This is a genomic window from Citrobacter cronae, assembly GCF_016893685.1.
Taxonomy (GTDB): domain Bacteria; phylum Pseudomonadota; class Gammaproteobacteria; order Enterobacterales; family Enterobacteriaceae; genus Citrobacter; species Citrobacter werkmanii.
On record NZ_CP069763.1, the window covers coordinates 4,481,978 to 4,539,648 of the forward strand.

Genomic DNA, 57,671 nt, shown 5'->3' on the forward strand with positions numbered 1-57,671 from the left:
GCAGCAATAATTGAACGTTTCATAGTATCTTCCTTAATCAACATATTTAGATTTGTTACGTGGTGTTATTCCTGTAATTAGAATCTACACACTTAAATCGTTACCGCAATGTAAACGGAATGTTTTTTTGATTTAAGACAAGTTACTCAATGCAATATAATTACAACAAATAGTCAGGAACCAATCTTATTTACACAATTAATAAGTTAACGTAATTTACCATTCATATTTATTTTCAAGATAAATAAAAAAGCCCACATCATTCATGAGAGTGATGTGGGCTATATGAAAGAGAGTATCCTAGTCGTAGCGGTTGAGGATAATTTGACGATTATCGCTGCCCGGAACAGCGACCAGTTCCGTTGTTACTCCCCTCACCACCGATGAAACAGTTTGTTCGGTACTCGAAACGTGGGTGGAGTTGCCGCAGCGCTGTTGAAGCTGAGCATTTACCACTTCGGTACTGCAGGTCGGCGCGACAACGTTGCCGCTAATAGTTAAGGTTGCGGTATCTGTTCCCAACGCGGGAAGATTTAATCCATAAGCCAGAACTATAATTCCCAGCGACAAAGTTTTTTTCATCTAAATGTCATTCCTGTATTAAGCCCGATTTAACATGCAGGGTAGTTATTTAGCGTAATAATAAGTGCGCTACCACGCGAAAACCAATTGAAATACTAAATCAATAGGATAGGCATGATCAATTTAAATGATGAATAAAGGATATAATTCAGAAAAAAACATATTTTATTAAGACAGGGTAAACAATGCTCTATTTTTTCTTCATCTTATATATTCACCGCATCAATATATCATTGATACGGTGAATAATATTTAACGCCAGAAATTACACCGCGCGGAAGGCAATTTCGCCAGGAATAACTTCACCCTGCCAGTACAGCTGCGCTGCCACGCGCCCTGCAAGGTCACGGTAAATGGCGGTAAATTCGCTGTCTGGACGGCTGATAACCGTCGGCGTACCGCGATCGAGGTCTTCACGCAGAGAAATATGCAGCGGCATTTGTCCCAACAGTTGGGTGTGGTACTGCTCGGCCAGTTTCTGTGCGCCGCCGGTGCCAAAGATTGGCTCATGATGCCCGCAGTTGCTGCAAATATGCATACTCATATTCTCAACAATACCCAACACCGGCACTTCGACTTTTTCGAACATCACAATGCCTTTTTTCGCATCGATCAGCGCAATATCCTGCGGCGTGGTCACTACAACCGCCCCAGTTACCGGAATGTTCTGCGCCAGCGTCAGTTGGATGTCACCGGTGCCTGGCGGCATATCCAGTACCAGATAATCAAGATCTGGCCATAAGGTTTCCTGCAGCATCTGCAATAGCGCTTTACTGGCCATCGGCCCGCGCCACACCATAGCGTTATCGTCGGTGACCAGATAGCCAATGGAGTTGGTCGCCAGACCGTGAGACATGATCGGCGCCATATGTGTGCCGTCCGGTGAAGTGGGACGCTGGTTTTCCGCGCCGAGCATCGTCGGGATGGACGGGCCATAAATATCGGCGTCCAGAATGCCCACCTTTGCCCCTTCCGCGGCCAGCGCCAACGCCAGGTTCACCGCAGTGGAAGATTTACCCACCCCGCCTTTGCCGGAACTGACGGCAATGATGCTTTTCACACCATTAATACCCGGCTGATTTTTCACACGTTTCAGGGTGGCGATGTTATGTGACAACTTCCAGTCAATCGCTTTCGCGCCGGTAATACGCAACAGATCGGCACTGCATTGCTCTTTTAATGCTTCAAACGCGCTATGCCAGACGAAGGGCATGACCAGCTCGACGTGCAACGTGTCATCCATCCAGGCGACGTGGTGCAACGCTTTAAGCGTCGTCAGATTATGCTTCAGGGTTGAATGCTGAAAATTCGCCAGCGTCCCGGCGACCATCGCGCGCAGGGTTTCTGGTGATTTGGCCTGGGATTGTGCGTTCATCCCGACTCCTTTTTGTTGTTCTGAAAATACAATAGTCACCAGGTAGTTTACTCCAACCGCAACAATTATTCATTTACGGATAAATGCCCTTATCGCTTGGCGCAGTAATTACCATTTTGGTACTATCAAAGCCCTTTTCACTACAAAAGAAGTAATTGCCCACTATGACTCAAGTCGCGAAGAAAATTCTGGTAACGTGCGCGCTGCCGTACGCCAACGGCTCTATCCACCTCGGCCATATGCTGGAGCACATCCAGGCTGATGTCTGGGTCCGTTACCAGCGAATGCGCGGCCACCAGGTAAACTTCATCTGCGCGGACGACGCCCACGGTACGCCAATCATGCTGAAAGCACAGCAGCTTGGGATCACGCCAGAGCAGATGATCGGTGAAATGAGTCAGGAGCATCAGACTGATTTTGCGGGTTTTGACATCAGCTATGACAACTACCACTCTACGCATAGCGAAGAGAACCGCGAGCTGTCTGAGCTGATTTACACGCGCCTGAAGGAGAACGGTTTTATTAAAAACCGCACTATCTCCCAGCTTTACGATCCGGAAAAAGGCATGTTCCTGCCTGACCGTTTCGTTAAAGGCACCTGCCCGAAATGTAAGTCTGCGGATCAATACGGCGATAACTGTGAAGTCTGTGGCGCAACCTACAGCCCGACCGAACTTATCGAGCCGAAATCCGTCGTTTCCGGCGCAACGCCGGTGATGCGTGACTCAGAACACTTCTTCTTTGACCTGCCGTCATTCAGCGAAATGCTGCAGGCATGGACGCGCAGCGGCGCGTTGCAGGAGCAGGTCGCCAACAAAATGCAGGAATGGTTTGAAGCCGGCCTGCAGCAGTGGGATATTTCCCGCGACTCACCGTACTTCGGTTTTGAAATCCCGAATGCGCCTGGCAAGTACTTCTACGTCTGGCTGGATGCGCCGATTGGCTATATGGGATCGTTCAAAAACCTGTGCGATAAGCGCGGCGACACCACTAGCTTTGACGAATACTGGAAGAAAGACTCTACCGCCGAGCTATATCACTTCATCGGTAAAGATATCGTCTACTTCCATAGCCTGTTCTGGCCTGCCATGCTGGAAGGCAGCAACTTCCGTAAGCCGACCAACCTGTTCGTACACGGTTATGTGACGGTGAACGGCGCGAAGATGTCCAAATCTCGCGGCACCTTTATTAAGGCCAGCACCTGGCTGAAGCACTTTGACGCCGACAGCCTGCGCTACTACTACACCGCGAAGCTCTCTTCACGTATTGATGACATCGACCTGAACCTGGAAGACTTTGTCCAGCGCGTTAACGCCGATATCGTCAACAAGGTGGTTAACCTGGCCTCCCGTAACGCTGGTTTTATCGCCAAGCGTTTTGACGGCGTGCTGGCGGCAGAACTGGCCGATCCGGCACTGTATAAAACCTTTACCGATGCCGCTGCGGTCATTGGCGAAGCGTGGGAAAGCCGTGAATTCGGTAAAGCTATCCGTGAGATCATGGCGCTGGCCGATGTGGCAAACCGCTACGTTGACGAACAGGCTCCGTGGGTTGTGGCTAAACAGGAAGGTCGCGACGCGGACCTGCAGGCAATTTGCTCAATGGGCATCAACCTGTTCCGCGTGCTGATGACTTACCTGAAACCGGTACTGCCGACGCTGGCTGAGCGTGTTGAAGCTTTCCTGAACAGCGAACTAAGCTGGGATGCTATCGAGCAACCGCTGCTCGGCCACAAGGTCAACACCTTTAAAGCGCTCTACAATCGCATCGACATGAAACAAGTTGAAGCGCTGGTTGAAGCGTCTAAAGAAGAGGTGAAAGCCGCAGCCGCACCGGTCACCGGCCCGCTGGCGGACGATCCGATTCAGGAAACCATCACCTTTGACGATTTCGCCAAAGTTGACCTGCGCGTAGCGTTGATTGAAAACGCTGAGTTTGTAGACGGTTCTGACAAGCTGCTGCGTCTGACGCTGGATCTCGGTGGCGAAAAGCGTAACGTCTTCTCCGGTATTCGTTCTGCTTATCCGGATCCGCAGGTTCTGATTGGACGTCAGACCATTATGGTAGCCAACCTGGCTCCGCGTAAAATGCGCTTCGGTATTTCCGAAGGTATGGTGATGGCGGCGGGTCCTGGCGGGAAAGATATCTTCCTGTTAAGTCCGGATGAAGGCGCAAAACCAGGCCAACAGGTGAAGTAAGACCTATCAAGCGCTGCAATGGCAGCGCTTTTTTTTGCAGTAGCTATTCCCCTAATCTCAAACGCGTCACTTCACTCCATTTTCGGACTGCTCAGCCATCGCGATTAGATTTATTCTATACTGCTTTGCTATTAAGGTCGTACGGGCCCATCAAATTCATAGGCTCTATTATTTTGCATCCGATATTCATGAAATGGAGTTTTACATGACAGCGTTTCAAAAATTAGTTTCTCTTGCCGTAGCGTCGGTTGTCATTTTTTCCCTGACGGGGTGTGGTGATACAGAAGAGACAAAAACATTTAATGCCAACCTAAACGGCTCGGATATTACCGTCTCTTACACCTATAAGGGCGATAAGGTTCTGAAACAAATCTCTGAAAGTAAAATCAGCTATGCGTCGGTCGGCGCCAGCAATAAAGAAGAAGCAGCAAAAGTATTTGACGCCTTAAGCGCTAAATATCAAAACATCCCTGGCATAGAAGAAAAGCTCACCTATTCAGACACCTATGCGCAGGAAAACGTCACTATCAATATGGAAAAAGTCGATGTAAAAGCATTGCAGGCAATTTCCGGGATGAAGCTGTCTGAGAATACCGATAAAAACATCAGCATGAAGCAAATGCAAACGGTAATGGAATCGGCGGGTTTTAAAGAAGTGAAGTAAACCGTCGGCGACCCGATTTTAATCGTGGTCGCCCGTTTTTCTCGTTATGCTTTCGTGCTATGTACGCGTGCGGTCAAACCGCGCAGGAAATAACGCAGGAACTGATCGCCGCATTCGCGATAGTTTTTATGATCCGGCGCGCGCATCATGGCGGTAATTTCCGGCATCGACACGCGAAATTTCTGCTCGGTCATAATGGCCAGAATATCATCGGTTTTCAGCGAAAAGGCGATACGCAGCTTTTTCAGCACCGTATTGTTATTAACACGACGCTCAAGCGCCAGCTCCGGCGCTGATTCATCTTTCCCACGCAGATGATAAATCAGACCGTTTAAAAAACCGGAAAGAATGATATCCGGGCAACGCACAAACCCGTCTTCATCTTCTTTTGTCATCCAGGTATCAAAACCCGCGGAGGTGGATTCCATGTCAGCAAGCGCAAGAATACGCACCATGTCGTTATTGTTCGCTTTCAGGGTGTAGCGCAGGCTACGAAGAATATCGTTACTTAGCATAGAGCCTTCAACAGTCGGTGATGCAATGGCGCGCAGTGTATCAGTTTTACAGTCCAATCGCCTCTTTTAGACTTTTAAGATAACGACGACTCACCGGAACGGTCAGCCCGTTACGCAAAATCAGCTCGGCCTGGCCGTTATCTTCCAGTCGGATTTCCTGCAATTGCGCCAGGTTCACCAGATATTGGCGGTGGCAGCGCAGGAGTGGCGTACGGCTTTCCAGCGTTCTGAGCGTTAACTCTGTGAACCCCTCTTTGCCATCGCTACTGGTGACATACACGCCGCTCATACGGCTGCTGATAAACGCCACATCATCCATTTGCAGCAAATAAATACGGCTATGACCGCTGCACGGAATAAACTTCAGCGGCTGCTGATGCTCGGGCAGTAGCGATACATCCTGCTTCGTGCGTTCCTGACGTAAACGGCTCAGCGTTTTTTCCAACCGCGCTTCTTCAATCGGCTTGAGCAGATAATCAAACGCGTGTTCTTCAAAGGCTTTGACCGCATACTCATCAAACGCGGTCAGGAAAACAATGTATGGACGATGTTCGGGATCAAGCATCCCGACCATTTCCAGGCCGCTGATACGCGGCATCTGAATATCGAGAAACAGGACATCCGGGTGCAGTTTATGTACCGCGCCGATGGCTTCCACCGCATTCGAACACTCCCCGATAATCTCGATGTCGCTTTGCTCCTGCAACAGGATCCGCAGATTCTCCCGCGCTAACGGTTCGTCATCGACAATCAGCACTTTGATCATGCCTGTTCCTCCAGAGGAAGTCGTAAAGTAATTCGGGTAAAGCGGTCAGGTTCACACGCTACGCTGATGCCAAAATCATCGCCAAACCGCTCGCGTAGTCGCTTATCGACCAGATTCATACCTAACCCGCTGGCCTCAGACGTTGGCTGATACAGCCCGGCATTATCTTCAATATCCAGCATCAGATACTGCCCTTCGCGACGGGCGGTAATCGACACCTCTCCGGTATCCAGTAGCTGAGAGGTACCGTGCTTAATGGCATTTTCCACGATGGGCTGCAGGGTAAAAGCCGGTAATTGCTGATGCGAAAGTTCATCAGGCACCGTTAAAGTCACCTGTAGCCGTGACTGGAATCGTGCCTTTTCAATTTGCAAATAGGCGTTCACGTGCTCAATTTCATCGGCCAGTGTGACAATCTCCGACGGGCGTTTTAAGTTTTTGCGAAAGAAGGTCGACAGGTACTGCACCAGTTGACTGGCCTGCTCGCTATCGCGGCGGATCACGGCTTTGATGGTATTGAGCGCATTGAACAGAAAATGAGGATTCACCTGGGCATGCAGGAGTTTTATTTCTGACTGCGTAAGCATTGCTTTTTGCCGCTCGTACTGTCCGGCCAGTATTTGCGCCGAAAGTAGCTGAGCGATCCCCTCCCCCAACGTGCGGTTGATCGAGCTAAAGAGGCGGTTTTTAGCCTCATACAGTTTGATGGTCCCCATCACCCGCTGATTTTCACCCCGCAGCGGAATCACCAGCGTCGAGCCTAATTTGCATTGCGGATGCAAAGAGCAACGGTAAGGGACTTCATTCCCGTCGGCATACACCACCTCTCCGGTTTCTATTGCCCGTAGAGTGTACGACGACGAAATCGGTTTACCAGGCAGGTGGTGATCGTCACCAATGCCGGTAAATGCCAGCAGCTTCTCACGATCGGTAATCGCCACCGCGCCGATATCCAGCTCTTCGTACAGCACCTGAGCCACCTTCATGCTGTTAACCTCGTTGAACCCCTGACGCAAAATACCTTCCGTAGAGGCGGCAACTTTGAGCGCAGTAGCGGAAAAAGCGGAGGTGTATTTTTCAAACATCGCCCGTTTATCGAGCAATATACGCATAAACAGGGCTGCGCCCACGGTATTGGTGACCATCATCGGGGCGGCAATATTGCTGACCAACCGAAACGCATCATCAAAGGGACGAGCAATTAATAAGATAATCAGCATCTGCACCAGTTCGGCCACAAAGGTAATCGCGCCCGCCGTCAACGGGCTGAAGACTTTATCGGTACGGCCGCGACGAGTGAGCACGCTGTGCACCAGCCCGCCGAGTAAACCTTCCACAATGGTCGAAATCATGCAGCTTAGCGCCGTCATACCGCCCATTGAATAACGGTGTAAGCCACCGGTCAGACCGACTAAACCACCGACTACGGGACCGCCAAGCAGCCCGCCCATCACCGCGCCGATGGCACGCGTGTTAGCAATAGAGTCATCAATGTGCAGCCCGAAATAGGTGCCCAATATGCAGAAAATGGAAAAGGTGACATAGCAAAGCAGTTTGTGCGGGAGACGGATAGTGACCTGCATCAGCGGGATAAACAAACGCGTTTTGCTCATTAGCCACGCGATAACGAGAAACACGCACATCTGCTGAAGCAGCAGCAACACCAGATTAAACTCGTACATACGCGCCAACCACACATCACTTAAAAGCGCGTAACATACATGGGCTGCGCGTAACTTTCTTTGAAGTGTTGCAAAAAAACAGGAATTTGTGAGAACGATCACTCGAAAGCGCGAGTAGGACGACAAACTCACCCCTTCATTGATCAAAAAACAGACAAAACTACCTGGTTCGTAAAAGAGCGTCTAAAGTAAAACTGGGACCTCGCGAGCAAGAGTGAGACGACGATGGCGCTTTACACAATCGGTGAAGTGGCTTTGCTTTGTGATATCAACCCTGTCACTTTACGCGCGTGGCAGAGGCGTTACGGATTACTCAAACCGCAGAGGACAGACGGCGGTCATCGCCTGTTTAACGACGCGGATATTGACCGGATCCGAGAGATAAAACGCTGGATAAACAACGGCGTTCAGGTCAGTAAGGTGAAAATGTTGCTCAGCAATGAGAACATTGATGTGCATAACGGCTGGCGTGAACAGCAAGAGACGCTACTAAGCTATTTGCAAAGCAATAATTTGCATAGTCTGAGAATGTGGATCAAAGAGCGTGGCCAGGATTATCCCGCGCAAACGCTCAACACCCATTTGTTCACCCCGTTACGCCGCCGTCTGCAATGCCAGCAGCCGATCCTCCAGGCGTTACTCGGGATCCTCGACGGCGTCCTCATCAACTATATCGCGATTTGTCTGGCCTCAGCGCGCAAGAAACAGGGTAAAGATGCGCTGGTTGTCGGCTGGAACATTCACGATACCACCCGTTTGTGGCTGGAGGGTTGGGTTGCCAGTCAGCAGGGATGGCGCGTTGACGTTCTGGCCCACTCACTGAACCAACTACGACCGGAAATGTTTGAGGGTCGAACCTTACTTGTCTGGTGCGGCGAGAACCAAACGCCCGCTCAGCAGCAACAGTTGAGTGAATGGCGCGCGTTGGGTCACGATATTTATCCACTCGGTATTTAATATTCTATTAACAACCGTGTACAATCCTTAGATTCACATAAGGAGTGCACAATGAGCGCAGCTAAAATCGGTGTAATAACCCTCTTCCTGCTGATGGCTATCGGCGGTATCGGCGGCGTCATGCTGGCAGGCTACACCTTCATTTTACGTGCCGGGTAAGGTAGCTCGCTAATCGCTCAAATCCGCGATCGATAATCACTGCCGCCAACGCGACCAGCAACGCCCCCTGAATCACATAGGCGGTATTGAATCCGCTAAGTCCGATAATTATCGGCGTGCCCAGCGTATTCGCCCCGACGGTTGAGGCTATCGTTGCGGTGCCGATATTAATGATCACCGATGTGCGGATCCCCGCCAGAATAACCGGTGCCGCCAGCGGCAACTCCACTTTACGCAGGCGCTGCCAGCGACTCATCCCCATCCCGCTGGCGATATCCATCACGCTGACAGAGATGCCTCCCAGCCCCGCCAGGGTTGCCTGTAGGATCGGTAACACGCCATACAGGATCAGCGCGATAACCGCCGGCTCAAGACCAAATCCCATCACCGGCACGGCAATCGCCAGCACCGCGACCGGGGGAAAAGTCTGCCCCACGGCGGCGATAGTTTCCACCATCGGCCTGAACTCTGCCCCCCAGGGCCGGGTTACCGCAATTCCGGCGCCGGTGCCGATGAGTACAGCGATAAGACTCGATATTCCCACCAGCGCAAAATGACTCAGCGCCAGCGTCGTAAAACTTTCCTGCTGATACACGGGACGCGGCAACTCTGGAAACAACGAACTAAACAGGGCCTGACTGTGCGGTAACCCGACCAACAGGATCAGGAACAGGACAACCAGCCACAGCAGTGGATCAGCAAGACGTTTCACGGGGCGGCATCTCCGAAAGCAGATCGCGAAAGTGAAGCGTACCGCAGGACACGCCCTGCGGCGTCACAACCGGCAGTACATCGCATCCCCGCGCCACAAACATCGACAGCGCATCACGCAGCGTCATTTCAGCCACCAGCGGCTCACCGTCTGAATGTTCGCCGCGACGGATAAAATCCCCCACCGTACGCAGCGACAGTAACCGTACGCCCAGTTCGCTGCGGCCAAAGAACGTTTGTACGAAATCGTTCGCTGGCGCCGTCAGCATCGACAACGGCGTCCCTTGCTGCACGACCTTACCCGCGTCCATCAGGACCAGATGTTCCGCCAGCCTCAGCGCCTCGTCGATATCATGCGTCACCAATACAATGGTACGCCCCAGAAGACGATGAATACGGGTCATCTCCTGCTGCAGCGCACCGCGGGTGACGGGATCCAGCGCGCCAAAAGGCTCATCCATCAGTAACACCTGCGGATCTGCCGCCAGCGCGCGTGCAACCCCGACCCGCTGCTGTTGCCCACCGGAAAGCTGATGCGGATAACGGTGACGCAAACTCGCCTCCAGCCCCAACAGCGCCATAAGTTCATCTGTGCGATCATCAATACGCGAACGCGACCACTTTTGTAATTGCGGCACGGTGGCGATGTTCTGCGCGACGGTCCAGTGCGGGAACAAACCGATAGACTGGATCGCGTACCCCATACGCCGCCTTAACTCCAGTACCGGCAGACTGCGAATCTCCTCGCCCGCAAAAAGAATCTGCCCGCGGTCATGCTCGACCAGTCGGTTGATCATCTTCAGTGTGGTGGATTTCCCGGAACCCGACGTGCCAATCAGCACCGAAAAGCTCCCCTCCGCCAAATGCAGATTAAGGTCGTCGACGGCTTTTTGCTGACCGTAGGTTTTACTGACATGACTAAATTCAATCATTATTCGTTCCCTTCAGCAGCGCTAGCCCTAAATCAAACAGCGCATCAATCAACACTGCCAGCACAACTACCGGGATCACGCCCAGCAGCACTAAATCAACGGCGCTACTGAGCAATCCCTGAAAGACCAGCGCGCCAAAGCCCCCGGCACCGATCAGTGCGGCAATCACCGCCATCCCTACTGTCTGGATCATCACCACCCGCAAACTGCGCAAGAAGACAGGCAGCGCCAGCGGCAACTGCACCGAGATAAACCGTTGACGCGCGCTCATCCCCATCGCCCGGGCGCTTTCCAGTACATCCTGTGGAACCTGATTCAGTCCAGCCACCACGCCACGTACCAACGGTAAGAGCGCGTACAGTACCAACGCAATAAGCGCGGGTGTCATGCCGGTTCCCGCAACGCCGAGTGAGCTTAACCAGGGAAAATGCTTAACCAGCCCAGCGAGCGGCGCAATCAACAGGCCAAACAAGGCCACCGAGGGAATAGTCTGGATAATGTTCAGTACGGCGAAAACGGGTCCCTGACGCGAGTCAGAAAAAGAGCACCAAACGCCCAGCGGCACACCAAGGAATAGCGCGGGTATCACGGTGCCAAACAGAATAGTCAGATGCTGCGCCAGTGCGTCGTTAAAGACATCCTGGCGGTTGGCATACTCTTTCAGCAGGGAAAGATCGTTAAACGTGCCGGACAGTAATAACACTATCGGCATAACAAAAAGTTGCGCATGCAGCACCCATCGCCACAACATCTGACGGGTGATGCGCCGAATGGCGTCACTGGCAGCCAGCAGCATGAATCCGAGACCCAGCCAGAACCCGGAGCCAAGACTGGTTCTGGCCAACGTACTGCCCGTCTGCGCCAGATACGTTGCCGTTGTACCTGCGGTTACCAGCGCCGCAATCACCAACAGCTGGCTGATAACAAGCGTCAATATATTGCCGGGTTTGCCCGACACAAAGCACAGAAGAAACAGTAGCAGACAGGCCACCGCCAGTCCCCACGCCATGTCGGGCCTGATATCCCAGAGTTGACGACCTTCGCCGGAAACCAGGCGATTGGGAGCATAGCTAATGAAAGGAAGCGCAGCTGCTGCGAAGGTAAGAAGAACCAGCAGCAACAGCACCCGATTAACCGAGATATTGGACAAAACACCCACCCGCCGTAAATTCCGTTACTTAACCCATCCTTTTTGCTTCAGATAATCTGCTGCAACTTTTTTTGCATCCAGCCCCTCTACAGCAATACTGGCGTTAAGCTGCTGGAGCGTTTTTTCATCCAGACTGGCAAAAACAGGCTGCAGCCATTCTTCCATTTGCGGATAGGCCTTGAGTACCGACTCACGTACCACTGGCGCAGGCGCATAAATCGGCTGAACGCCTTGCGGATCGCTTAACGTTTGCAGCCCCAGCGCGGCGACCGGACCATCGGTGCCGTAGGCCATCGCGGCATTGACGCCGGAGGTTTGCTGCGCTGCGGCTTTAATCGTCACGGCGGTATCCCCCCCGGCCAGTGATAAAAGCTGATTCTGATTCAGTTTAAAATCATAGGCTTTTTCAAACGCGGGCAGCGCGTCCGCACGTTCGATAAACTCCGCAGAGGCGGCCAGTTTGAAAGTGCCCCCCTCCTTGAGGTAGCGCCCTAAGTCTGCAAGCGAAACCAGTTTATTCTTTTCGGCGACATCCTGGCGGACCGCAATGGTCCAGGTATTGTTGGCGGGCGCAGGCGTTAGCCAGACCAGTTTATTTTTCTCTGCGTCCAGCTTTTTCACTTTGTCGAAACCAGCCTGCGCATTTTTCCACGCCGGATCATTCTCATCTTTAAAGAAGAAGGCGCCATTGCCGGTATATTCCGGGTAGATATCCAGCTCGCCGGATGTAATCGCGCCACGCACCACTGGCGTAGTCCCCAGTTGCACTTTATTGACGGTTTTCACACCATGGCTTTCGAGCACTTGCAAAATAATGTTACCGAGCAGCGCCCCTTCGGTATCAATTTTTGACCCAACCGTAACGGGCGACGCGGCCTGCAAGGGCATACTTATCGCGGCTAACAATGCCAACGACCCTACCCCAAACTTTGAGATTATCATGCTGTGCTCCTCATCCTTTTGCGGCCCTTTTCAGAGACTTGAGGAAAAAGCATAGTCGAAAAATCAGGCCTTAACCTGGCAATTGGGTAGTAACACTGAGAGTAATTAGCAGTAAGGCGATAAAAAAATCCGGCAAACCCAAAGTGAATTTGCCGGATAGCGTTATTTCATAGACCAGATAAGCATTGCGCCATCAGGCATGATGCGTGGCTTTCTTCATCAACTACAGCAGTTCAAATTCCCCCTGCTTCACTCTGGCGGAATCCACGCCGATAAAGACGTTAAATTTACCCGGTTCAGCATCGTATTTCATACGCTGGTTCCAGAATTTCAGCGCTTCGATATCAATCGGGAAGCTGACAGTCTGCGTTTCACCCGGTTTAAGATTCACTTTCTCAAAGCCTTTCAGCTGTTTTACCGGACGGCTCATTGAAGCGGTCACATCCTGCAAATACATCTGAATCACCGTGGCACCTTCGCGCTTGCCGGTGTTGGTCACCTGGACGCTGGCCGTCACAGTCCCGTCACGTTTCATCGTCGGTGCAGAGAGTTTCACATCCGAAACGGTAAAGGTGGTGTAGCTCAGGCCATAGCCAAAGGGATACAACGGACCGTTTGCCTCGTCAAAATAACGCGAGGTGTACTTATTCGGCTTATCGGCGTTATACGGACGACCGGTATTGAGATGGCTGTAATAGACCGGAATCTGTCCGACAGAGCGTGGGAAAGACATCGGCAGCTTGCCTGATGGGTTGTAATCGCCAAACAACACATCGGCGATGGCGTTACCGCCTTCCGTCCCGGCAAACCAGGTTTCGAGGATCGCATCAGCCTGTTGATCTTCCTTAACCAGCGCCAGCGGACGTCCGTTCATCAGCACCAGCACCAGCGGTTTGCCCGTTGCTTTCAGCGCGGCAATCAGGTCACGTTGGCTCTGCGGAATAGTAATGTCCGTACGGCTGGAGGCTTCATGCGCCATTCCCTGTGCCTCACCGACTACCGCAACCACCACATCAGACTGTTTCGCAGCGTTAACGGCTTCATCAATCATCTCCTGCGGCGAGCGCGGGTCAACTTTCACCGCCTCTTCATACAGGTTCAGGAAGTCGACAATGCCTTTATCGTTGGTGATATTCGCCCCTTTGGCGTATACCACTTTACCCTGCTCGCCAATGGCATTTTTAATCCCTGTCAGCACCGTTACCGACTGATCGGCAACACCCGCTGCGGACCAACTGCCCATCACATCACGCTTGCTATCGGCCAGTGGCCCGACAACCGCCACGGTGGCGGATTTTTTCAGCGGCAGCGTGTCGAGGCGGTTTTTCAGCAGCACCAGGCTTTCACGCGCCACTTCACGCGCTTCTTTACGGTGCAGGCGGCTTTCGGCGTTGGTATCCACCGGGTCAGACTCTTTGGCTCCCAGATGGCTGTACGGATCGTTAAACAGCCCCATATCATATTTCACGTTCAGCACGTGACGCGCAGCGTCGTCAAGCTCCGCCATCGTCACTTTGCCTGATTTAATCAGCCCCGGCAGGTATTTGCTGTAATACTCATCGCTCATACTCATGTTGATACCGGACTTGATAGCCACGCGTACCGCATCCTCAGGATCGGACGCCGTGCCGTGCTTAATCAGTTCCTTAATCGCGCCGTGATCGGAAACGGTGATGCCTTTAAAGCCCCACTCATCGCGCAGCACGTCTTTCAGCAGCCATGCATCCGACGTCGCCGGCGTACCGTTGAGTGAATTAAGTCCTACCATCACCGCGCCGCTACCGGCATCCAGCCCGGCTTTGTACGGCGGCATGTAGTCGTTAAACAGACGCTGCGGGCTCATATCGACGGTGTTGTACTCTTTCCCGCCCTCTACCGCACCATAAGCAGCGAAGTGCTTGACGCTGGTCATCACCGAATAGCGATCGGCCGGGCTTTTCCCCTGCATCGCTTCCACCATGGTTTTACCCATTGTGGCGGTCAAATACGTGTCTTCGCCGAACCCTTCCGATGCCCGGCCCCAGCGCGGATCGCGGGAGACATCAACCATCGGCGCCCAGGTCATGTTCAGGCCATCGTCAGCGGCTTCATACGCTGAAACGCGACCGACGGTTCTGACCGCATCGAGATTAAAGGAGGACGCCAGACCGAGGCTTATCGGGAACACGGTACGCTGGCCGTGCAATACGTCGTAGGCAAAAAAGAGAGGAATTTTCAGGCGGCTGAGTTCCATCACCTGATCCTGCATTTTGCGGATATCCTGGCGTGTGACGGTGTTAAAAATAGCCCCAACCTGCCCGTCTTTGATCATCTCGCGGATGGCTTCCTTCGGATTATCAGGCCCGACGCTGATTAAGCGTAATTGACCAATTTTCTCATCCACGGTCATCTGTTTGAGTAAATCGGTAACAAACGCATCCCGCGCTTCTGGCGTCAGCGGATGGTTACCAAACAGAGTGTCCGCCAGCGCGGGTTGCACTGCCAGACTCACCGCAACACCTACAGAACATAGCCATTTCATGTTGATTCTCTCTTTATTTTTTCCTGACGCATCAGCGAAAATATAACAAAAACCGCAATTTGCCGTAAGACTAAACGGGAGCGCTAAAGAAAGCTAAGGTTATTCTCCTAATTTTCAAAACCAGCGTGAATCAATGAAAGACAAGCCAGAGACAATATGAATGAGAAAGCGTATTGTCATACAAAGCGCTATGCTTGTTCCTGATATTGAGTCCCACCACAAGGAGTGGAGAATGTCTTCCATTACAACAGATAATAAAGCTTTCCTGAATGAACTGACCCGCCTGGTGGGTCATTCGCACCTGCTCACTGAACCCGCTAAAACCGCCCGCTATCGCAAGGGATTCCGCTCCGGCCAGGGCGATGCGCTCGCCGTCGTTTTCCCGGGCTCGCTTTTAGAATTGTGGCGCGTCCTGAACGCCTGTGTCGCCGCAGACAAAATCATTCTGATGCAGGCCGCCAATACCGGCCTGACCGAAGGCTCTACGCCAAGCGGCAATGATTACGACCGTGAGATTGTTATTATCAGCACCCTGCGTCTTGATAAGCTGCACGTCATCGGCAAAGGCGAACAGGTGCTGGCCTGGCCTGGAACAACGCTCTATTCGCTGGAAAAAGCGCTCAAACCTTTTGGTCGTGAACCGCATTCAGTGATCGGTTCTTCCTGCATCGGTGCTTCCGTGATTGGCGGCATTTGTAACAACTCCGGCGGCTCGCTGGTGCAACGAGGCCCGGCCTACACGGAGATGTCGCTGTTTGCGCGTATTGATGAACAGGGCAAATTACAGCTGGTTAACCATCTGGGCATCGACCTTGGCCAAACCCCAGAGCAGATCCTTAGCAAACTCGATGACGAGCGCATCAAAGATGACGATGTTCGCCACGACGGACGTCATGCGCACGATCACGACTACGTGACCCGCGTCAGAGATATTGAGGCGGACACGCCCGCACGCTATAACGCCGACCCGGACCGCTTGTTTGAATCTTCCGGTTGTGCCGGAAAGCTCGCGGTTTTCGCCGTGCGTCTGGACACTTTCGAAGCCGAAAAAAATCAGCAGGTCTTTTATATCGGCACCAACCAGCCAGAGGTGTTGACGGAGATCCGCCGTCATATTCTGGCGAAGTTTGAGCATCTGCCGGTTGCCGGTGAATATATGCATCGCGATATTTACGACATTGCAGAGCAGTACGGTAAAGATACGTTCCTGATGATCGACAAACTCGGCACCGACAAAATGCCGTTTTTCTTCACCCTGAAAGGTCGCACCGATGCGATGCTGGAAAAAGTGAAATTTTTCCGTCCGCACTTCACCGACCGGGCGATGCAGAAGTTTGGCCATTTATTCCCCAGCCACTTACCGGCGCGTATGAAAAGCTGGCGCGACAAATACGAGCATCACCTGCTGTTAAAAATGGCCGGTGGCGGCGTGGCCGAAGCGCAAAACTGGCTTAATGAGTTTTTCAAAACGGCCGAGGGCGACTTCTTTGCCTGTACGCCGGAAGAAGGCAGCAAGGCATTCCTGCACCGCTTTGCGGCGGCTGGCGCAGCTATTCGTTATCAGGCCGTTCATGCGGATGAAGTGGAAGATATTCTGGCGCTGGATATCGCGCTGCGTCGTAACGACACCGAATGGTATGAACATCTGCCGCCAGAAATCGACAGCCAACTGGTGCACAAGCTCTATTACGGGCATTTTATGTGCTATGTATTCCATCAGGATTACATCGTCAAAAAAGGCGTGGATGCCCATGCGCTGAAAGAGCAGATGCTAGAGTTACTTCGCGAGCGTGGGGCACAGTATCCGGCGGAGCATAACGTCGGGCATTTGTACCAGGCGCCGGAAACATTAACCCGCTTTTACCGCGAGAATGACCCAACCAACAGTATGAACCCGGGTATTGGGAAAACGAGTAAGCAGAAGTTCTGGAAAGAATCGTAGGCCCGATAAGCATAAGCGCCATCGGGCACGTTGCCGGGGGCGCTTCGCTTGCCCGGCCGACGGTTTAATCGTTCTGCGCGGTTTGCTCACCCGTAGCTGAACCTGCCGCCGCCATCTGCGCCGCTTTTTGCTTTTTGTAGCTCAGCGCCGCCGCCGGAACCGGCATCACCTTGCCGGTTTCAATCCAGGTGCGTAAACGGCTGGCATCGGCAAAGTGGGTATATTTCCCAAAAGCATCCATCACCACCAGCGCCACCGGTTTGTTATTAATCACCGTGCGCATCACCAGACAGTGGCCCGCCGCATTGGTAAACCCGGTTTTAGTTAACTGAATATTCCAGTTATCGCGATACACCAGATGGTTGGTATTACGGAACGGCAATGTATATGCCGGATTGGCAAACGTCGCCATATCTTCACGCGTAGTACTTAGCTGACCAATCAGCGGATACTGTTTGCTGGCAATCAGTAACTTCGTTAAATCACGCGCGGTTGAGACGTTATGAATCGATAACCCGGTCGGCTCCACAAAACGGGTATGGGTCATGCCCAGCGCTTTCGCTTTCGCATTCATCGCCTTGATAAACGCGTTATAGCCGCCAGGGTAATGATGCGCCAGACTGGCTGCCGCGCGGTTTTCAGATGACATCAGCGCCAGTAACAGCATGTCTTTACGGCTGATTACACTGTTCAGCCGTACGCGAGAGTAAATTCCTTTCATCTCAGGCGTCTGACTGATATCAACTTTCAGCTTTTCATCCAGCGGCAGTCGCGCATCAAGCACCACCATCGCCGTCATTAATTTGGTAATCGACGCAATCGGACGCACCAGATCCGGATGATTCGAATAGATAACCTTGTTGGTATTCAGATCAACAATCATCGCGCTACCGGACGCTATCTCAGGTTGAGAAGCCGCTACGGTAGGTGCCGTTTTCGCCACGGCTTGGGGTGCAAAAGGAACGGCCAGCACCAGGGCAAGGCTTAATAATGAAACTCGGAATTTCAGCATGATGAGATTTCTGATAAGGGTTCACGCACGTCACAACGCACACCGCCCGAGATTAAGTATTTTCTCAGGCTAGCTCAGGCATCATAGCGATCCGGCAGGTTTGCCGCTACAGGATAATCGTCTCGAAATGCTGCGTTGCTGACTTTTACGTCAACAACGCAGCGCAGAGGCGTTTTACAGGTCAGAATAAGCGATAGCCGTAACCCCACAGAATTACCGTAATCGCCAGCAGAACCTCCAGTACCAGCACACCAATAGCCAGCGTGGAACTGGAAAAACTTAACCCTTCCTCACGAGTGATATTCAGAAACGTTGGAATACCGAGATAGAGTAAATAACCGGTGTAAAACAGCGCGATAGTTCCCACCAACGCACACAGCCAGACCAGCGGATAAAGTGCGACCAGACCGCTTAAAAACAGCGGAGTCGCGACATATCCGGCAAAGACCATACAGTGCGCCAGCGATGGACGCTGCGGGTAATTACGCGCCATCCACCAGATAACCCGGCCCATGACAGCCACGCCCGCCAGCATCACGCCGTAAAACAGAATGGCCAGCGCCAGTCCGGTCAACAGGGATAACTGCAGTATGTTGCCGTCACCAAAATTCCAGCCGATTTGTGTGGTACCGATAAACGCGCAAACAACCGGGATTGCCGCCATCAGCAGTACATGATGGGTATAGTGATGCGAAACGCTTTCGTTTTCGCTGTTGATCACGTGCATTTCACGATCGGGATGGGAAAACAGCCCCCAGACATGGTTCATACCGCCCCCTTCTTGTCAGCTCCGGATCTCAACACTTCAAGTATAATTCAGCTTTTGATTATTTTATGTACACAGAGAAAATACCGGATCGCTACGGCGCGGCTTTTCCGGCATCAAGTATTCATAGGGTGTATGCTATAAGCGGTGGAGGTCATACAATCGTATGGATATAAATCATTATGTTGCGCAATACGGCTATGCCGCATTAGTGATTGGCAGTCTGGCTGAAGGGGAAACCATTACCCTGTTAGGCGGCGTCGCGGCCCATCAGGGAGTACTTAAATTTCCGCTGGTGGTGCTCTCCGTCGCGCTGGGCGGGATGATTGGCGATCAGTTGCTCTATTTACTCGGACGTCGTTTTGGCGGCAAAATTCTGCGGCGTTTTTCGCGTCATCAGGCAAAAATTGATTACGCGCAGAAGATGATCCAACGGCGTCCTTATCTGTTCGTGGTCGGCACGCGTTTTATGTACGGTTTTCGCGTCATTGGCCCTTTGCTGATTGGCGCCAGTCACCTGCCACCGAAGATCTTTTTACCGCTCAATATTCTCGGGGCGCTGGTGTGGGCGCTGATATTTACCACTCTGGGTTATGTGGGGGGAGAAGTCATCGCGCCGTGGCTGCACAATCTCGACCAGCACATTAAGCACTGGATATGGCTGGTTCTGGTGATTGTACTGGTGGTAGGCGCGCGCTGGTGGTTGAAAAAACGCAGCAGCAAGAAGACGGCCCGGTAGAGCGGCATCTACCGGGCAGGTGTGTTACGACGCGTGGTAACCGCCGCCCAGCGCGCTGGTCAACTGAATGGAAGCATCCAGCCACTGGCCTTGCAATACCAGACCGTTACACTGCTCACGTAACGCTGGGATCTTTGCTTCGCTGACCCGGGAACCCGCGATAATACCGGCGTTAAATCGCGCCTGCGCAAGTCCCACCACGCGCTGTGCATCATGTTCGATCTGCTGCTGATGCTGATTCTTCTGCGCCAGCGTTTCCACCTGCGATGCGGCACGCGCCACGTCATTCACCGCATCTACCACGGCTTTGTTGTAATTCGCCACCGTCAGGTTGCTTTGCGCTTTGGTGATATCAAGATTGGCATTCAATCTGCCGCTGTCGAAAATAGGCAGCGTGAGTCCGGCAGTGACGCCCATTTGCTGCGCGGAATGGCGGAACAGATCGCTCAGATGTAACGCATCTTGTTGTAAAAACGCCATCAAATTCACGTCCGGATAAAACGCGGCTTTGGCCGCATCAATGCTGCTCAGCGACGACTCAATGTACCAGTGGGCGGCCTGTAAATCCGGTCGACGGGCCAGCAGCGAATAACCTAACTGGGACGGGAGCTGGCTTTCTACGGTAGGTAACTTACTGGTATGCAGTTTCAGAACGGTAGACTGTGAATTAGTCAGGGCGCTCAGCCGCGCCTCAATCACTTTCATTTTGCCGTTAACATCGTTCAGTTGCTGATCCGTTTTACTGGAATCGATATCGGTCTCAACGCCTTCCACTGATGAGGTAATGCCGTTTTGATACAGCTGACGATCGACAGTTATCACGTTCTGTTGCTCATTTTTAATCTGCGTCAGCACGCTTTTCAGTGCCGCCTGCGTCTGCCATTCCCAGTACAGACGCGAAACACCGCTCGCCAGCAGTTGGCGGGTTTGTTCACGCTCAGCTTCACGCGCTTTAACGGCCCCAATACGCGCCGTCACTTCGGCCCGATTTTTCCCCCACAGATCCAGATTCCAGCCGGCGGTTAAACCAAACGTCCCGTTGGTGTACCACGGGCCTGTCGTTCCGGCGGCAGGATCGGTAATGGCAAACGGTCCCATCAGCCCTTCAGCTGACATTCTCTGACGCTCAACGTCCGCAGAAAAATCGATCTCCGGACCATCCTGCGCCTCAACGGCCTTCGCCTGCGCCTCCGCCAGTTGAATGCGCTGTTCCGCCACCTGCATATCAGGAGAGTTTCGCAACGTGCTGTCAATCAGCGCATTAAGCTGAGGATCGTGGTATGCCTTCCACCATTGGCTGTCCGGCCAGCCATTTTTTAACGCCGCAGGTAATGCGGAATCGACATTCGCAGCAGGGGTCTGCTGCGACAGAGACTGACGGTCATCATGCATAGGCGCACAGCCAGCCATGAGAATAAAAAGGGGCAACAATGCCGTCGCGGCAAAAACAGAATTACGATTCATGGAGATATACAGGTAAGAAAAGATGCGCAGAGAGTACGACTTGTCGCTGTTACTTTTTTAGTTACGCGTGGCAATACATCTTTGGCAATAAAAATATATAATCAGAAAAATATACACCACACAAATAATACAGATTAAATAATTTTAATAATTTATAGATGGAAACCTTATGTCACAGAATATTTATGACGACCCGGAATTCTTTGCCGGATATGCCACGCTGGATCGTTCAGTAAAAGGACTTGATGGCGCACCGGAATGGCCAGCAATACAGGCTATGCTCCCCGCTCTGCAGGGTAAAAACATTCTCGATTTGGGCTGCGGATATGGCTGGTTTTGTCGCTACGCGCGCGATAATCATGCCGCCAGCGTCGTGGGGCTGGATATCTCACAAAAGATGTTAACCCAGGCGCATAATATGACTCACGGCAATGGCATCGTCTATCGCCGTGAAGATCTCGAAACGCTTACGCTCTCGCCGGCGTCTTTCGACCTGGCGTATAGCTCCCTTGCCCTGCACTATTTACACGATATTGAACGATTATTCGTAACGATTTACCAGGCATTAACACCGGGAGGCATGTTGGTTTTCTCTGCCGAGCACCCCATTTATACCGCACCGCTTAACCAGGGCTGGATAAAAGACAAAACCGGGCAGCTGTCCTGGCCAGTTAATCATTACCAACAAGAAGGCGAGCGTATCAGTAACTGGTTTGCTGAAGGCGTTAAAAAACAGCACCGCAAGCTGGCGACCTGGATTAACGCGCTCATTGCCGCCGGATTCGACATTGTGTGTGTTGATGAATGGGGACCCTCTGCTCAGCAGATTGCTGAAAACCCGGCGCTGGATGAAGAAAAAGAGCGGCCAATGGTGTTTCTGCTAAGCGCACGTAAACCCGCATAACAGCGCCACCAGGCAGAATAGTTGATACTTTCCTATACTCAATCTGAATTTACCAAAAAAAGGAAAGTTAATGAAAATTCTGCTGTGGATTATTCTAATTATTTTTCTGATTGGACTGTTGGTGGTAACCGGCGTGTTTAAGATGATTTTCTGATGTTGTCTTTTAGCCCAGGCCTGATAGCAGAAATGTCAGGCGATTATTCTCTCTGATGCCGGATGGCGGCGTAAACGCCTTATCCGGCCTACCAGAACTGACGTCAGGCGGTAATCTCGATGGCCTGAATCGCCCGAGCGATATCCGGCGAATTGTTTAACGCGCGAATCTCCTGAAACAACGCCGTGGCTTCTGAATATTCTTTACGCAAATACCCTAACCACTGCTTAATACGCGCCACATGATACAACCCCGTGTCACCCTGCTTTTCGAGACGGGTATATTTTTGCAGCAGCATCACGACGTCAGGCCACGGCATACGCGGCTCGTTGTACTTCACCACACGACTCAGATTCGGGATATTTAACGCACCACGACCGATCATCACCGCATCGCATCCGCTGATGGCCATACAATCCTGGGCGCTCTGCCAGTCCCAGATTTCACCATTTGCGATAACTGGAATGGTAAGTCGCTGGCGAATTTCACCAATCGCCTGCCAGTTAATATGCTCGGCCTTATAGCCCTGCTCTTTGGTACGGCCATGCACCACCAATTCGCTGGCGCCAGCCTGCTGGACGGCATCGGCAATTTCAAACTGCCGGTCGCTGTTGTCCCAGCCCAGACGTACTTTCACCGTCACCGGGAGAGGGTCCGGGACCGCTTCGCGCATGGCTTTTGCGCCGCGGTAGATAAGCTCAGGATCTTTCAATAACGTCGCGCCACCGCCGCTGCCGTTGACCAGCTTCGACGGACAGCCGCAGTTCAGATCGACACCGTACGATCCCAGTTCGACCGCGCGCGCGGCGTTCTCCGCCAGCCACTGCGGGTACTGGCCCAGCAGCTGTATGCGCACCCGCGTGCCGGATGGCGTGCGGCTGTTGTTATGCAGTTCCGGGCAGAGCCGGTGAAATACTTTTGCCGGCAGGAGCTGATCCACCACGCGCACAAACTCCGTGATGCATAGATCGTAATCATTCACTTCAGTCAGCAGCTCGCGCACCAGGGAATCGAGCACGCCTTCCATCGGCGCCAGTAAAACACGCATATCGTCACCCGCAAAAAAAGAGGCGCTATGGTAGCGCCTCCGTTCGGGAGATTAAAGAGGCTCAGCGCGGCAACAGACAGTTATCTTCTTTCCAGCCGTACAGCCACTCCATACCGCGATAAAACTCCGCCTGTGATTTACCTTTCCACAGCAGATTACGCACCTGGCGCTCGACGCCCGCGGCGTGATAAACGCGGCCCATTTCGCGCGTCGACCAGACAATCCGCGCCGTACGCGGAATGCGCACCGACTCATACAGGGCAAAGGCATCAGCCGCATCGCCGTCACACTGCTGTAACGCCTTACCAAGCGTGACGGCATCCTCCAACGCCATACAGGCTCCCTGCGCCATATATTGCGCCACCGGGTGCGCGGCATCACCCACCAGCGTAATGCGGTCGGTACCCCATTTCTCGACCGGCTCGCGGTCAGCGGTGGACCAGCGCCGCCATGATGTCGGTTTATCCAGCATCTGGCGCGGACGTGGATGAATACCGGCAAAATAGGAGAGCACCTCCTCTTTACTGCCATCCTTCACGCCCCACTCTTCCTGCTGACGACTATGAAAGGTCACCACCAGATTGTATTGTTTGCCGCCGCGCAGCGGATAGTGCACCAGGTGACAGTGCGGTCCGGCCCACAGCACCGGCGCGTTAATGCGCAAATCTTCCGGCATATCATCGCAATCAATCACAGCGCGGTAGACCACGTGCCCGGTCACGCGTGGCGCATCGCCAATCAGAGACTGACGGACAACCGACTTCACACCGTCACAGCCGACCAAAATATCTGCCGTCCAGCTGTTGCCATGCTCGTCAAATACCGTCACGTCATTCTCGGTCTGGCGAATATCAACCACGTTAGTTGAAGTGCGATACTCAACGTTGGGATGAACCAGCGCCGCTTCCCACACAGAAGCATGAATATCCACCCGATGGATAACCGCATAAGGACCGCCAAAGTGATCGCGGAACGCCTGTCCGGTTTCAATACGCACGACTTCCTGCGCATTTACCGCATCCATCATGGTGATATGATCGGTAAAAACGGCGCGCTGGCGGGCAACCTCTCCCACGCCAAGGCTGTCGAGAGCAGAGAACGCGTTTGGCCCGAGCTGAATGCCCGCGCCGATTTCGCCAATCTCATGCGCTTTCTCCAGCAACATCACTTTGATTCCCTGACGGGCCAGCGATAACGCGGTCGCCGCGCCGCCAATCCCACCACCCACGATAATTGCGCGTGTCACTTTAGCCATTGTCGTTCTCCTTATCAGGCCGGAATTTTATCTTGTTGATTCTCGGGCGCGGCGGCGATAAACGCCGGAAGCTGGGTACAGGCATCATAGACCGCCTTACAGCGTGGATATGCGCTCAAATCGCAGCCCATACGTAGCGCGTTCGCCCATTGCGGGATCAGGCAGCAATCCGCCAGCGTCGGCGCATCACCCACGCAGAACGCCCCCAAATGACTCTGGCGCAGCATCTGTTCCACTGCGCTTAACCCTTGCTGGATCCAGTGCGCATACCAGCGTTTTTTATCCTCTTCACTGATCTTTAATTCGTCGCTCAGGTAGCGCAGTACCCGCAGATTATTCACGGGGTGGATATCACAAGCGATGGCATAAACAATTTCCAGCACCCGACTGCGCATCGGGAAGTCAGCAGGCAGCAGCGGCGACTGCGGAAAGTGGCTATCCAGCCAGTCGATTATCGCCAGCGATTGTCCAAGCGATTCTCCGTCGTCGGTCACCAGCGTCGGCACCAGCCCCACCGGATTCATCCGCCGGTAGGCCAGCTCGTTCTGCTGGCCGATGCGAATGTTGACGCCCACCGTCTGGTAATCGAGCCCTTTCAGCGCCAGCGCAATACGCACGCGATATGACGCGGAGCTATTAAAGAAACTGTACAACTTCATCATCCACCTCAGACAATCTTCACGGCGATGGGGGTTAAACCGTCTACGTTGCCGGTGATCACATCCCCTTTCACTACCGCCCCCACGCCTTCCGGCGTACCGGTGTAGATCAGATCGCCCGGCTGCAGTTCGAAAAATCCGGACAGATAGCTGATGGTTTCATTCACAGACCAGATAAGGTGGCGAATATCGCTCCGCTGATGATCGTCGCCGTTAACCTGCAGCCAGATAGGCGCATTGTTAACATCAGCGATTTCACTGGCTTTATGCAGCGGCGCGATGGGCGCAGAGAGATCAAACGCTTTGCCGATTTCCCACGGACGCCCCATCTGGCGCATCTCCATCTGCCTGTCACGACGGGTCATATCCAGACCGGTGGCATAGCCCCAGATATATTCGTGCGCTTTTTCCAGCGGTATATCGCTGCCCTTTTTACCAATCGCCACCACCAGCTCTATCTCGTAGTGATAGTTATCGGTCTGCGACGGGTACGGCAGTTCAAGAGTTTGACCAGCCGCCACCGGAACCACCGCGTCGGCCGGTTTACAGAAGAAGAACGGCGGTTCGCGATCCGGGTCAAAGCCCATTTCACGCGCATGTGCAGCATAGTTGCGCCCCACACAGTAAACGCGGCGCACGGGAAATTGTTCATCACTACCAACCACCGGAACGGTAACAGGCGCTTGTGGTTCGAATACGTATTGCGTCATTTTCTCTCTCCCAAATTAATAGCGTGCTTCACGGAACAACCCCAGCGCTTCCTGAACCGGTCTGTCCGAAAAACTGAATAAGACGGCATCTTCGCTGGCCTGGAACGACACACCGTGCCAGGTCGGCACCACGAAGATATCTTTTGGCGAAAAGTTGAAGGTTTCGTTGCCGATGGTGACCCGCCCGCTTCCTTCCACCACATGGTAGATAGTGCTGTCAGTGGTACGCGCCATCCGTGAAGAAAAGCCCTTCGGCAACAATTGCAGGAAGGTCCCCATTGACGGCATGGGATAACCGCCGGTTACCGGGTTCACGTAGCGCATCTTGTAACCATCCCACTCGTCGGCTTCGCCCATGCGGGTCAGGTCATGCAGCGCTTCACGGCTACGATCGTAGCGATAGTTGAAAATGGGCGATGAGTTACCCTTCTGATGACGCAGCGGCAACATGTTGGCCGCATAGCGCGGTAAATAATCCCCTTCCTTGCGCGTGACCGGCTGCTGATCTTCCGGGTAGTCTTCCGCAAAGCCGCAGCCCAGCAGATTCACCAGCGGCAGATCCAGACCGTCCAGCCACACTACCGGTTCGCTGCCTGGGTTGCCGTGATCGTGCCAGCGCCATTGCGGCGTCAGAATAAAATCGCCTTCATGCATCTGGGTGCGCTCGCCATCGACGGCGGTAAATGCCCCTTTCCCTTCGACAATAAAGCGCAGCGCAGACTGATTATGGCGGTGGCTCGGCGCAACCTCGCCCGGCATAATCAACTGTAATCCCGCGTACAGCGTCGGGGTGATGGAAGACTGTCCGCGCAGCATTGGGTTTTCCAGCACCAGCACGCGGCGAATCGCCTCTTTCGCGCCAATCAGATCGCCGCTTTCCAGCAGTAGCGGACGGATCTCCTGATAGTTCCAGTACGCAGGCGCGCAATTCGCGTTCGGCGTTGACGGCACCAGACGGTGCAACGACTCCCACAGCGGGGTCAGATTCTGCCCGGAAATATGCTGGTAAAACTGCTGACGGCTGTTCTTAACATCCTGATTCAGTTCAGACATAGGGATTCTCCTTATTCATTCACGATGCCTGCGCGTGGCAAGGCGTCAGGGACAGAGGCCGACTGGCGAACAACAACCGTCAGCAGCGTAAGCATCACCGCGCTGATGGCCGCCGGAACGGCAATAATGAAAAACAGGTTATCGAATGAGAAATTCATCGCCATCATCACGCCGCCGGAAAGCGAACCGACAATCGCGCCGCAGCGGCCAATGGCATTAGACCAGCTGACGCCCGTCGCCCGGCTTTGCGTCGGATAAAGGGTGGCGGTTAACGCATTGAGACCCACCTGAGAACCGCTAATCCCGATGCCGGTGCCAAAAATCGCCAACGCCATCAGCCACAGGCCGTTTTCGCTCAGGCCAATCATGACGATACATACCGCCCCCAGCGCATAGCTCACCGCCAGCACGCGGAAAGGATTGTATTTATCCATCAGTACGCCCAGCGCCAGCGCGCCTAACGTACCGCCAATCTGGAAGGCCGCAGTCACCCAGGAGGCATGTTGCAGGTCGATTCCTCGATGGTTAAGCAGCGTTGGCATCCAACTGGAGAGCAGATAAATAATCAGCAGACTCATAAAGAACACCACCCATAACATCAGGGTAATGGGCAACTGTCGCCCGACGAACAGCTGGCGGATACTGCCTTTGGCAATCGCTGACCCTTCGTTGAGATAAAAATGGGTATCGTCATAACGTTCCCGGGTAATAGCGCTGACAGTTCTGGCAATCACGTTTTGCGGTAGCTGGCGACGAACCTGCCAGCGCGGGGATTCCGGTAGCGCAAACAGCAGGGCGACAAACAGCATGAGCGGCAAAACGCCTCCCAGCACCAGAATGCCGTGCCAACCAACAGCCGGCACCAGTTGAGCGCTGACGATGCCGCCCATAGCCGATCCGAGAGTGAAGCCGCAGAACATCATGGTGACCAATGCGCCACGCCGACGGGCAGGCAGGTATTCCGACGTCATGGTGATGGTATTAGGCATCGCGCCGCCCAGACCTAACCCGGTAAGGAAACGCAAAATAACCAGCGTTTGCAGATCGGGCGAAAAAGCAGAGATCAGACTCAGCGCGCCAAACAGCGCCACGCAAAGCTCAATCACCCGTTTACGGCCAAAACGATCGGACAGCGGGCCGCAGAGCAACGCGCCAGCAGTTAGCCCCAGCAGTCCTGCGCCAAAAAGCGGCGCCAGATCCCCGGCAGTCAATTGCCAGTGAGTGCGTATATCGGGTGCGATAAAACCAATCGCCGCGGTATCAAAACCGTCGAGCATGACGACCAGAAAACAGCAAATAATCACGCGCCACTGCGTCTTACCGACGGGGGCGGAATCTATTAGTGCTTGTAGATCACGTTGTTGAGTCATAGTGAATGCCTCAGTGCAGGTAGAGTAGATGTCTGTTTTGTTTTAGGTATGTTGCGACTTTGTATGTTTGGAGATGAAATGTACAATGGCTTTTCATGCAGAGGCATAACCTGGAGGTTATAGCAAATGGCTAACTGGGCACAGAAACTGAAGTTGCACCACCTGCAAACGCTGGTCGGCTAGGGGAACAGGGAAATTTGACTCACGTCGCCCGGATGATGAATATCACCCAGCCTGCCTTGTCCAAATGGTTATCACAGCTCGAAGATGAGATTGGCATCACGCTCTTTGAACGACATAGCAAAGGCTTACGCCCCTCCGAAGGCGGCAAGCTGTTGCTGCAACATGCTCAACGCCTGATCAATGATATGGAGCGTTCGCAGTATGAAATTGCCCGTTTCAAGCAAGGCGGTCTGGTGGGAAGTCTGAAGATTGGCTGCTCGCCGGTGGCGACCGACTGCGTTTCACAGGCAATACTGGGCTTGCTTACGGAGCTACCCACTCTGCATCTCAATATTGAAGAGAAAGTGATGACCCCGTTACTGCACGATCTGCTGGCGGGTTCAGTGGATGTCGTCGTCGGTCGCGTTGGCGGCCGGGCGCTTCAGCTGCCGCTTAATTACCAGGTGCTCTATACCGAGCCGGTCTGTTTTGTCGCCCGCCCCGATCATCCGCTGGCAAAATATCCCCTGCTCACCTGGAACGATCTGGCTAACTGGCGTTGGATTGTCTGGCCGACAGGCACCCCCATTCGGATTAGCATTGACAACGCGCTGGTCGATAATGGCGTAATGCTGCCGGAAAACACCATTGAATCAGCGTCGATAAACGTCAGCACTAACCTGCTGCAAAGTAGCGACATGGTTTCTATTCTTTCTCTGCGTCTGGCGCAGCGTTATGCCGCCCAGGGACAACTGGCTATCCTGAATCTGCCGAAGATTGAACAAAAAGGCAGCGTAGGCGTATTCTGGCGCAACAATGAAACGCCTACCACAGCCCTGAGTCGTTTTTTGTATTACCTGGCGCAGGTTTAGCGCGATCATATGCGCAATGTTCCAGACGTCTATTTCCTCTATGCTTAGAATTCATGATGTGATCGGTAGCACGTTTTGAAGTTTAATTGTATGATGAATCAGTCTCGTCAAGGGTTTCAATTATGAGCAAATCACTGAACATTATCTGGCAATATTTGCGCGCATTCGTCCTGATCTATGCCTGCCTCTATGCAGGTATTTTTGTCGCTTCGCTGCTGCCGATCACAATTCCGGGCAGCATCATTGGCATGCTGATTCTGTTTGTCTTACTGGCATTGCAGGTATTACCGGCAAAATGGGTTAATCCCGGCTGTTATGTCCTGATTCGCTATATGGCCCTGTTATTTGTCCCGATTGGCGTGGGGATCATGCAGTACTTTGATTTGCTCCGCGCACAATTTGGCCCGGTGGTGGTGTCATGCACCATCAGTACGCTGGTTGTTTTCCTCGTGGTGAGCTGGAGCTCGCATCTTGTACACGGTGAACGCAAAATTGTTGGCCAAAAAGGTTCGAAAGAATGATGACATATATCTGGTGGTCATTGCCCCTTACTCTCGCGGTGTTCTTTGGCGCACGTAAGCTGGCAGCACGCTTTAAAATGCCGCTGCTGAATCCGCTGCTGGTCGCGATGGTGGTGATTATTCCCATTCTGATGCTGACCGGAATTCCCTACGATCACTATTTCAAAGGCAGCGAGGTGCTGAACGATTTACTGCAACCTGCCGTGGTCGCGCTGGCCTATCCGTTATACGAACAGCTGCACCAAATTCGCGCACGCTGGAAATCGATAATCGCTATCTGTTTTGCGGGGAGCGTCGTGGCGATGGTTACCGGCACAACAATCGCCCTGTTGATGGGCGCCTCACCGGAAATTGCCGCGTCAATCATGCCGAAATCGGTCACCACGCCTATCGCGATGGCGGTGGGAGGAAGTATTGGTGGTATTCCGGCCATCAGCGCGGTGTGCGTCATTTTCGTCGGCATTCTCGGGGCGGTATTTGGTCATACTTTACTGAATGCTATGCGCATTCGCACGAAGGCCGCGCGAGGACTGGCAATGGGTACCGCTTCGCATGCCCTGGGAACCGCGCGTTGCGCAGAACTGGATTATCAGGAAGGCGCGTTTAGCTCTCTGGCGCTGGTCATTTGCGGCATTATCACCTCGTTGGTCGCCCCGTTTCTGTTCCCGGTTATTCTGGCAGTGGTCGGCTAACCTTCACTTTTTGGTTATTTATTTGCGATGCGTTGCACATTTTTCATTTAAGTTTCATAAGTTGCACACACAATGAGATTTGGATCACATATAAAGCCGTAACAGGCCCGTAAACTACGATTCCATTACATTGTTATGAGGCATCGCCATGCATCCACGTTTTCAAACTGCTTTTGCCCAACTCGCGGATAACTTGCAATCAGCCCTGGCCCCTGTTCTGGCGGATACGCATTTCCCCGCCATGCTGACTGCTGAGCAGGTCTCTTTGCTGAAACGCGAATCGGGACTGGACGAAGACGCGCTGGCATTCGCTCTGCTGCCGCTGGCTGCGGCCTGCGCACGTACCCCGCTTTCCAACTTCAACGTGGGCGCGATCTCTCGCGGCATTAGCGGCACCTGGTACTTCGGTGGCAACATGGAGTTCCTGGGCGCAACAATGCAGCAAACCGTTCATGCCGAGCAAAGCGCCATCAGCCACGCCTGGCTGCGCGGTGAAAAAGGCCTCGCCGCCATCACCGTTAACTACACCCCTTGCGGCCACTGCCGCCAGTTTATGAACGAACTGAACAGCGGGTTGGATTTACGCATTCATCTGCCTGGGCGCGAACCACACGCACTGCGCGACTATCTCCCGGACGCGTTCGGGCCAAAAGATCTCGACATCAAAACGCTACTGATGGACGACCAGGATCACGGCTTCGCGCTGCAGGGCGACGCCCTGACCCAGGCGGCAATAACCGCCGCCAACAGATGCCATATGCCATACAGCAAATCGCCAAGCGGCGTGGCGCTCGAGTGTAAAGACGGGCGAATTTTCAGTGGCAGCTATGCTGAAAACGCCGCCTTTAACCCCACTCTCCCACCGCTGCAAGGCGCGTTAAACCTGTTGAGTCTGAACGGTTACGACTATCCGGACATTCAACGCGCGGTGCTGGCAGAAAAAGCCGATGCGCCGTTAATCCAGTGGGATGCGACCTCCGCCACCCTGCACGCGCTGGGCTGCAACAATATTGAGCGCGTGCTGCTCAGTTAACTCATAAAGCCCGGTGGCGCTGCGCTAACCGGGTAACAGTGACTAAAATCCCCTCAATCAGACTGCTGTTTCTTGCGCTACGTCTTCCGGTACAGTAGCCTGATTGAAATTCCACCCAAATAACGAGTTTTCTGCATGTTAAAGCGCGTGTTTTACAGCCTGTTAGTCCTGTCAGGCCTGCTGCTGTTGACTGTGCTTGGACTCGACAGATGGATGAGCTGGAAGACTGCCCCCTATATCTACGACGAATTACAGGATTTACCCTACCGCCAGGTCGGTGTGGTCCTGGGTACGGCAAAATACTATCGAACCGGCGTTATCAACCAGTATTACCGCTACCGTATTCAGGGCGCATTGAACGCCTATAACAGCGGGAAGGTAAACTATCTGTTGCTGAGCGGCGACAACGCGCAGCAAAGCTATAATGAACCCATGACGATGCGTAAGGATCTGATTGCCGCAGGGGTCGATCCGGCTGACATTGTGCTTGATTACGCCGGGTTCCGTACGCTCGACTCCATCGTGCGTACCCGTAAGGTATTCGATACCAACGATTTCATCATTATTACTCAGCGATTCCACTGTGAACGCGCCTTGTTTATTGCGCTGCATATGGGCATTCAGGCCCAGTGCTATGCGGTGCCTTCACCAAAAGATATGCTTACCGTGCGGGTACGCGAATTCGGCGCGCGTTTTGGCGCACTCGCCGATCTCTATATTTTTAAACGTGAACCCCGTTTTTTAGGCCCACTGGTACCCATCCCTACCATGCATCAGGTACCCGACGATGCGCAGGGGTATCCGGCGGTTACGCCTGAACAATTACTCGAATTACAAAAGAAACAAGGAAAATAAGCATGGATGTACAAACCCTCTTCGTCGTGTTGGCCTTTCTGCTCATTCCTGTGTTTTGTTTCCGTGAGGCCTGGAAAGGCTGGCGCACCGGGGCCGTAGATAAAATTAAGAAAAATGCGCGCGAACCGGTATACGCTTATCGCCATCAAGAGCCCCTGCAATTTTGGTCCTATGTGTTGGTTTATGCCGGATGCGGATGTTTATCCTTCGGTATGGTTATTTACTTAATTTTCTATCGATAAAGATATTATTTTTATATTAGCGTTTGAGAATAGCTAATATTATGATAACGGTTACCATTTCAAAGTAAGGGATTAATGCTGCCCGCCAGCATTTCCCGCCAACACTCTTCTATTTGTGAATCCTTTCACAGAATACTCTTCCTGCAGTGCTTAGCCTTAAGAATAGCCTTTCGATTTTTATATTTTATTATTAACGGTTTGCCTTAATTTACTCACGCATTAAGGAAGAAAATATGCCACAACAAAATTATCTGGATGAGCTCACGCCTGCTTTTACGCCATTATTAGCCATAAAAGAGGCTTCCCGCTGTTTATTATGTCACGATGCCCCCTGTAGCCAGGATTGTCCGGCGCAAACTGACCCGGGAAAATTTATTCGCTCCATTTATTTTCGTAATTTTAAGGGTGCAGCCGAAACTATTCGTGAAAATAATGCACTTGGGGCAGTATGCGCCCGGGTATGCCCAACCGAAAAGTTATGCCAACGCGGGTGTACACGCTCAGGCATTGATAAGCCGATTGATATTGCACGTCTGCAACGCTTTATTACCGACTTTGAGCAGCAGACCGCAATGAAAATTTATCAGCCCGCCACAAAAACACGGGGCAAGATCGCCATCATTGGCGCAGGCCCGGCAGGATTACAAGCCAGCGTAACGCTGAGCAATCTGGGCTATGACGTCACTATCTATGAAAAGCAGGCCCAACCTGGCGGCTGGTTACGCTATGGCATTCCAGAGTTTCGTCTGCCGCATGCTGTTTTAGATAACGAAATTGCTCGTATCGTTGAAATGGGCGTAACCATCAAATGCAATTGTGAAGTCGGCAATGCCCTTTCCATTGAGCAACTCAAAACAGAATACCGCGCCGTACTGGTTACCGTAGGGATGTCTTACGGTTCAACGTTACCGCTGTTTGAGAAGGCCAATCACGTTGAAATAGCCGTCGATTTTCTGCAACGAGCCCGGCAAACCAGCGGCGATATTACCGTCGCGCAAAGCGCATTGATCATCGGCGGCGGCGATGTCGCGATGGATGTCGCCAGCACGTTGAAACTGCTGGGCTGTCCGTCAGTTACCTGTGTCGCCCGTGAAGAACTGGCCGATTTCCCAGCCAGCGATAAAGAGTTCAGCAGCACACAAGCGTTAGGGGTATCGATTATTGACGGTTTCACGCCTGTGGCGGTTAGCGGAAATCGGGTTACTTTTAAACACGTACGCCTGCCGGGAGAACTGACGCTTGAAGCCGAACATATTATTCTCGCCGTTGGTCAACATGCTCAACTTGAAAATTTCGCCGCGTTAAAGCCACAGCGCAATCTTATCGATACGGATAATTATCAAACCGCCGATCCCGCTTTGTTTGCCGCGGGCGATATTGTAAAAGGCGATAAAACGGTGGTTTACGCCGTGAAAACCGGAAAAGAAGCCGCTCAGGCCATTCATCACTACTTAGAGGGAGCTTGCTCATGTTAACGAAAGATCTTTCTATTACTTTTTGCGGCGTCAAATTCCCCAACCCGTTCTGCCTCTCTTCTTCTCCGGTGGGCAACTGCTATGACATGTGCGCCAAAGCCTATGACACCGGCTGGGGCGGTATTGTTTTTAAAACCATTGGTTTCTTTATTGCAAATGAAGTCTCTCCACGCTTTGACCATCTGACCAAAGAAGATACCGGCTTTGTTGGCTTCAAAAATATGGAGCAAATTGCCGAGCACCCGCTGGAGGAAAATCTGGCCGCTATTCGCCGGCTGAAACAGGACTACCCGGATAACGTGCTGATTGCATCGATCATGGGGGAAAATGAACAGCAGTGGCAGGAGCTGGCACGGCTGGTCGAAGAGGCGGGTGCAGACATGATCGAATGCAACTTCTCTTGCCCGCAAATGACCTCACATGCCATGGGTAGCGATGTTGGGCAAAGCCCTGAGCTGGTCGAAAAATATTGTCGGGCCGTTAAACGCGGCTCTTCCCTGCCGATGCTGGCTAAAATGACACCGAATATCGGTGATATGTGTGAGGTTGCGCTGGCGGCAAAACGCGGTGGCGCCGACGGTATTGCAACCATCAATACGGTTAAATCCATTACCAATATCGATCTGAACCGGAAAATTGGGATGCCGGTCGTCAACGGTAAATCCAGTATTTCCGGCTACTCCGGCAAGGCCGTTAAACCTATCGCCCTGCGATTTATTCAGCAACTGCGCATGCACCCTGAACTGCGCGATTTCCCGATTAGCGGCATCGGGGGTATAGAAAACTGGGAAGATGCCGCCGAGTTTTTACTGTTAGGCGCGGCCACGCTGCAGGTGACCACCGGGATAATGCAGTATGGTTATCGGATTGTGGAGGACATGACCAGCGGGCTGTCACATTACCTCGCCGATCAAGGATTTGACTCACTGGAGGAGATGGTGGGCCTTGCCAATGCCAATATCATCCCCGCTGAAGATCTTGACCGTAGCTACATCGTCTACCCAAACATCCATCTCGATAAATGCGTGGGCTGTGGTCGCTGCTACATTTCCTGTTATGACGGCGGGCATCAGGCGATGGAATGGAATGAGGAAACCCGAACCCCACACTGCGACACGGAAAAATGTGTGGGATGCTTGCTGTGCGGCCACGTTTGCCCGGTCGCCTGTATCGACCTGGGTGAAGTAAAATTTAAACCCGGAGAGAAAGAGCACGCGTTAACATTATAACGCGGACAAAAAAGGCCGGTGCAGATTGCGCTGCACCGGCCTTTTGGCGTTTTATCGTTACTTCTTACGCGCGTACTTCAGGGAGTCCAGCGCCACCGCGAAGATGATGATGCCGCCCTTAATAATGTACTGCCAGTATGGGTTAACGCCGATGTAAGTCAGCCCGTAGTTGATGACGGTAAAGATAATCACACCGGTCACCACGCCGAAGACGGTCCCTACCCCACCGCTAAACGAGACGCCGCCAACCACGCACGCCGCAATCGCATCCAGCTCATACATAAAACCGAGGTTGTTGGTCGCCGAGCCGATACGTCCTGCTTCCAGCAAACCACCGAAGGCATAGAACACACCAGACAACGCATAGATAATCAGCAGGTTCAGCGCGACGTTCACGCCAGACACTTTCGCCGCCTCTGGGTTACCGCCGATAGCAAAAATGTTTTTACCGAAGCGGGTCTTGTTCCACAGCACCCACACAAAGGCCACGGCAATCAGCGCATAGAAGGTGATATAAGAGAGTCGGAAGCTGCCCAGCGCGATAAAGCCCTGCGCAAAGGTAGAGAATCCGCTGTCAAAGCCAGAAATTGGCGATGCGCCGACAAAATCATAGTACAGGGAGTTGATCCCGTAGACGATGATCATCGTACCCAACGTGGTAATAAACGGCGTCACGTTCAGATACGCGATGATGATACCGTTCACCAGACCGATAATCGCGCCGATGACGCAAACAATCAGTACCACCACGATAATCGGCATCGTCGCCATTTCCGGGAATACCTTGTTGGCGTTCTCCATCGATTGCAATAAGGTTGCCGCCACCACTGCCGCCAGACCAACCTGACGCCCTGCCGACAGGTCTGTCCCTTGCGTCACAATCAGTCCGGCAACACCCAATGCGATAATAATACGCACTGAGGATTGCGTCAGAATATTACTCAGGTTGAGTAAACTTAAGAAAGTGGGATCCTGGAAAATAATAATTGCCAGCAAAACCAAAAGAACAACGTATATTCCGCCTTCTTTCAGATAAGTAAGAAAACTTTTCTTATTTAACGCACTCATGAGGAGCCCCTAATCTTAAAGGTGCAAAGACGCAAGACGGAGGATTTCGTTTTGCGTTGTCGTTTTAGTGTCAACAATTCCGGCAACGAGACCATTGCTCATCACCAGAATACGATCGGTAATACCCAGCAGCTCCGGCATTTCAGAGGAAATAATAATAATCCCCTTATCTTTTTTCGCGAGTTCGGCTATCAACTGATAAATTTCAAATTTTGCGCCGACATCGATACCACGTGTAGGTTCATCCAGCATCAGGATTTCTGGCTGCGTTAATAGCCAGCGGCCAATAACCACCTTTTGCTGATTCCCCCCGGAAAGTGAACCAATTTGTGTACGATGGCCCGGCGTTTTCACCCTCATAGAGTCAATCACCCACTGGGTATCGCTCTTCATGCGGGAATTATCCAGCAGACCGACTTTATTTTTATAGTTTTGGATATTGGAGATTAACGAGTTAAAACCAATGTCCAGATACGCATAAATACCGGTCGAGCGGCGCTCTTCCGTGACCAGTGCAAAGCCATGGTTGATGGCTTCATTCGCGCTGTGGTTATTAATTTTTTTGCCGTGTAACGTAATCGTACCCGATGATTTCTCACGAATACCAAAAAGCGTTTCAACGATATCAGTGCGTTTTGCGCCTACCAGACCGGCAATCCCGAGGATTTCCCCTTTGTGCAAATCAAACGAGACATCACGAATCGACGGCTGACGCAGCGAGGTCAGGTTACGCACTTGCAGAATCACTTCACCAGGTTTGTTTTCTTTATCAGGAAAACGTTGGTTCAGCGAACGTCCAACCATCATGGCGATGATCTTGTCCATATCCAGCCCTTCCAGCGGCTGGGTTGCGATCCACTGCCCGTCGCGCAGCACGGTAATTTCATCACACAGCTGGAAAATTTCTTCCATTTTGTGAGAAATATAAACAATACCGCATCCACGCTCTTTCAGCTTACGAATGATGGTGAACAGATGATTAACTTCTTTCTCGGTTAACGATGACGTCGGCTCATCCATGATGACGATTTTGGCATCGTAGGAGAAAGCTTTGGCAATTTCGATCATCTGCATTTGTGAAACGGATAATGTACCGACGCGCGCCCGCGGATCGATATCAATATCCAGCTCATCAAATATCGCTTTGGTATCACGGTACATTTTTTCCTGATCGACAAACATACCTTTGGTGGGATAGCGCCCCAACCACATGTTGTCCATCACGGAACGTTGTAATACCAGGTTTAATTCCTGGTGGACCATCGAAATACCATTTTCAAGCGCTTCTTTCGCCGAATGAAAATCGATTTCTTTACCCTGAAATAAAATACTACCGGAATCTTTTTGATAGATGCCGAAAAGACATTTCAATAATGTGGATTTCCCCGCGCCGTTCTCGCCCATTAAGGCGTGAATTGAATGCGGGCGGACCTTTAAATTAACGTTATCAAGAGCCTTAACGCCGGGGAAAGACTTGTTAATGCCGGTCATTTCCAACAAGTATTCGCCTGACGACTGAGTATGTGTGCTGACCATAAATATACCTTGTTGGCCTTGCAAAGCGCGTTATTAAGGGCGCAATGACATTGCGCCCATAGACGGAGATTTATTTATTAGTGAACTCAGCCAGATTATCTTTATCGACACCGACGTACGGAACGCGAACAATTTTGTTGTCAATTTTCCAGTTAGTGCCGTCTGCTGCGCCTTTGCCATCAGCCAGGTTTTTCGCCAAATCGAAGGTCGCTTTCGCCTGGTTGTTGGCATCGTTCAGCACGGTACCGGCCATGGCACCGGATTTCACCAGGGCCAGCGCTTCAGGCAGCGCATCCACGCCAAATACCGGTACGCTGGTTTTGTTGTGCGCTTTCAGCGCTTCAACTGCGCCCATCGCCATCGCATCGTTGTTGGCGATAACCACTTCAATTTTGTTAGCGTTCGGACCGGACATCCACGCATCCATCTTATCTTTCGCCTGAGCGGTATCCCACATCGCGGTATCTAACTGCAGTTGCTCAGTTTTAATGCCCTTGTCGTTCAGCTCTTTGATCACGTAAGTGGTACGTGCTTCAGCATCCGGGTGTCCCGGTTCGCCTTTCAGCAGAACAAACTGGATTTTACCGTCTTTATTCAGATCCCAGTTCGGGTTAGCAGCCCAGTGTTTAGCAATCAAGTCACCCTGAATAATGCCAGACTCTTTAGAGTCAGTACCGACGTAATACGCTTTGTCATAGCTGTCCAGCGCTTTACGAGAAGGTTCTTTGTTGAAGAACACGATCGGCACGTTCTGACCGCGTGCTTTTTCAATTACCGTGCCTGCAGCTGCCGGGTCAACCAGGTTAATCGCCAGTGCTTTAACGCCTTTTGCCAACAATACGTCGATCTGGTCGTTTTGTTTGGACTGGTCGTTCTGCGAGTCATTCATCAGCAACTGTACGTCAGGCGCCGCTTTGGCATCTTTTTCAATAGCCTTACGTACCACAGACATAAAGTTATCGTCGTACTTATAAATCGTCACACCAATGCGGGTATCAGCAGCGTGCGCAGCCGCGCCGAATAACATGCTTGCCATTACAGCAGACAGGGTCAACACCTTCTTATTCATGGTATCTCCGGTTTTGTTATGCAGGGTAGTACTTGAGATAAATGCTCGGCAGGCAGAACGTTACTGAAGTGTTACTGAACGCCGAAGCTCACTTTTAAAAATAATTCTTCCGTGCCTGGCAACGCTCCAAAAACTGGCTTTAATTTTTGTTTAAGGCACCAATACCTCGATGAAAGTGATTATTCACCGTTACATAGTAGTTACAGCGCAACAAACAGTGTCATCATAGCTATCGCATTGTTAATATACTGTGAATTTACTCACATATTGAAAGCGGTTACATAGTTCGACTTTATGAGTTAGTGATCAGTGCCGCATTCTGCCGCAATGCCACAGAATGACGACGCACCAGTGTCGGCATAAAGCAATGCGATGCCGCAGGATCTAACGTGCCCGCCGCGCCTTGCAGCGCAAGCTCCGTCGCCATTTTTGCCATTGAGGCGATGGGATAGCGCACGGTTGTCAGTTGCGGATCGGTGTAACGCGCAATGGGAATATCATCAAAGCCAATGATAGAAAGATGTAATGGGATGGCGATGCCGTTGTCTTTTAACGCGGTCAGTGCGCCCGCTGCCATGTTGTCGTTGTAGGCGAAGACCGCCGTCAGTTGCAAATTGCGCCCCAGCAGCTCCACCATGGCAGACTCTCCTCCCTGCATATCGGGCGAACCGGTACCGATCCAGCTTTCCGCCGCATCAATTCCTTGTTCTTTCAGGGCCGATAACCACCCTTCTTTGCGCATCGCATCATCTTCAATACGGTGGCTTGATGCCAGGTAACCAATGCGTTGATGACCATTATTCAGCAGCATGCGGGTCGCCATTTTGGCGCCGCTGATATTATCCAGGCAGACGCAACGGTGGGCGTAACCCGGAACAAGGCGATTGATCAGCACCATGCCAGGGATCTGATCCATAAACTCTGCCAGTTCCCGATCGCTGAGCGCTTTAGAGTGAACAATCAGAGCGTTACAGCGTTGGCGAATCAAAACCTCAATAGCATGACGTTCTTTTTCAGCCTCATGATAGCTATTGCCAATCAGGACATATTTCTGATGCTGCTGGGCAACCATATCGACAGCTTTAACCAGCGCGCCAAAAAATGCATCTGACACATCCATCACCACCACACCAATGGTGTCACTTACCTGTGTCGCCAGCGCCTGCGCATTGGCGTTAGGTCGATAGCCTAACTGAGTGACTGCTTTCATCACCGCTTCACGCGTGTCGGGACTCACCAGCGCACTGTTGTTCAGTACGCGGGAAACGGTCGCTACAGATACGCCAGACTGTCGTGCCACATCACGGATGGTTACCATATTCACTGCCCTGTTTTAGATTGCGGTTAGCCACAGACACCCCAGGCTGGGTATTTTGTCAGCACAATGAAACGGACTGCGTGAGTGATGTCACAGGAATGAAAGCGCTTACATCCATTTTGTTAATGAATGTGATCCAGATCGTTATCTGGATGTACGTGGTAATGATGTCCCTGAAGCACGCAGGGTTAATTGACGCCACAGCCACTCTACCGGGCCCTGCCGGTAAAAACGCAGCCAAATGACGGAGAACAGAAGATTAACGGCCCAGACAGGAATGACGAAACAGAGCAGCTCCAGCCGATCGAATTTCATAAACAAGCCGAATTGATAAAACAGCGTGGTGCAAATTAAGGTTTGCAACAGATAGTTAGTTAACGCCATACGTCCCACGCAGGCGATGGCAATCACCCACTTTAAGCGGCTCAACTGCGGCCAGAAGCCAAACATCAGGGCGGCGTAGCCGATAGTCTGCAACGGCGCGCCCAGCTCGCGCGGAGCTTGTAACAGGAAAGCACACCAGCGGTAGGCCCACTCCAAATGCCACTGAATGATAATAGCAGGCAGGTTAATCGCCATGCCAATAACGACCAACAGTACGCCGGTACGTCGATAATGCTGCAGACTGTACTGCCCTTTCAGCCAGCCGCTGCGCATTAATGCTGCGCCAAGCAGCATCATCCCAGCCAGTTGCCAGCCGTACTGCGCGCCCAGTGCCAGCAAGCTATTGGACATCATATCCACGCGATTGCTGACCGCTTCCAGACCGCCATTCACTTTCCAGTATTTTTCATACAGCAAAGCTGAGGCATCCGGCGTCCAAGCCCGACTGGTTTCCCCGCCGGAGATAACGCCCAGCAGCAGCAGTACGCCAATCCCCACCAGATAAAGCAGGACGCCGGTGTTAAACAGGCTTTTTACCGAAGGGGCATCGCGAATCAACCGCCAGCAAATCAGACCAATTAAGCCATAAGCCAACAGGATATCGCCGTCCCAGAAGAGTAAACCGTGAATAAAACCCAACAGCACCAGTAGCGTAAGCCGCGACTGGATCCAGCGTTTGCCGCGCGGGAGCAGCATTTGCAGCCCTGCCCCAAACAGCAATGCAAACAGCGTGAGAAACTTGACCTGTGCGAAGAGATCAAGCACCGCCCAGCTCCAGGCGTCGGATAAGGTGATATTGCCATACCAGGCGGGATTGAGATATGCCGCCTTTGGCAGGCCAAAGGCGTTAATATTGAGAAGCAGGATGCCAAGAATGGCGACGCCACGAATAAAATCCAGCGTGACATTACGCTCCATGGCCCCTGCCCTAATCAGTTATGATGACGTACTGCGCGCAGGAATTCCTGACGCGTGTTCTGGCTGGACTTAAACAATCCGCCCAGAGAAGTGGTGGTGGTCGCGCTGGTCGCATCGCGAATACCGCGCGCTTTCACGCAGTAATGCACCGCATCAATCGACACCGCAACATTATTCGTCCCAAGCAGCGTTTGCAGCGCGGTGAGAATTTGCTGGGTCAGACGTTCCTGCACCTGCGGACGCTGCGCAAAGAACTGCACAATGCGGTTGATCTTCGACAGGCCAATGACTGAATCTTTCGGGATATACGCCACCGTCGCTTTACCATCGATAGTGACAAAGTGATGCTCGCAGGTGCTGGTCAGCGTGATATCGCGGACCGTAACCATCTCGTCCACCTTCATTTTGTTTTCAATGACGGTGATTTTCGGGAAGTTGGCGTAATCGAGACCGGAGAAAATCTCATCGACATACATTTTCGCAATGCGATGCGGAGTTTCCATCAAACTGTCATCGCTCAAATCGAGATTGAGCAATTGCATAATCTCGGTCATATGGCCTGAGATAAGACGTTTGCGCGTTTCGTTATCCATCTCCTGCACGGGCGGGCGTAGTGGTGTTTCGAGACCACGCGCGACCAGCGCTTCATGAACCAAAGCCGCTTCTTTACTGAGTGATGACATTTCTTTTTCTCCTGCAGGTGTGGCGCCTCTGCCCTGCATGGGGCAAAGTTTTTAGGCTGTGTCACAGCCAGAACATTGTGCGTGAGGCGGCGCACATAATCCAGTATTCACCGCGATAATTATTGAAATTGGCACAGCCTTTCAGCGTATCAAATTCACGTAGCGTTCAGCCCGGCGATGTTGAGTGTTAATGTAAAGTTATATAGATGATGAAGTATGTTTGCCCAATGCGGAAGTGAAAGTTACTCACAGTGCAATGAATAATCTGTATTATGATGAATTCGCAAACATATTCAGGTTCAACACAACAAGGAGCCACGCATGGAAATGCTTGAAGAGCACCGCTGTTTTGAAGGCTGGCAGCAACGCTGGCGTCACGACTCCGCCACGTTAAATTGCGCTATGACTTTCAGCATCTTTCTTCCCCCGCCTCGTGAGAATACCCCGCCTCCGGTGCTGTACTGGTTGTCGGGCCTGACCTGCAATGACGAAAACTTCACCACCAAAGCGGGCGCGCAACGTGTGGCGGCTGAGCTGGGTATTGTGCTGGTGATGCCGGATACCAGTCCACGCGGCGATCAAGTAGCCAACGATGATGGCTACGATTTAGGCCAGGGGGCTGGGTTTTACCTCAATGCCACCCAGCAACCGTGGGCAAGCCATTTTCGCATGTATGACTATCTGCGTGATGAGCTTCCGGCACTGATCCAGTCGCAGTTTAACGTCAGCGATCGTTGCGCCATCAGCGGACATTCCATGGGTGGTCACGGGGCGTTGATTATGGCGCTGAAAAATCCGGGGAAATACACCAGCATCTCCGCTTTTGCCCCCATCGTTAACCCTTGCCGCGTTCCGTGGGGCGAGAAGGCTTTTAGCGCTTATCTGGGTGAAGATAAATCGCTGTGGGCCGAATGGGATAGCTGCGCGTTAATGTTGGCCAGCAGGCCCGAAGATGCGATTCCGACGCTTATCGATCAAGGGGACAACGATCAGTTTCTTGCCGATCAGTTGCAGCCCGCGGTACTGGCCGAAACAGCACGTCAGACCGCATGGCCGATGACGTTACGCATCCAGCCGGGTTACGATCACAGCTATTACTTTATTGCGTCGTTTATTGAGGATCACCTGCGCTTCCATGCGCAATATTTACTGAAGTAACGCCTGAGTGAGGGCGAAAGCCCTCTTCATTTCGCCATCATCCCTTCACTTTTTCTCCATTTTTCTTTTTCACTTATCTTATTGATTTAATAATAATTTCCCCTCAAACCACATCAAACACAAATGATTTCTATTATCATTTGTGTTTACAAAAATTCATACTTTTGTACAATCCATTCGCTTCTTTACTGAAAAGAGTCCTTAAAAGACAAATACATACAATTGTCATGGCCTTTCACATGACGCGCAGTTTGATTCATTTAAATGGAATGATACAAATGACTATACCTCACGTTAAGGCTGTAGCTGCCGCAGTATGCGTCGCCAGTCTCCCATCACTCGGCCATGCCGCTGAACAGGACACCGTCGTCGTCACCGCTACCGGCTTCGAGCAGAAAATTCAGGACGCCCCCGCGTCGATATCTGTTATTACCAAGCAGCAAATTGAAGACAAAGCCTATCGCGATGTCACCGATGCGCTAAAAGATGTCCCTGGCGTCGTCGTCACCGGTGGCGGCAGCAGCAGCGATATCAGTATTCGCGGTATGGCTTCGCAATACACGTTGTTCCTGATCAACGGCAAACGCATCAGCACACGCAGCACACGACCTAACAGCGATAACTCAGGTATTGAACAAGGCTGGTTACCGCCGCTGGAATCCATCGAGCGCATCGAAGTTATCCGTGGACCAATGTCATCGCTTTACGGCTCTGATGCGATGGGTGGCGTTATCAACGTCATCACCAAAAAAGTGTCGAATACCAAAGCCTGGACCGGCTCCTTACATGGCGATGCCACTTTCCAGGAAGACAGGGATTCCGGTGATATTTACCAGACGAATGCCTATGCGTCCGGGCCGCTGATTGACGGGTTACTCGGTGCGAAGGTGACCGGATTATTCTCTCATCGTGCCGAAGATGAAATCCTCAATGGCTACAATGAACAGCGTATGCGTAACGGGGGTTTAACCCTCAACTTCACGCCGGATGATAAAAACGACATCGACTTCGATTACGCACGTGAACTGCAGGATCGTGACAGTACGCCGGGCAAATCCAGGGCTGAAGAAATCTGCCGCAACGGAAGCTGTAAGCCCAACAGTAAAAGCGAAAGCAAGTATGTGCACACCACATATTCACTCACCCATAGCGGCTATTACGACGACTTCAACTCCACCAGCTATATCCAGCAGGAAGAGACCGACAACCCTGGTCGCCAGATGAAGTCCTACAACACCATCTTTAACAATCAGAACCAGATTTTCCTCGGGGCGCACACCCTGACAGTGGGTGGACAGTACCGTTATGAGAAACTGCGCGATAACGGCAATCAGTTGCAAGCTGCCGATGGGCTGAACAAACTGACCCGCTGGAGCTGGGCGCTGTTTGCTGAAGATGAATGGGCTATTACCGATACCTTCGCGCTGACCGGCGGTCTGCGTATGGATAAAGATGAAAACTACGGCGACAACTGGACACCACGCGGTTACGGCGTCTGGCATCTGAGCGATCAATGGACCTTGAAAGGTGGCGTATCTGCAGGCTATCGCGCACCGGATCTGCGTCAGTCTTCTGCCAGTTGGGGACAGGTCACCGGCGGCGGCCGTCTGAACGGGATCATTGTCGGCAACCCGGATCTGAAGCCAGAGAAAAGCCTGAGCGAAGAGATCGGGTTACTGTGGGATAACGGCAACGACCTCAACGCGGGCGTGACGCTGTTCAATACCGACTTCAAAAACAAAATTACCGAAGTGCGTCGCTGTAACAGCAGTTCCGACCCGGCCTGCACCATCGGTGGCACCCATTATGATTTCGTCAGCGATCGTGTGAACGTCGATAAAGCCAATATGCGCGGCGTAGAATCCACCTTCGGCTGGAAAATCACCTCCGACGTCAACTGGACGGCGAACTACACCTATACGGAATCTGAGCAGAAAAGCGGTCAGTTCTCCGGTCAGCCATTAAACAAAATGCCAAAGCATATGTTTAACACCACCCTGGACTGGCAGGCAACGCAGGATCTCGGTTTCTGGAGCCGTCTGAATCTACGCGGTAAAACGTCGGAGTACCTGAGCCGTACCTCCATGGCACAGGGTACGCCATCGTATACGCAGGTCGATGTTGGTTTACGCTACTATGCTACCAAGGATCTGCTGATGACCGCCGGCGTGTATAACGTGCTGGATAAGCAAATCGATTATGACACCTACGACACCGTTCTCGATGGCCGTCGTTACACGGTTGGCCTGACTTACAGCTTCTAAGTCTGGCGCAATAAAAAAACCCCGGCAAGGTGAATGCCTAATGCCTGTTAGTTAAGCATGTATGGAGAACATTTTATTCCGCTACGGGGTTCCGTTCACCTCAGCSGTATCACTTYTCTRAAKCACAGATACCCGTGAACGTGCAAGGGAGGCTCACCGCCGCCTCCCTTGCATCCCAGGCTCCCRGCGGGAAAATCGTCGCTGCGCGATTCATTCGTCTTATGCCGTCTGCCTGTCGGGTCGGGGCCGAGCCTGCGTCCCTGCAGGCCATCCCCTCTGCCCGCATCCCTGCGGGCAGMCCCGGTCAGCCGTCAACGACTCATCGATTTTCAGCCGGACCGGAGTCATCGCTTCAAYGCTCTGACTTCCAGTTAAATCTGTTTTGCTGTTCAGACCAAAAAACGCAGATGGTGARGTGTGGGCTGGTCCGGCTGAAAATTGCCGACGTGTTTCCGTAARGCCGGGAGAGCCAGCATGGATGCTGGCTCAGGGCGCGCTTTGCAGGGACGCTWCMTCGCGCCCGGCCCGGTAGCCTGAAGGAATAAGCRGAGGGTATTGCGCAGCAACAATTTTCCCGCCGGGAGCCGGGATTGTTAAGGGTGCGGCGATAGCACCCTTAACACGTTCACTGGCGTTCAGTGTACAGAGAAGCGATGAACATGAGGTGAACGGAACCCTTTCTCAGAGAGAGCATGTTCATTATCCCGCCAACACATGTTGATGCTTTCTGAAACTGAGATGTTAACTGAACATGGTGAGTGGCGGGGGGGGGTTATTGTCTGCCGGATGGCAGCATGGAGGGCTTACCCGACCTACACTATCTTACGTAGGTCGGATCAGCACGGTGCCAGCAGGTACAAGATTACTTCTTCACGCGTCCAGGGAATTTCATTTCACTGTAGCGAACGAAATGAGTCCCTTTCGTCAGCTTGTAACCAAACCAGATAATCAGGAACAGTGGAATACCGATATAGGTTGCCATCACGCCGCCCCAGTCAATACTGTCCTTCAGGAACGCTTCGTAGTTCTGACCCAGAGTGATGATCAGGCACAGCACAAAGGCAAAGATCGGCCCCAGCGGGAAGAAGCCAGAACGATACGGCAGATCCTGCACATCATGCCCCTGCAGCACATAACCACGACGGAAACGATAATGGCTGATAGCAATCCCTAACCAGGCGATAAAGCCCGTCATCCCGGAAGTATTCAGCAGCCACAGGTATACGGTCTGGTTGCCAAACATTGAGGTCAGGAAGCACAGCCCCGCCACCACCGTAGTTGCATACAGTGCGTTACGCGGCACACCGCCACGAGACAGTTTGGCGAAGATACGCGGCGCTTTACCGTCGCAGGCCAGGGTGTAAAGCATACGCGTTGAGGCATACATCCCGGAGTTACCCGCAGACAGTACCGCCGTCAGGATAACCGCGTTCATTACCGCTGCCGCAGACAGCAGACCCGCATGCTGGAATACCAGCGTGAACGGGCTAACGCTGATGTCTTTCACATCGTTACGCAGCAGGCTTGGATCGGTGTACGGGATAATCAGGCTAATAATCAAAATCGCGAACACATAGAACAGTAGGATTCGCCAGAACACCTGACGCACCGCGCGTGGAATATTCTTCTCAGGATCTTCCGATTCACCTGCCGCGATACCAATAAGCTCAGTTCCCTGGAAGGAGAAGCCGACAATCATCGCCACGCCAATCATAGCGGCAAAACCACCGGCAAACGGCGCATCACCGGTCGTCCAGTTGCTCCAGCCCACCGGCTGAGCGCCTTTGAAGATACCGAAGATCATCATTACGCCAACCACGATAAAGATAATCACGGTGGTCACTTTGATCAGTGAGAACCAGTACTCCGCTTCGCCAAACCCGCGCACGGAAATGTAGTTCAGCAGGAAGATAACGCCGAGGAACAGCGCACTCCAGATCCAGCCTGGCGTGTCCGGGAACCACCAGCTCATTACCAACTGTGCGGCTACCAGGTCAACGGCAATTGTCACCGCCCAGTTGTACCAGTAGTTCCAGCCCAGCGCGAAGCCGAAGCCTTCTTCTACATAGTTCTGACCGTAGGTGGAGAACGAACCGGAAACCGGCATGAAGGCTGCCAGTTCACCGAGACTGGTCATCAGGAAGTACACCATCAGACCAATCAGAATATACGAGAACAACGCGCCGCCAGGACCCGCCGCAGAAATAGTTGCACCAGATGCAACAAAAAGACCTGTACCGATGGAGCCTCCGATGGCAATCATCGTCAGGTGACGCGCCTTCAGTTCACGACGTAGCGTGGGCGCTTCTGTGGTTTTAGTTTCGGAAACCATGTGAAAATGCTATCCATCCAAAAAATGAGGCGCGATTGTAGCAGACGAAAGGGCTTTCTTCCGGCACAAATGCGCTGTTATAAGAGACCTTCATGACTGGCCGCGGATTATAAGTAAAGCAGAAAATGGGCGGAGCATGGCGGTTAAGACGAAACCGCCGTTATGCATAGAGGTGATATTACGCCAGTGAGTGCCTTATTCGCCCTGCGCAACCTGATCGCTGTAATGTAAAAAGCGCGTAATGGCATTAGAGAGATGCTTTTGTCGATGATGAACGCGCCAGAGCGTGCGAACTAAACGCGGCAGCGGCACAGGGACTTCACTCAGCGTACCCGCCTGTAACTGTTCTGCAATGACCCGACGCGACAAACAGCTGATACCGAGCCCATGGCGGACCGCATGCTTAATGGCCTCGGAGTTACCCAACTCCATCGCCATCTGGAATCTCGGCAGATGCGATAACAACAGATAATCTACCAGTTCACGCGTACCGGAGCCTCGCTCACGTAAAATCCACGGCGAAGCAGCCAGTTGATCCAGCGTCACGGGACCTTTTGTCAGCGGCGAAGATGGGGCGGCAAACACCACCAGTTCGTCCTCCAGCCATGGTTCAGAGATAATTTCTGTGCTGTGACACGGTCCTTCGATCAGCCCAATATCTACCCGAAAATCCAGAACAGCATTGATCACATCCTGGCTGTTACCCACGCTTAGCTCCAGCGGTAAATCGGGAAAATCCTGGCGATAGCGGGCGATCATGGCGGGCAAAATGTAATTGCCAATGGTGCTGCTGGCATAGACGCGAATCGCACCATTATCCTCACGAAAAAGCTGTTCGATTTCTATCGTTTGCTCAAGTAACGCCAGCGCGCGCGGGTAGAGCAAGCGCCCGTGCTCATTGACCACCAGCCGCTTGCCAACGCGGTCGAAGAGCTGTACGCCAAGCTGCCCTTCCAGATCGGTAAGCGCCGCACTCACCGCCGACTGCGACAATGCCAGCATGACAGATGCCTGAGTCGTCGAGCCGCTTTTCAGTACCTCAGCAAACACTTCAAGTTGTCGCAGGGTGATATGCATAGTCGTTTTCCACCGGATATCCGTTACTTATACCCTAAATAATTCGAGTTGCAGGAAGGCGGCAAGAGAGAGCATCCCCGGGAGCGTACTTAAGTACGTGACTGGGGTGARCGARCGCAGCCAACGCRCATGCAACTTGAAGTATGACGGGTATACCACTTATATAGATTAATTATAAATATATAATCAATTTTATTTTTAAACCACATCGCCGTACTCTTTTACCCAGATAAAGGAGAAGGATATGACAGAACTCACCTTACAGACTCATCGTCGTACAGCGTGGCATTTTATTCCGGGGCTTACCCTGAGTGCAGTTATCACTGGGGCCGCCTTATGGGGGGGATCCATTCCCGCCGTCGCAGGTGCCGGGTTTAGCGCCCTCACCTTAGCCATCTTGTTTGGGATGGTTATCGGCAACACCGTGTATCCACAAATCTGGAAAAGCTGCGATGGCGGCGTACTGTTTGCTAAACAACATTTATTACGCCTGGGGATAATCCTCTACGGTTTCCGCCTTACCTTCGCGCAAATTGCTGACGTCGGCGTCAGCGGTATCGTAATCGACATATTAACGCTCAGCAGCACCTTCATGATTGCCTGCTTCCTTGGGCAGAAAGTGTTTGGTCTGGACCGTCACACCAGTTGGCTGATTGGCGCGGGGAGCAGCATCTGTGGCGCCGCCGCGGTACTGGCAACAGAGCCTGTCGTTAAAGCCGAAGCCAGTAAGGTGACGGTCGCCGTCGCCACGGTGGTTATCTTCGGTACTATCGCTATCTTCCTGTATCCGGCGATGTATCCGCTGTTAGCGCACTGGTTTACTCCCGAGACTTACGGGATTTACATTGGCTCCACCATGCATGAAGTTGCGCAGGTTGTTGCCGCCGGACACGCCATTAACCCGGATGCTGAAAACGCCGCGGTTATTGCCAAAATGCTGCGCGTCATGATGCTGGCTCCGTTCCTCATCCTGCTGGCCGCACGAGTAAAACAACTGTCTCCGGCAACAGGTGGTGAGAAGAGCAAAATCACCATTCCATGGTTTGCCATCATGTTCATTGTGGTGGCGATTTTTAACTCTTTCCACCTGCTGCCGCAGTCGGTAGTGAGTATGCTGGTGACGCTGGATACCGTGCTGCTGGCAATGGCGATGGCCGCACTGGGGCTAACCACTCACGTGAGCGCCCTGAAAAAAGCTGGTGCTAAACCTTTGCTGATGGCGCTACTGCTGTTTGTCTGGCTGATTGTAGGCGGTGGTGCGATTAACTTCGCTATCCACGCGCTAATGGCATAAACGATCACGACTAACGTTAGTTGACCCGCTATACTCTTCCTTTTTTGAATTTGAGTATGGCGGGTTTAATTCATGAAATACATCGGAGCGCACGTAAGCGCCGCTGGCGGTCTGGCTAACGCCGCTATTCGGGCCGCAGAAATCGAAGCTACCGCATTCGCCCTGTTCACCAAAAATCAGCGTCAGTGGCGCGCCGCGGCGTTGACCACTGAAATCATTGATGATTTCAAATCCGCTTGCGAGAAGTATCACTATACTTCCGCTCAGATCCTGCCTCACGACAGCTACCTGATTAATCTCGGCCACCCGGTCAGCGATGCGCTGGAAAAATCACGCGATGCATTTATCGATGAAATGCAGCGCTGTGAACTGCTCGGTTTATCGCTGCTCAACTTTCATCCGGGCAGCCATTTGATGCAGATCCCGGAAGATGAATGTCTGGCGCGCATTGCTGAATCTATCAACATCGCCCTCGCTCAGACCCAGGGGGTTACGGCAGTTATCGAAAATACCGCCGGACAGGGCAGCAATCTCGGATTTAAGTTTGAGCACCTTGCCGCCATTATTGATGGTGTTGAAGATAAATCCCGTGTTGGCGTCTGTATTGATACCTGCCACGCTTTCGCTGCCGGCTACGATTTGCGTTCTGTCGAGGAATGCGAAAAGACGTTTGCGGAATTTGAACGTATTGTCGGTTTCAGCTATCTACGCGGTATGCACCTGAACGACGCCAAGAGCACGTTTGGCAGTCGCGTCGACCGCCACCACAGCTTAGGTGAAGGGAATATTGGCCACGACGCTTTTCGCTGGATCATGCAGGACAATCGTTTTGATGGCATTCCGCTGGTGCTGGAAACGATTAATCCGGATATCTGGGCAGAAGAGATTGCCTGGCTGAAAGCCCAGCAAACAGAACAAGCGGTGGCGTAATCATGAACGACAGGGAAAAGCAGATCCTTAAGATCCTGCGTCGCAATCCGTTGATTCAGCAGAATGAAATCGCCGATATTCTGCAAATCAGCCGTTCACGCGTCGCTGCGCATATTATGGATTTGATGCGTAAAGGCATGATCAAAGGTAAAGGTTATATCCTTACCGAACAGGATTATTGCGTGGTTGTCGGAGCAATCAACATGGATATTCGTGGTGTTGCAGACATCCATTATCCTCAGGCTGCCTCTAATCCTGGCAGCATTCACTGCTCGGCAGGCGGCGTAGGACGCAACATCGCCCACAACCTGGCGCTGCTGGGCCGTGACGTTCACTTAATTTCCGCTGTTGGCAGTGATTTCTATGGGGAAACATTGCTGGAACAAACGCGTCAGGCCGGCGTTAACGTTGCAAGTTGCATACGCCTGCATGGGCATAACACCTCAACCTACCTGTCGATCGCTAATCAGCAGGAAGAAACCGTACTGGCAATTAACGATACCCATATCCTGCAGCAATTAACGCCGCAGTTGCTGAACGGGTCGCGAGATTTGATCCGCCATTCCGGTGTCGTACTGGCAGATTGCAATCTGACCGCCGAAGCCATTGAGTGGGTCTTTACTATTGCTGATGATATTCCGGTATTCATTGACACCGTTTCAGAGTTCAAAGCGGCAAAAATGAAGACATGGTTTACGCGTATTCATACGCTAAAACCAACGCAGAAAGAGCTGGCGATTTTGTGGGGTCAACCTATCCATTCAGATGCCGATCGCGTACTGGCCGTCAATAGTCTGCATCAGCAAGGGGTAAAACGGATCTTTGTCTGTCTGGAAGATGAATCTGTTTTTTGCAGCGAAAAGGACGGAGAACAGTTTTTACTGACGCCTCCCAATCATACGATCGTAGACAGTTTTGGCGCCGATGACGCTTTTATGGCGGGATTGCTGTACAGCTTTCTGGAAGGTAGCGAGTTCCGTGAAAGCGCTCACTTTGCCATGGCCTGCGCGGCATTATCGCGAGCCAGCGTCAGCATTAACAACCCAACCCTCTCGGCAGATAACGCCTTATATTTGCTGCAAACAGCTTAAATGTAATGCCGGATAGCGCCACGCTTATCCGGCATTATTCTCACTATGCTATACCGATAAAGAAACCCGCTATGGTGGCGCTCATCAGGTTTGACAACGTTGCTGCTGCCAGCGCGCGCATTCCAAGCTGCGCGATTTCCGGGGCTCGCTGTGGCGCTATCGCCGAAAATGCGCCGACGACAACGCCAATCGAACCAAAGTTAGCGAACCCGCACAGCGCAAACGAGATAATCGCAATGGTCTTCACATCCAGTGTTCCGCCGGTTTGCAGATACGGCGAGAAGTTGAGATAGGCGACAAACTCGTTGATTGCCAGCTTCTGTCCAATCAGGCTACCTGCCAGCGTCGCATCGCTCCAGTCCACGCCCATAATCCACGCCAGCGGGGCTAACACATAGCCAAAGATCCCTTCCAGGGTGGCGTGACCAAAACCAAACCAACCACCAATTCCGCCGATAATGCCGTTAATCAGCGCAATAATGGCAACAAATGCCATTACTACCGTCGCCACGCCTGCGGCAATTTTCAGCCCGGTCATCGCCCCGCTCGCCGCTGCTTCGATGATGCTTTTCGGCGGCGTTTCGGTAAATGACAGGTTCTCAAAGGTGACGCGAGATTCTTCAGTTGCCGGACTCAGCATACGCGCGAATAAAATACCACCAGGGATTGCCATCAACGATGCCGCCAGCAGATAGTCAATCGGAACGCCCATTCCAGCGTAACCAATCATCATTGAGCCAGCAATCGAGGCCATCCCGCTACAGATAGCGGTAAATAGCTCATTGCGATTCAGCCGGTCAATAAACGGTTTCACGATTGCCGGGATCTCGTTTTGCCCGAGGAAAATCGTGGTTACTGCGACAAATGACTCGATCTTACTGATGTTCAACGCTTTCTGGAAAATACCGCCAAGGATGCGGATCAACAGCCCCATCACGCCAATGTAGTAGAGTAGACTGATCAGCGCGGTCACAAAAATGATGGCCGGGAGCACCCGAAAGGCGAAGATAAACCCGGCTCCGTCGAACAGCACATCCATTTTTGGCCCGACCAGGGAGCCAAAGATAAATGCACTACCCGCGTCACTGTATGACATCACCTTGTGGACACCGAGCGCGGCCTGTTCAACCAGCCATTTCCCCGGAGGGAAATAGAGCATAATGCCGCCGATTGCAATTTGCAGCACCAGTGCTGCCCCGACCGTACGCAGACTAATACGCTTTTTATTTACTGACAGCAGAAACGCGATAGTCAGTAATACCACCATACCCACAACACTTCTCATTATATCCATAATGAAATTCCCTTCATGCCAGGAAACCCGGCGTTACCGCCAGGTTTTGGTAGGTTTGCTATCCGCGGGCGACCGCATTCTGCCCGGAAAATTTGGTCAGGCGAGGCGTTGATACTCCTTCGCAATTTCACAAGCCAGTACCGCATTGTTGAACACCAACTGAATATTTGATTTCAGGCTGTCACCGCCGGTCAGCTCCGCAACGCGCGCCAGCAGGAACGGCGTACTCTCTTTGCCCACAACCCCCTGCTCTTCCGCTTCTTTTACCGCCCGATCGATTGCCGCATTAATTTTCTCTTCAGCCATCGCAAACTGCTCCGGGATTGGGTTTGCAACAACCAGACCGCCGTCGAGACCTGTCTGCCATTTCACCGCCATGGCACGGGCAATCTCTTTTGCGCTGTCCAGACGGATACTGACCTCAAACGGACTGGTTCGGCAGAAAAATGCCGGCAACGCGTTAGTCTGATATCCAATTAACGGCACGCCAAAGGTTTCTAAATATTCGGTCGTTAAACCGAGATCAAGAATAGATTTCGCCCCGGCACAAATTACCGTGACATTGGTATGCGCCAGTTCTTGCAGATCTGCGGAAATATCAAAGGTATGTTCAGCACCACGGTGAACACCACCAATCCCGCCCGTCGCAAATACTTTAATTCCAGCCAGGGAGGCAATAATCATGGTTGAGGCAACTGTCGTCGCACCATTTTTCCCTGCAGCAACCACAAATGGTAAATCACGACGACTGACTTTAGTAACGCTATGCCCCTCTCTGCCAAGCAACTCAATTTCATCTTTGCTTAAACCAACTTTCATTACCCCGCCAATAATGGCAATGGTCGCAGGAACTGCCCCGTGCTTACGAATAGTTTCTTCTACTTCAATAGCAGTCTGGGCATTCTGCGGAAATGGCATACCATGAGAAATAATGGTTGACTCGAGGGCAACAATCGGTTTTTTACTGTTTAATGCTTCCTGTACTTCTGGAGATATTTTTAATAATTCAGAGGAAAGAGTTAATTCAGACATTCTGTGTTCTCCACGATTGAGATAACATTCGCAACAGACAAATCAGGGTTATTGGTATATTCACAGGCTAATGCCATTGATGAACAACCCTGCGCAAATCGAACCGAATCAATAAAGGGCATGCCGTCTACCCAGCAGGAAGCCAGTCCCGCCATCATCGCATCGCCAGCCCCGGTAACATTAATGACGTGAGTTTTAATCGGCAGCGACCAACCGCAATCCCCCGCAATATCACTGTAATAAACTCCGTCACCGCCCATGCTGAGCACCAGGCGATTTAAGCCGCGATCGTGAAACCAGGCGGCCACTTTGCCAACATCATCACGCCCGGAAAGCGCAATACCGCTCAGCGTTTCGGCTTCAAGCCGGTTAGGTTTGAGGGTGTGAATTTGTCCAAGCCGCTCGCGAATTTTGACGCATTTCCATGCCGATACCGGGTCGACAAACACCGGAACATCTCCGGCATTATCCAGCACCCATGCAAGGGCGTCTTCGCTGATATTGCAATCGGCGACGATAACTTTCGCCTGCCGAATAAAATCATGCTGCTGCGATAAAAAACTCGGTGAAATATGTTCGGTAATGCTCATATCATTAATGGCAACCAGCATTTCACCGGTGTTATCAAGCAGAGATAAATAACTCGATGTATTCTCTCCCGGAACGATAAGACACTTATCAACATGTACTCCGGATAGATTAGTTTGCGCCAATAACGATTGACCATAAAAATCATTACCAACCGCAGTCAGTAACCACGAATTTTTACCCAGTAGCGCGAGATTATGTGCAATGTTGCGTCCAACTCCGCCGGGGGTGAATTTTATCTTTCCTGGATTCGAATCCGCATAATTTAGAGAAGCATGCGAATACCCAGCAACATCCATATTGGCTGAGCCAATAGTTACTATGTATTCCTTTTCACGCATAGCACGTCCCCTGGCAATTATCTTGCCACAAATGAGTTCGTTAAGAATAATTACCGCCATACACAAAACTATTAGAGCACATGTTCAGTATCGAACACGTGTTTATAGTAAGCATGTTTTTGACAAAGTAAATCTATCTGCAAGAACCAAAGTCAATAGATATGAACAGAATCACAATTTTTTATAGATACAGTTTGTAAGGGAGAGAGAAAATGAGAGGTAGTACACAAATTAAGCAGGCTAAAAAGTATAACTCCGGTATAACCGGAAATTTTTCAGATGCGCCAGGCGAGCTGGCGCGTCTCAGGTAAGCGAAACCAGGTCCTCTGGCATATGGTTGTACAAAATACGCCAGAAATGTTCAGCCGTTTTATTCAATCGGGTATCCATCCGGTAAATATAGGCCTGAATAGGTACCATCAGTTCAGGTGTCTCCAGGCGCACCAGACGCTTATCGCGCAGCTCGTTGACGATCGACCACGCTGGTAGCCAGGCGATCCCATGCCCATCCAGCGCCATGTTTTTCAACAACTCACTCATCGAAGACATAAACAACGTTCGTGCTGAAATGCCGCCAACTTCCGCTAACTGACGGTTTACCAATCTTCCCATGTAGGATGTGCTGGTATAGTTCAGAATCGGCGCCTGCGGCTGATAGATATCAAACAACGCGTTCCCCTGTCCATCGGTAGCACAGACAGGATAGAGCTCTGACTCAAAAACCTTCAAGCCACAGAAAGGCGACTGCATTAAATCCTCGTCACGAAACGAGATAATAAAATCACTTTTCCCCTCGCGCAGGGTATTCACCGCTTGCACCACATCAATCGCCTCGACGTGCCAGACAAATTCTTCCCCCCAGGCCGCCATTGAATGCACTAACCGGGGCAACATGGTCAGCGACAAAGAATGCGCTGCCGCGATTTTTATGTTGGGGACCCCAAGCAGATTGTGACCACTGAGTTCGTCCAGATTACATTCCAGCTGTTGTAGCAGGCTACGCGTTTGCGAATGGAATAACTTGCCCTCCTCCGTCAATTGCAGCGGCGTCGTCGTGCGATCAAACAGCTGCACCCCCACGGCTGATTCGAGCGCTTTGATCCTCCGGCTAAATGCCGGCTGAGATATATTGCGCTCCTCCGCAGCCTGGGAAAAATGACGGCATGCCTCCAGCGTCAGGAAATCATATAACCATTTTGTCTCAATATTTTTCATGCCTGTCACGCGGATGTTTAAATATGTTGATGAGCCTAACAACATCATGCCTGAAGAATTCCAGAGATGGTATTGACGATTAGCCCATAATGATTCGTTTTTTGCATCAAGCCTTCGTTTTTGACATTAACATGTCAGCGTCACCATCCAGCCGCAACCCTACTCTGCTTGCAGATCTTCAGGCTCCGCACCCTATCCTGACCTCATAGAACGGCGAAAAAAACTACAGTCATGCGGTTTTTGCATTAAGCAAAACATTATTGCATTTCTCGTCGCGACGCTCTGCTGTTAAACATTAGGGCAAGATAAAACACAGCCTGAATATTATTTAATGGTTAAACGAGGTATATATCGTGAAAGGTTTAATTGGCGTACTTGGTGGTATGGGACCTGCTGCAACCGTCGATCTATTTAATAAATTCGTCACATTTACTGCAGCGCAACGCGATCAGGAACATATTCCATTAATTATTTCATCCATTCCTGATATACCTGACCGTACTGACGCATTAATGCGTCATGGTAATTCCCCCCTTCCGGCCATGCGCGATTATATGCATAAACTCGAAGATGCTGGCGCGGAGTGTATTGTGATCCCGTGTAATACCGCCCACTTTTGGTTTAAAGAGTTAAAAGAATCCTGTCATACGGAGTTGCTGAGTATTGTGGAGACAACCCTGGGTGAGGTCAGAAGCTGCGGAAAATCGCGCATCGGACTGCTGGCTACCAATGCCACGTTGTACATGGGTCTCTATCAAAAAGGGATAG

At 52.0% G+C, this 57,671-nt stretch carries 52 protein-coding genes and 1 pseudogene (1 of these 53 cut by a window edge); 22 read left to right on the forward strand and 31 right to left on the reverse strand.

What is annotated here, in order from left to right; all coding sequences use genetic code 11:
* Positions 1 to 300 precede the first annotated feature (300 nt).
* Both JSN25_RS19535 and apbC read right to left on the reverse strand, forming a co-directional pair.
* A complete protein-coding gene (locus tag JSN25_RS19535) occupies positions 301 to 582 on the reverse strand; it encodes a DUF2574 family protein (RefSeq protein ID WP_204525267.1) in 282 nt (93 codons plus the stop codon).
* A gap of 265 nt (positions 583 to 847) precedes the next feature.
* Positions 848 to 1,957: an iron-sulfur cluster carrier protein ApbC gene (gene apbC / locus JSN25_RS19540; protein WP_204525268.1), complete on the reverse strand. Its 1,110-nt coding sequence runs from the start codon at positions 1,955 to 1,957 to the stop codon at positions 848 to 850.
* Positions 1,958 to 2,121: 164 nt separating this feature from the next.
* Here apbC and metG point away from each other — a divergent pair, with 164 nt between their 5' ends.
* Both metG and JSN25_RS19550 read left to right on the forward strand, forming a co-directional pair.
* The gene (gene metG, locus JSN25_RS19545) at positions 2,122 to 4,155 is read left to right on the forward strand and encodes a methionine--tRNA ligase (RefSeq protein ID WP_038641933.1); all 2,034 of its coding nucleotides are present in this window, start codon (positions 2,122 to 2,124) and stop codon (positions 4,153 to 4,155) included.
* Positions 4,156 to 4,360: 205 nt separating this feature from the next.
* Positions 4,361 to 4,819 (forward strand): YehR family lipoprotein, encoded by a 459-nt coding sequence (locus JSN25_RS19550; RefSeq protein ID WP_204525269.1) that lies wholly within the window; start codon positions 4,361 to 4,363, stop codon positions 4,817 to 4,819.
* Positions 4,820 to 4,863: 44 nt separating this feature from the next.
* On the opposite strand, the gene JSN25_RS19555 is transcribed toward JSN25_RS19550, so the two are convergent.
* The 3 genes from JSN25_RS19555 to JSN25_RS19565 are packed head-to-tail and all read right to left on the reverse strand — an operon-like array spanning position 4,864 to position 7,782.
* Positions 4,864 to 5,334 carry a YehS family protein gene (locus tag JSN25_RS19555; RefSeq protein ID WP_087856170.1) on the reverse strand — a complete coding sequence of 157 codons (471 nt, stop codon included), beginning with the start codon at positions 5,332 to 5,334 and terminating at the stop codon, positions 4,864 to 4,866.
* Between the two features lie 46 nt (positions 5,335 to 5,380).
* A complete protein-coding gene (btsR, locus tag JSN25_RS19560; RefSeq protein ID WP_038641937.1) occupies positions 5,381 to 6,100 on the reverse strand; it encodes a two-component system response regulator BtsR in 720 nt (239 codons plus the stop codon).
* Positions 6,097 to 7,782 (reverse strand): sensor histidine kinase, encoded by a 1,686-nt coding sequence (locus tag JSN25_RS19565; RefSeq protein WP_038641939.1) that lies wholly within the window; start codon positions 7,780 to 7,782, stop codon positions 6,097 to 6,099. Before JSN25_RS19565 ends, btsR begins: the two co-directional genes overlap by 4 nt.
* Before the next feature lie 225 nt (positions 7,783 to 8,007).
* Between JSN25_RS19565 and mlrA the strand changes: the two genes are divergently transcribed.
* Together mlrA and JSN25_RS19575 are read left to right on the forward strand one after the other, a co-directional pair.
* Positions 8,008 to 8,739, forward strand: a complete 732-nt coding sequence (gene mlrA, locus JSN25_RS19570) for an HTH-type transcriptional regulator MlrA (protein ID WP_042307362.1) — start codon at positions 8,008 to 8,010, stop codon at positions 8,737 to 8,739.
* Between the two features lie 51 nt (positions 8,740 to 8,790).
* Positions 8,791 to 8,898: a protein YohO gene (locus JSN25_RS19575; protein ID WP_003027354.1), complete on the forward strand. Its 108-nt coding sequence runs from the start codon at positions 8,791 to 8,793 to the stop codon at positions 8,896 to 8,898.
* Here JSN25_RS19575 and JSN25_RS19580 read toward each other — a convergent pair.
* The 5 genes from JSN25_RS19580 to bglX form a co-directional block, all read right to left on the reverse strand.
* Positions 8,879 to 9,610, reverse strand: a complete 732-nt coding sequence (locus tag JSN25_RS19580) for an ABC transporter permease (RefSeq protein WP_204525270.1) — start codon at positions 9,608 to 9,610, stop codon at positions 8,879 to 8,881. The two genes, JSN25_RS19575 and JSN25_RS19580, sit on opposite strands and share 20 nt — an antisense overlap.
* Positions 9,594 to 10,541 carry an ABC transporter ATP-binding protein gene (locus JSN25_RS19585; RefSeq protein ID WP_121529279.1) on the reverse strand — a complete coding sequence of 316 codons (948 nt, stop codon included), beginning with the start codon at positions 10,539 to 10,541 and terminating at the stop codon, positions 9,594 to 9,596. Before JSN25_RS19585 ends, JSN25_RS19580 begins: the two co-directional genes overlap by 17 nt.
* Positions 10,534 to 11,700, reverse strand: coding sequence for an ABC transporter permease (locus tag JSN25_RS19590; RefSeq protein ID WP_069323458.1), 1,167 nt, complete (start codon positions 11,698 to 11,700; stop codon positions 10,534 to 10,536). The genes JSN25_RS19585 and JSN25_RS19590 overlap by 8 nt, the downstream gene beginning before the upstream one ends.
* Positions 11,701 to 11,715: 15 nt before the next feature.
* The gene (gene osmF / locus JSN25_RS19595; protein ID WP_069323457.1) at positions 11,716 to 12,633 is read right to left on the reverse strand and encodes a glycine betaine ABC transporter substrate-binding protein OsmF; all 918 of its coding nucleotides are present in this window, start codon (positions 12,631 to 12,633) and stop codon (positions 11,716 to 11,718) included.
* 223 nt (positions 12,634 to 12,856) lie between these two features.
* Positions 12,857 to 15,154, reverse strand: a complete 2,298-nt coding sequence (gene bglX / locus JSN25_RS19600) for a beta-glucosidase BglX (RefSeq protein WP_137347135.1) — start codon at positions 15,152 to 15,154, stop codon at positions 12,857 to 12,859.
* A 232-nt stretch (positions 15,155 to 15,386) separates the two neighbouring features.
* Here bglX and dld point away from each other — a divergent pair, with 232 nt between their 5' ends.
* Positions 15,387 to 17,096 carry a D-lactate dehydrogenase gene (gene dld / locus JSN25_RS19605; protein WP_038641949.1) on the forward strand — a complete coding sequence of 570 codons (1,710 nt, stop codon included), beginning with the start codon at positions 15,387 to 15,389 and terminating at the stop codon, positions 17,094 to 17,096.
* 64 nt (positions 17,097 to 17,160) lie between these two features.
* Here dld and pbpG read toward each other — a convergent pair whose 3' ends face one another.
* Complete coding sequence (gene pbpG / locus JSN25_RS19610) at positions 17,161 to 18,108, reverse strand: D-alanyl-D-alanine endopeptidase (RefSeq protein ID WP_038641951.1); 948 nt, start codon at positions 18,106 to 18,108, stop codon at positions 17,161 to 17,163.
* 181 nt (positions 18,109 to 18,289) lie between these two features.
* A complete protein-coding gene (locus JSN25_RS19615) occupies positions 18,290 to 18,877 on the reverse strand; it encodes a Yip1 family protein (protein ID WP_038641953.1) in 588 nt (195 codons plus the stop codon).
* A gap of 163 nt (positions 18,878 to 19,040) precedes the next feature.
* Between JSN25_RS19615 and JSN25_RS19620 the strand changes: the two genes are divergently transcribed.
* Entirely contained in the window at positions 19,041 to 19,613 is a 573-nt protein-coding gene (locus tag JSN25_RS19620) for a DedA family protein (protein ID WP_038641956.1), read from the forward strand.
* Between the two features lie 24 nt (positions 19,614 to 19,637).
* Here JSN25_RS19620 and mdtQ read toward each other — a convergent pair whose 3' ends face one another.
* On the reverse strand, positions 19,638 to 21,077 hold the full coding sequence (mdtQ, locus tag JSN25_RS19625; protein ID WP_038641958.1) for a multidrug resistance outer membrane protein MdtQ: 1,440 nt from the start codon (positions 21,075 to 21,077) through the stop codon (positions 19,638 to 19,640).
* A 169-nt stretch (positions 21,078 to 21,246) separates the two neighbouring features.
* Here mdtQ and JSN25_RS19630 point away from each other — a divergent pair, with 169 nt between their 5' ends.
* The gene (locus JSN25_RS19630; protein ID WP_087855922.1) at positions 21,247 to 21,981 is read left to right on the forward strand and encodes a class I SAM-dependent methyltransferase; all 735 of its coding nucleotides are present in this window, start codon (positions 21,247 to 21,249) and stop codon (positions 21,979 to 21,981) included.
* A gap of 70 nt (positions 21,982 to 22,051) precedes the next feature.
* Entirely contained in the window at positions 22,052 to 22,135 is an 84-nt protein-coding gene (gene yohP, locus JSN25_RS22585) for a small membrane protein YohP (RefSeq protein ID WP_087855921.1), read from the forward strand.
* A gap of 103 nt (positions 22,136 to 22,238) precedes the next feature.
* Here yohP and dusC read toward each other — a convergent pair whose 3' ends face one another.
* The 6 genes from dusC to mhbT form a co-directional block, all read right to left on the reverse strand.
* Positions 22,239 to 23,183, reverse strand: coding sequence for a tRNA dihydrouridine(16) synthase DusC (gene dusC, locus JSN25_RS19635; RefSeq protein WP_087855920.1), 945 nt, complete (start codon positions 23,181 to 23,183; stop codon positions 22,239 to 22,241).
* 61 nt (positions 23,184 to 23,244) lie between these two features.
* The gene (locus JSN25_RS19640; RefSeq protein WP_085047880.1) at positions 23,245 to 24,438 is read right to left on the reverse strand and encodes a 3-hydroxybenzoate 6-monooxygenase; all 1,194 of its coding nucleotides are present in this window, start codon (positions 24,436 to 24,438) and stop codon (positions 23,245 to 23,247) included.
* 14 nt (positions 24,439 to 24,452) lie between these two features.
* Positions 24,453 to 25,097: a maleylacetoacetate isomerase gene (gene maiA / locus JSN25_RS19645; RefSeq protein ID WP_204525753.1), complete on the reverse strand. Its 645-nt coding sequence runs from the start codon at positions 25,095 to 25,097 to the stop codon at positions 24,453 to 24,455.
* Between the two features lie 8 nt (positions 25,098 to 25,105).
* Positions 25,106 to 25,807, reverse strand: coding sequence for a fumarylacetoacetate hydrolase family protein (locus tag JSN25_RS19650; protein WP_038641969.1), 702 nt, complete (start codon positions 25,805 to 25,807; stop codon positions 25,106 to 25,108).
* Positions 25,808 to 25,822: 15 nt separating this feature from the next.
* Positions 25,823 to 26,860: a gentisate 1,2-dioxygenase gene (gene gtdA, locus JSN25_RS19655; RefSeq protein ID WP_038641971.1), complete on the reverse strand. Its 1,038-nt coding sequence runs from the start codon at positions 26,858 to 26,860 to the stop codon at positions 25,823 to 25,825.
* An 11-nt stretch (positions 26,861 to 26,871) separates the two neighbouring features.
* On the reverse strand, positions 26,872 to 28,230 hold the full coding sequence (mhbT, locus tag JSN25_RS19660; RefSeq protein WP_204525271.1) for a 3-hydroxybenzoate transporter MhbT: 1,359 nt from the start codon (positions 28,228 to 28,230) through the stop codon (positions 26,872 to 26,874).
* A 126-nt stretch (positions 28,231 to 28,356) separates the two neighbouring features.
* On the opposite strand from mhbT, the pseudogene JSN25_RS19665 reads away from it, so the two are divergent.
* The 8 genes and pseudogenes from JSN25_RS19665 to preA all read left to right on the forward strand — a co-directional run bounded on the left by JSN25_RS19665 (position 28,357) and on the right by preA (position 35,311).
* Positions 28,357 to 29,264: pseudogene (locus JSN25_RS19665) on the forward strand (LysR substrate-binding domain-containing protein).
* A gap of 122 nt (positions 29,265 to 29,386) precedes the next feature.
* On the forward strand, positions 29,387 to 29,785 hold the full coding sequence (locus tag JSN25_RS19670) for a CidA/LrgA family protein (RefSeq protein WP_137347653.1): 399 nt from the start codon (positions 29,387 to 29,389) through the stop codon (positions 29,783 to 29,785).
* The gene (locus JSN25_RS19675; RefSeq protein WP_038641977.1) at positions 29,782 to 30,477 is read left to right on the forward strand and encodes a CidB/LrgB family autolysis modulator; all 696 of its coding nucleotides are present in this window, start codon (positions 29,782 to 29,784) and stop codon (positions 30,475 to 30,477) included. Before JSN25_RS19670 ends, JSN25_RS19675 begins: the two co-directional genes overlap by 4 nt.
* Positions 30,478 to 30,625: 148 nt before the next feature.
* Positions 30,626 to 31,510 carry a cytidine deaminase gene (cdd, locus tag JSN25_RS19680; RefSeq protein WP_038641979.1) on the forward strand — a complete coding sequence of 295 codons (885 nt, stop codon included), beginning with the start codon at positions 30,626 to 30,628 and terminating at the stop codon, positions 31,508 to 31,510.
* 135 nt (positions 31,511 to 31,645) lie between these two features.
* Entirely contained in the window at positions 31,646 to 32,365 is a 720-nt protein-coding gene (gene sanA, locus JSN25_RS19685) for an outer membrane permeability protein SanA (RefSeq protein ID WP_038641981.1), read from the forward strand.
* A 2-nt stretch (positions 32,366 to 32,367) separates the two neighbouring features.
* Positions 32,368 to 32,607, forward strand: coding sequence for a DUF2542 family protein (locus JSN25_RS19690; RefSeq protein ID WP_096756490.1), 240 nt, complete (start codon positions 32,368 to 32,370; stop codon positions 32,605 to 32,607).
* Between the two features lie 233 nt (positions 32,608 to 32,840).
* Positions 32,841 to 34,082: an NAD(P)-dependent oxidoreductase gene (locus tag JSN25_RS19695; RefSeq protein ID WP_204525272.1), complete on the forward strand. Its 1,242-nt coding sequence runs from the start codon at positions 32,841 to 32,843 to the stop codon at positions 34,080 to 34,082.
* Positions 34,076 to 35,311 (forward strand): NAD-dependent dihydropyrimidine dehydrogenase subunit PreA, encoded by a 1,236-nt coding sequence (preA, locus tag JSN25_RS19700; RefSeq protein WP_038641987.1) that lies wholly within the window; start codon positions 34,076 to 34,078, stop codon positions 35,309 to 35,311. The genes JSN25_RS19695 and preA overlap by 7 nt, the downstream gene beginning before the upstream one ends.
* A gap of 57 nt (positions 35,312 to 35,368) precedes the next feature.
* Here preA and mglC read toward each other — a convergent pair whose 3' ends face one another.
* The 6 genes from mglC to folE all read right to left on the reverse strand — a co-directional run bounded on the left by mglC (position 35,369) and on the right by folE (position 42,287).
* Positions 35,369 to 36,379 carry a galactose/methyl galactoside ABC transporter permease MglC gene (mglC, locus tag JSN25_RS19705; protein ID WP_003027393.1) on the reverse strand — a complete coding sequence of 337 codons (1,011 nt, stop codon included), beginning with the start codon at positions 36,377 to 36,379 and terminating at the stop codon, positions 35,369 to 35,371.
* A gap of 15 nt (positions 36,380 to 36,394) precedes the next feature.
* The gene (gene mglA / locus JSN25_RS19710; protein ID WP_005129207.1) at positions 36,395 to 37,915 is read right to left on the reverse strand and encodes a galactose/methyl galactoside ABC transporter ATP-binding protein MglA; all 1,521 of its coding nucleotides are present in this window, start codon (positions 37,913 to 37,915) and stop codon (positions 36,395 to 36,397) included.
* Positions 37,916 to 37,985: 70 nt separating this feature from the next.
* Positions 37,986 to 38,984, reverse strand: coding sequence for a galactose/glucose ABC transporter substrate-binding protein MglB (gene mglB / locus JSN25_RS19715; RefSeq protein WP_006683804.1), 999 nt, complete (start codon positions 38,982 to 38,984; stop codon positions 37,986 to 37,988).
* 292 nt (positions 38,985 to 39,276) lie between these two features.
* Positions 39,277 to 40,302 carry an HTH-type transcriptional regulator GalS gene (gene galS / locus JSN25_RS19720; protein ID WP_204525273.1) on the reverse strand — a complete coding sequence of 342 codons (1,026 nt, stop codon included), beginning with the start codon at positions 40,300 to 40,302 and terminating at the stop codon, positions 39,277 to 39,279.
* Positions 40,303 to 40,446: 144 nt separating this feature from the next.
* On the reverse strand, positions 40,447 to 41,604 hold the full coding sequence (gene yeiB, locus JSN25_RS19725) for a DUF418 domain-containing protein YeiB (RefSeq protein ID WP_204525274.1): 1,158 nt from the start codon (positions 41,602 to 41,604) through the stop codon (positions 40,447 to 40,449).
* Positions 41,605 to 41,618: 14 nt separating this feature from the next.
* Positions 41,619 to 42,287: a GTP cyclohydrolase I FolE gene (gene folE, locus JSN25_RS19730; protein ID WP_003027410.1), complete on the reverse strand. Its 669-nt coding sequence runs from the start codon at positions 42,285 to 42,287 to the stop codon at positions 41,619 to 41,621.
* A 321-nt stretch (positions 42,288 to 42,608) separates the two neighbouring features.
* Between folE and fghA the strand changes: the two genes are divergently transcribed.
* Positions 42,609 to 43,445 carry an S-formylglutathione hydrolase gene (gene fghA, locus JSN25_RS19735; RefSeq protein ID WP_085047873.1) on the forward strand — a complete coding sequence of 279 codons (837 nt, stop codon included), beginning with the start codon at positions 42,609 to 42,611 and terminating at the stop codon, positions 43,443 to 43,445.
* Positions 43,446 to 43,723: 278 nt separating this feature from the next.
* Positions 43,724 to 45,709 carry a ligand-gated channel protein gene (locus tag JSN25_RS19740; RefSeq protein ID WP_204525275.1) on the forward strand — a complete coding sequence of 662 codons (1,986 nt, stop codon included), beginning with the start codon at positions 43,724 to 43,726 and terminating at the stop codon, positions 45,707 to 45,709.
* Between the two features lie 862 nt (positions 45,710 to 46,571).
* On the opposite strand, the gene lysP is transcribed toward JSN25_RS19740, so the two are convergent.
* Together lysP and yieE are read right to left on the reverse strand one after the other, a co-directional pair.
* Entirely contained in the window at positions 46,572 to 48,041 is a 1,470-nt protein-coding gene (lysP, locus tag JSN25_RS19745) for a lysine-specific permease (RefSeq protein ID WP_038642000.1), read from the reverse strand.
* Positions 48,042 to 48,236: 195 nt separating this feature from the next.
* A complete protein-coding gene (gene yieE / locus JSN25_RS19750; protein ID WP_069323445.1) occupies positions 48,237 to 49,118 on the reverse strand; it encodes a DNA-binding transcriptional regulator YeiE in 882 nt (293 codons plus the stop codon).
* 244 nt (positions 49,119 to 49,362) lie between these two features.
* Here yieE and JSN25_RS19755 point away from each other — a divergent pair, with 244 nt between their 5' ends.
* The 3 genes from JSN25_RS19755 to JSN25_RS19765 all read left to right on the forward strand — a co-directional run bounded on the left by JSN25_RS19755 (position 49,363) and on the right by JSN25_RS19765 (position 52,433).
* Positions 49,363 to 50,412, forward strand: coding sequence for a YeiH family protein (locus tag JSN25_RS19755; protein WP_185655908.1), 1,050 nt, complete (start codon positions 49,363 to 49,365; stop codon positions 50,410 to 50,412).
* A gap of 72 nt (positions 50,413 to 50,484) precedes the next feature.
* Positions 50,485 to 51,342, forward strand: a complete 858-nt coding sequence (nfo, locus tag JSN25_RS19760; protein ID WP_121529286.1) for a deoxyribonuclease IV — start codon at positions 50,485 to 50,487, stop codon at positions 51,340 to 51,342.
* Between the two features lie 2 nt (positions 51,343 to 51,344).
* Positions 51,345 to 52,433, forward strand: coding sequence for a sugar kinase (locus JSN25_RS19765; protein ID WP_069323444.1), 1,089 nt, complete (start codon positions 51,345 to 51,347; stop codon positions 52,431 to 52,433).
* 43 nt (positions 52,434 to 52,476) lie between these two features.
* On the opposite strand, the gene JSN25_RS19770 is transcribed toward JSN25_RS19765, so the two are convergent.
* The 4 genes from JSN25_RS19770 to hypT all read right to left on the reverse strand — a co-directional run bounded on the left by JSN25_RS19770 (position 52,477) and on the right by hypT (position 56,903).
* Positions 52,477 to 53,727, reverse strand: a complete 1,251-nt coding sequence (locus tag JSN25_RS19770) for a NupC/NupG family nucleoside CNT transporter (RefSeq protein ID WP_038642011.1) — start codon at positions 53,725 to 53,727, stop codon at positions 52,477 to 52,479.
* A 96-nt stretch (positions 53,728 to 53,823) separates the two neighbouring features.
* A complete protein-coding gene (locus JSN25_RS19775; protein WP_204525276.1) occupies positions 53,824 to 54,759 on the reverse strand; it encodes a pseudouridine-5'-phosphate glycosidase in 936 nt (311 codons plus the stop codon).
* On the reverse strand, positions 54,747 to 55,688 hold the full coding sequence (locus JSN25_RS19780) for a pseudouridine kinase (protein ID WP_159120983.1): 942 nt from the start codon (positions 55,686 to 55,688) through the stop codon (positions 54,747 to 54,749). The genes JSN25_RS19775 and JSN25_RS19780 overlap by 13 nt, the downstream gene beginning before the upstream one ends.
* Before the next feature lie 303 nt (positions 55,689 to 55,991).
* On the reverse strand, positions 55,992 to 56,903 hold the full coding sequence (hypT, locus tag JSN25_RS19785) for a hypochlorite stress DNA-binding transcriptional regulator HypT (RefSeq protein WP_079226151.1): 912 nt from the start codon (positions 56,901 to 56,903) through the stop codon (positions 55,992 to 55,994).
* A 353-nt stretch (positions 56,904 to 57,256) separates the two neighbouring features.
* Between hypT and cuyB the strand changes: the two genes are divergently transcribed.
* Positions 57,257 to 57,671, forward strand: partial view of a cysteate racemase gene (cuyB, locus tag JSN25_RS19790; protein ID WP_204525277.1) — the 5' portion only. It continues 305 nt past the right edge of the window; only the first 415 of its 720 coding nucleotides appear in the window; it begins with the start codon at positions 57,257 to 57,259; its stop codon lies beyond the right edge, outside the window.

Coding starts and splice junctions, on each gene's coding strand:
- JSN25_RS19575 (WP_003027354.1), top strand. CDS start 8,791: ATGAGCGCAGCTAAAATCGGTGTAATAACCCTCTTCCTGCTGATGGCT.
- mglB (WP_006683804.1), bottom strand. CDS start 38,984: ATGAATAAGAAGGTGTTGACCCTGTCTGCTGTAATGGCAAGCATGTTA.
- JSN25_RS19535 (WP_204525267.1), bottom strand. CDS start 582: ATGAAAAAAACTTTGTCGCTGGGAATTATAGTTCTGGCTTATGGATTA.
- yieE (WP_069323445.1), bottom strand. CDS start 49,118: ATGCATATCACCCTGCGACAACTTGAAGTGTTTGCTGAGGTACTGAAA.
- mdtQ (WP_038641958.1), bottom strand. CDS start 21,077: ATGAATCGTAATTCTGTTTTTGCCGCGACGGCATTGTTGCCCCTTTTT.
- cdd (WP_038641979.1), top strand. CDS start 30,626: ATGCATCCACGTTTTCAAACTGCTTTTGCCCAACTCGCGGATAACTTG.
- galS (WP_204525273.1), bottom strand. CDS start 40,302: ATGGTAACCATCCGTGATGTGGCACGACAGTCTGGCGTATCTGTAGCG.
- dld (WP_038641949.1), top strand. CDS start 15,387: ATGTCTTCCATTACAACAGATAATAAAGCTTTCCTGAATGAACTGACC.
- JSN25_RS19630 (WP_087855922.1), top strand. CDS start 21,247: ATGTCACAGAATATTTATGACGACCCGGAATTCTTTGCCGGATATGCC.
- preA (WP_038641987.1), top strand. CDS start 34,076: ATGTTAACGAAAGATCTTTCTATTACTTTTTGCGGCGTCAAATTCCCC.
- JSN25_RS19765 (WP_069323444.1), top strand. CDS start 51,345: ATGAACGACAGGGAAAAGCAGATCCTTAAGATCCTGCGTCGCAATCCG.
- gtdA (WP_038641971.1), bottom strand. CDS start 26,860: ATGTCTGAACTGAATCAGGATGTTAAGAACAGCCGTCAGCAGTTTTAC.
- lysP (WP_038642000.1), bottom strand. CDS start 48,041: ATGGTTTCCGAAACTAAAACCACAGAAGCGCCCACGCTACGTCGTGAA.
- mhbT (WP_204525271.1), bottom strand. CDS start 28,230: ATGACTCAACAACGTGATCTACAAGCACTAATAGATTCCGCCCCCGTC.
- JSN25_RS19550 (WP_204525269.1), top strand. CDS start 4,361: ATGACAGCGTTTCAAAAATTAGTTTCTCTTGCCGTAGCGTCGGTTGTC.
- apbC (WP_204525268.1), bottom strand. CDS start 1,957: ATGAACGCACAATCCCAGGCCAAATCACCAGAAACCCTGCGCGCGATG.
- folE (WP_003027410.1), bottom strand. CDS start 42,287: ATGTCATCACTCAGTAAAGAAGCGGCTTTGGTTCATGAAGCGCTGGTC.
- JSN25_RS19670 (WP_137347653.1), top strand. CDS start 29,387: ATGAGCAAATCACTGAACATTATCTGGCAATATTTGCGCGCATTCGTC.
- JSN25_RS19695 (WP_204525272.1), top strand. CDS start 32,841: ATGCCACAACAAAATTATCTGGATGAGCTCACGCCTGCTTTTACGCCA.
- JSN25_RS19640 (WP_085047880.1), bottom strand. CDS start 24,438: ATGGCTAAAGTGACACGCGCAATTATCGTGGGTGGTGGGATTGGCGGC.
- mglC (WP_003027393.1), bottom strand. CDS start 36,379: ATGAGTGCGTTAAATAAGAAAAGTTTTCTTACTTATCTGAAAGAAGGC.
- JSN25_RS19770 (WP_038642011.1), bottom strand. CDS start 53,727: ATGGATATAATGAGAAGTGTTGTGGGTATGGTGGTATTACTGACTATC.
- metG (WP_038641933.1), top strand. CDS start 2,122: ATGACTCAAGTCGCGAAGAAAATTCTGGTAACGTGCGCGCTGCCGTAC.
- JSN25_RS19585 (WP_121529279.1), bottom strand. CDS start 10,541: ATGATTGAATTTAGTCATGTCAGTAAAACCTACGGTCAGCAAAAAGCC.
- osmF (WP_069323457.1), bottom strand. CDS start 12,633: ATGATAATCTCAAAGTTTGGGGTAGGGTCGTTGGCATTGTTAGCCGCG.
- bglX (WP_137347135.1), bottom strand. CDS start 15,154: ATGAAATGGCTATGTTCTGTAGGTGTTGCGGTGAGTCTGGCAGTGCAA.
- JSN25_RS19615 (WP_038641953.1), bottom strand. CDS start 18,877: ATGAACCATGTCTGGGGGCTGTTTTCCCATCCCGATCGTGAAATGCAC.
- btsR (WP_038641937.1), bottom strand. CDS start 6,100: ATGATCAAAGTGCTGATTGTCGATGACGAACCGTTAGCGCGGGAGAAT.
- JSN25_RS19650 (WP_038641969.1), bottom strand. CDS start 25,807: ATGACGCAATACGTATTCGAACCACAAGCGCCTGTTACCGTTCCGGTG.
- sanA (WP_038641981.1), top strand. CDS start 31,646: ATGTTAAAGCGCGTGTTTTACAGCCTGTTAGTCCTGTCAGGCCTGCTG.
- JSN25_RS19555 (WP_087856170.1), bottom strand. CDS start 5,334: ATGCTAAGTAACGATATTCTTCGTAGCCTGCGCTACACCCTGAAAGCG.
- JSN25_RS19775 (WP_204525276.1), bottom strand. CDS start 54,759: ATGTCTGAATTAACTCTTTCCTCTGAATTATTAAAAATATCTCCAGAA.
- JSN25_RS19780 (WP_159120983.1), bottom strand. CDS start 55,688: ATGCGTGAAAAGGAATACATAGTAACTATTGGCTCAGCCAATATGGAT.
- fghA (WP_085047873.1), top strand. CDS start 42,609: ATGGAAATGCTTGAAGAGCACCGCTGTTTTGAAGGCTGGCAGCAACGC.
- yohP (WP_087855921.1), top strand. CDS start 22,052: ATGAAAATTCTGCTGTGGATTATTCTAATTATTTTTCTGATTGGACTG.
- maiA (WP_204525753.1), bottom strand. CDS start 25,097: ATGAAGTTGTACAGTTTCTTTAATAGCTCCGCGTCATATCGCGTGCGT.
- yeiB (WP_204525274.1), bottom strand. CDS start 41,604: ATGGAGCGTAATGTCACGCTGGATTTTATTCGTGGCGTCGCCATTCTT.
- JSN25_RS19675 (WP_038641977.1), top strand. CDS start 29,782: ATGATGACATATATCTGGTGGTCATTGCCCCTTACTCTCGCGGTGTTC.
- JSN25_RS19565 (WP_038641939.1), bottom strand. CDS start 7,782: ATGTACGAGTTTAATCTGGTGTTGCTGCTGCTTCAGCAGATGTGCGTG.
- mlrA (WP_042307362.1), top strand. CDS start 8,008: ATGGCGCTTTACACAATCGGTGAAGTGGCTTTGCTTTGTGATATCAAC.
- nfo (WP_121529286.1), top strand. CDS start 50,485: ATGAAATACATCGGAGCGCACGTAAGCGCCGCTGGCGGTCTGGCTAAC.
- JSN25_RS19690 (WP_096756490.1), top strand. CDS start 32,368: ATGGATGTACAAACCCTCTTCGTCGTGTTGGCCTTTCTGCTCATTCCT.
- pbpG (WP_038641951.1), bottom strand. CDS start 18,108: ATGCTGAAATTCCGAGTTTCATTATTAAGCCTTGCCCTGGTGCTGGCC.
- dusC (WP_087855920.1), bottom strand. CDS start 23,183: ATGCGTGTTTTACTGGCGCCGATGGAAGGCGTGCTCGATTCCCTGGTG.
- mglA (WP_005129207.1), bottom strand. CDS start 37,915: ATGGTCAGCACACATACTCAGTCGTCAGGCGAATACTTGTTGGAAATG.
- hypT (WP_079226151.1), bottom strand. CDS start 56,903: ATGAAAAATATTGAGACAAAATGGTTATATGATTTCCTGACGCTGGAG.
- JSN25_RS19620 (WP_038641956.1), top strand. CDS start 19,041: ATGGATATAAATCATTATGTTGCGCAATACGGCTATGCCGCATTAGTG.
- JSN25_RS19755 (WP_185655908.1), top strand. CDS start 49,363: ATGACAGAACTCACCTTACAGACTCATCGTCGTACAGCGTGGCATTTT.
- JSN25_RS19740 (WP_204525275.1), top strand. CDS start 43,724: ATGACTATACCTCACGTTAAGGCTGTAGCTGCCGCAGTATGCGTCGCC.